Source organism: Acinetobacter sp. AOR18_HL, assembly GCF_027855145.1.
GTDB lineage: Bacteria > Pseudomonadota > Gammaproteobacteria > Pseudomonadales > Moraxellaceae > Acinetobacter > Acinetobacter pittii.
The window spans coordinates 1-57,185 of sequence record NZ_JAKTIG010000055.1; the positions used below are offsets into that span (position 1 = coordinate 1).

The following is a 57,185-nucleotide window of genomic DNA, read 5'->3' on the forward strand; positions in this document are numbered from 1 at the left end:
CGTTAGATTGGCTTACACCATTAGAGAAATTTGCTCAGCTTGTTGATTATCATATGGCTTTTGAAACTGTCGCACCTCATGTTTGAATTCGCCCAATATTTTCACTGTGTGTTATTGAACCTATTATATTTAATGGGAAAATTGGTTCTTTGAATTTTCCCATTTCGACTTTTTGATAGAAGTAATCTTTCCTTATGGCAGATAATACTAACTGTGAAGCATAACGTCCTGCTAAAAATTCACTTTTTCTTTTTACTGTACATGGACTTAAACTATCAGGAAAAAAAATTGACATTTGATTAAACATTTGAATGTCAAATTCTTTAAATTCAAACTCACAATAGCCCATATATAAATTTAAATTCTGATTATAAAAAACCTTGTGTTTTTTTATAAAATAATTGGGAAGCGAACGATTACTATAGAAATTTAAGAAATTATTTAACACTATAAAATCATATCTTTATATTAAGTTTAGGGATAGCTGACCTATCCCTAAAATATTAATGTGCTAGGTCCTTTATTTCTTTAACTAACTTTGTAATACCTTGATATATATCTTTTAAGCTAGCTTTATCATCCATATAGGCAGGAGTAGTAACAAATAAATTTTGTTTATCTACTACACAGTCTGAGGTTTGACAGACATGGTGAATCGAGCCTGTTTTTTCAATTTCTTTAGCAATATTATCGTCAGAACCTAACGTAATATTTGGGTGTAAGTCTCCAAATGTAAGCGCCAAGAGCGCAGGAGAAATACATACTGCTCCGATAGGTTTCTTACTTTGGTGGAACGCTTTTAAAATTGAATTAATTTCAGAGTGTACACTTGCCTCTGCCCCTTTAAAGGCAAAAGTTGATAAATTTTTTGCGACTCCAAACCCACCCGGAAGTAAAAGACCGTCAAATTCACTTTTATCAAGTTTATCGAGTGATGAAATTTCACCACGGGCAATTCTTGCCGCTTCTTGTAAAATATTTCTGCTTTCAGCAGTATTTACTTCACCCTTTACATGATTCACAACATGAAACAAAGGTTCATCGGGTGCAAAAATTTGATATTCAATATTTGCTGCATCTAAAGCTAAGAGGGTTAAAACAGATTCTCTAATTTCAGAACCATCTAAATAACCACAACCCGATAAAATTACTGCTACTTTTTTCATCTACTTTCTTAAGAACCTTTTTTTAAGTGTGCAAAAGATCTTAAGTTTTCTTCCTGAAAAATTTTATACGCAGAATTGCCATAAATTCGCCTTAAGTGAGCATTTTGGTTTTACGTAGCTCACGAGGGGTAAGCCCAAACAAACTTTTAAATTGTTCTGTAAATCTAGATTGAGATTGATAGCCACATTGAAATGCAATGTCTCCAATACTTGTATTAGAGGTTTGAATTAGATGTAGGCCATATCCTAACCTCACTCTATTTCGGATGTCTTGAATACTATTTCCTTCGTTTTTAAGTTTTCTTCTTAGAGTGGAAGAGCTCATAAAAAGCTGAGAGGCAATGAATTCAACTGTTAATTCTGTAGATAAATGATCAGAAATTAATGACTGAACCTTCTCAGTTAAACTTGTATTTTTATTCATATTGGAAATATCCGTATAACCTGAATAATAAATAAGTTCTAAAAGCTCTCTTTTTCTAAACTTAAATGCAGAAGATGGGGCAATTGATGAGAAGTCTATAAATTGATGTAAAGCACTTTCTAAAAGAGGATTAAGTTGACCTTGAACATAATTTTTAGGGTTTCCTGAAGTCTTAGGAAGTTCATTAAAGTCTTCAAATTCAAAATCTATGAGAAGAGCATAATATTCCTCTTGATTTGGAATATTACGCATATCAATGCTTGAGCTATTAGAAAGAAATATAAAAGAACCTGAAAAACATTCTATATCACCTCTACTACCAAGTTCTTTTACACCCTTTAAAATCACTATAAGTAAAGGTTTTGCAATAGGAACATTTTTAATTCTTTGTTCTTGATAAGCAGAATAAATGGAAAAAGGTAATTTTACATAAGAATGATAGTTAATAGCTTTCTTAGTTGATGAAATCAGGTTATCCATAATAAATTATATACGCATTAAACATAATTTGTAGACAGATAAGCAGGGGGATAGAAAATGTTCTTATAATTATAATATATTTTATTTTAATATGAAACTAATAGATGAGGTAAAATAAAATTATTGTATATAAAAAAGCCTAAACCCATTAGGTTTAAGCCTCTTTAAATTTCAATTCTGGCGGTGAGAGAGGGATTCGAACCCTCGATACGCGCAAACGTATACACACTTTCCAGGCGTGCTCCTTAAGCCACTCGGACACCTCACCAAGGCGTGCGATAGTAACTAAAAAAACGAGTCCTGCCAAGATTTAAGACGAGCATTACAGAAAAAAAATAATAGAGGTGATAAGATTGCGCTAAAAATCATATTGGTTTAATTACACAATGCAAAATACGGCCAAAAAAGCGACCTTGCCTGCCACGGCTTTGGCAGCTCTTGGAGTGGTCTTTGGAGACATCGGAACAAGTCCGCTCTATGCCTTGAAAGAGTCCTTCCATGCAGCGCATGGGTTGGGAATTCAGCCTGAAAACGTATTAGGAATTTTATCTATTATTTTTTGGTGCTTAATGCTGATCATCAGCATCAAGTATGTCGCCATTGTCATGCGTGCAGACAACAACGGCGAAGGCGGGATCATGGCCTTACTCGCATTGAACTTACGTAAAGCCAAGATTGCCGACAACAAAAAAATCTACATGATTGCAATTGGTTTTATCGGTGCATCGCTGTTTTTTGGTGACGGTATTATTACCCCAGCTATTTCGGTATTGTCAGCCGTTGAAGGCTTGTCTATTGCCACCGATGTATTTGACCCATTCATCATGCCAATTGCGATTACCATTATCATCTCTTTGTTTTTGGTGCAAAAACACGGTACGGCCTTTGTCGGTAAGTTTTTTGGCCCGATCACGATGGTATGGTTCTTATCTTTAGGATTATTAGGTCTTCACAGCGTCATTCAGACTCCTGTGGTGTTAGGCATGTTCAGTCCACATTGGGCCATTCAGTTTATCTATCACCATCCAATCATGACATTCTTTGTGATGGGTGCTGTAGTATTAACAGTGACTGGTGGTGAAGCACTTTATGCTGATATGGGGCATTTTGGACCAGTGCCAATTCGTATGGCATGGTTCTTTGTGGTTTTGCCGTGCCTAGTTTTAAACTACGCAGGACAGGGTGCATTATTGCTCAGAGACCCAGCGGCAATTGAAAATCCGTTCTATTTATTGGTTCCGCAATGGGCACTTTACCCAATGATTATTATGGCGACCATGGCAACGGTAATTGCCTCTCAAGCTGTAATTTCTGGGGTGTTTTCTCTTGCACGCCAAGCGATTCAATTGGGTTATTTACCACGTTTAAGTATTAAACATACTTCTGAGTCTGAAGAAGGCCAGATTTATATTCCTTTCTTAAACTGGTTACTTTTAATCGCAATTATTATCCTAATCTTGATCTTCAAAAGCAGTTCAAACTTGGCAAGTGCGTATGGCTTAGCTGTGACCTTGACCATGCTCTGTGACACGATTTTGGTTGCCGTATTTATCTACTCGGCTTGGAAGTGGAGCCTGCCAAAAGTGTTGCTCCTGATTATTCCATTCTTTGTTTTAGAGTCGGTATTGGTCGGTGCCACTTCACTTAAAATCTTGTCGGGTGGTTGGGTGCCATTACTCATTGGTGCGATTGCCGTGACCATCTTAATGACATGGAAACGTGGTCGTGAGCTTACATTTGCTAAGCTTGAACATGACACTTTGGCTCTAGATTTGTTTGTGAAAAGTATTGGTAATAGTGTGCACTGGGTGCCGGGTGATGCTGTCTTTATGACAGGTACACCGAACGTTGTGCCACATGCCATGCTGCATAACATCAAGCACAACAAGGTACTGCATCAGCGTAATATCTTGGTCACTGTAGTGATTGAAGATGTACCATTCGTTGCGCCAGAAGAGCGTATTACGACAGAAACTTTAGCTGAACATTTCTTCCGTATTAAAATCTTCTACGGTTTTAAAGATGAAATGAATGTACCAAAAGCATTGATGCAAGCCTATGAACAGCTCGGTCTTGAATATGACTTGATGCACATCAGCTTCTTCATTTCCCGTGATCGTATTGTTCATTCGGTGGGCGATGGTATGTCTCCATGGAGAGAAAAACTGTTTATCTCTATGCAGCGTAATACCAGTCCGGTGAGTGACTTCTACCAGATTCCAACCAACCGTGTGGTTGAGTTAGGTAGTCAAATCGAAATATAAAAATTGATGTAATAAAAAAACCAAGACATAAGTCTTGGTTTTTTTATGGCTCTGATTATTGAGCTTGTTGCATAGGTGCGTCTGCTGGTAAAGCACCGTCTTTTGCCATTGGGTCTGCCGACTGACTTGGATCTGCCGGAGGCGGTGGAGTATTCGGATCTTGTGGCGCTGGAGGCGCTTGGTTTGGTGTAGGTGGTACTGCATCAGTTGGTGCTGCTGGAGGTGCTGGTGGAACGTCTGCCGGAATAGGAGCACCTGTAGGCGCTGCATTTGTTGGTGCAGCAGAAACTTGCTGTACTTGTCCGCTATTGACTAAATCGCTAATAGAGCCTGGTTGGCCATTTACGGTTGTGGTTACTTTTACTTTAGACAAACTTTCTAAAGTATCTCCTGGCTGGACTGCTGGCTCAGCCAAAGCGGCCATACTACATAATCCCGTGATTACGCCAATACCAATAATCTTTGAATGGATCATTAAGTGGACTCCGATTATATTTTTATCCAAATTTGTGGAGCTAACCATGTCATAAGCAATCAGTGTTTTTCAACGAAAGATACGCAATTGGCGCAATTCAATAGCCAAAGGCTCTCATAATTCCAACAGATTGTTACGTAATGGGTAATGGAGTTACAAAAAAGATGACCATGTTTTAACCATTTGAAAGATAAGAGATATACTTAAAAAAGCAGGATTGTTAAGCTGCGTGTGGACAGTGGTATTGATAGAAACATGGCAAGTAAAAAACGTAGTAAAGGTACAAACTCATTCTCTATAAGTCAGCATTTTGGCAAGATTATTCTTGCTTGTATTGCTGCGGGAAGTTTTGCGATTGCTTTTGGTAGTGAAAAGATTTCGCAGTGGTTTTCACCTTTAACGACTAACTCGACTTGTCTTAATCAGTTCTATCGTGAAGTTCCACCTGCTTTAAATAAAGACAGCCTAAAAAAAGATAGTTATCCGCTTTGCTTTAATGGCTTTAACGTTTTGTATTCAGGCATTTCTAAAACGCCGTTATGGTCGGCTGAGCATTTAAATGCAGAACGTTTGAGTACCAAAATTAAGCGTGAAGATAACTTCCATGAAGAAACCCGCGTTGATCAAAAACATCGGGCACTGTTAAGTGACTATCGCGGTTCAGGCTATGACCGTGGGCATATGGCGCCAAATGGTGATATGCCAAATAAAGAATCCCAATCTGATAGTTTCTCGCTCAGCAACATGGTGCCGCAAGCGCCTAAAAATAACCAAGAAGTCTGGCGTAAGCTCGAAGAAGCAACCCGTGCTATTGCCACTAAACAAAAACAAGATGTTTATGTGGTGACAGGTCCTGTTTTTGAAGGCAAACGTCTTAAGACGATTGGGCAGGGTGTCATTGTTCCTACCGCAGTTTATAAAGCGGTATATATGCCAAAAACTGGCGCGATCGGCGCTTATTACGCACCTAACAATAATTCTCTACAAGTGAAGGTTGTGAGTGTTTGCTACCTTGAGGAGCGTTTAGGCGTCAACCTGTTCCCGCAGTTAACCGAGCAACAAAAGCGTAATGTCTATCGTCTACCTTTAACAGCGAGCCAAGTTAAGCCAAATCAAAAGCTAGACTATTTACACTGGGATGGCGAAAGTCAGTGTGAGCAAGACTTAAACGCTGACCAGATTCAAGCGCTACAAGACCAATTTAAAAAGCAAAAAACTGGGTCTTCGGAGCCAATGGAAGCAAAAGTTCCAACAATTGACGAAGAAACGAGAAAGGCGATTGTGAAACAATTGGTAGAAGCCTTAGTGAACTATTTCTTGCAAATAATGAAATAAGCAGCTTTTTTTGATTGTTATTGCAACACCGTAATTGATTAAAATAGAATTCATAGACAGATCTGTCTATGGATCTTATTTTAATAAGGACAATAACAATGTTTGCCTCGATGTTTCTTTTTTCATTTGCAATGTCTATAACCCCAGGGCCAGTAAACACTGTCATTTTATCGACCAGTTTAAATCACGGTTTAAAAAGATCGCTTCCCTATATTTCAGGCGCCACAATTGGTTTTACCTTGCTTTTAATTTTTATGGCATTTGGTCTTCAGAGTTTATTAACTCAGTTTCCTGTTGTATTAAAAATTCTTGCAGTTTGTGGAACGCTATTTGTTTGTTATATCGGGATTAAAATTATTCTTTCTGCTGCAAATATTTCTATTTCCAGTGTTCCTGTAGAGCAAATGATTATTCCCAATTTTAAAGATGGGTTCTTATTACAATGGCTGAATCCCAAAGCGTGGTTGGCTTGTGTGTCAGGCATTACCATGTTTACTAGCATTGAAAACCCGCAGTCGTTGCCGATCTTTATCATTATTTATTTTTTCACTTGCTACGCGTGTTTGTTCTTTTGGGGGTTCTGTGGTGATAAATTTTCAGTGGTGCTCAATCAGGGCAACCGTTTGAAATATTTTAATATCTTGATGGGCGCTTTTTTAATTTTATCGGCTCTTTTAATTTTGATCGATTTTTTTTAAATTGATCGTATTACACTGTGAAGATATAACAACGAGATAAGACCTATGTTTAAACCATTTGAAAAGGGTACAGAGTCTTCATCAATTGAAGATTTAACATTAGAAAATGATGTCGATTGCGTCAGCATTTACGGCAACTTGCAAATTACCAAAGACAAAGTTGGGTTAGAACAGGCAAAGGCATTGCAGAGCTTTGTAAATGATGTCGTTGCGGCTTTGGAAAAAGAAGAATTGCCTGAGAAAATTGAACGTCCAGCTGAACAAGAAATTAATAATCCGTTTTTATAATTTATGCATGCTATGCGTGATATTTAGTATGGTCATGCTGCCATACAGTCTTTAATACCACGTTAGACTTTATTGAATGTGTATAGACATTTTTTACTTTTGAAAGCCCAAAAGTAAACAAAAGGCTTTGTTGATCAAAGGGTACATCCATGTACCCCTGCTCAACAGGTGACATCCATGTCACCTTCCGCGATAGTAGATTGAGTCTAAGAAGAGTTAATCTTTATCGCCAGCTACCACCTTATAAATAATTGCCCCAATCACCGCCCCTAAAATTGGTGCCACCCAGAACAATCACAACTGACTTAATGCAGCCGTTTCAGCAAAGAATGCAACACCTGTACTACGTGCTGGGTTTACCGAAGTGTTCGTCACCGGAATACTGATTAAGTGAATGAGTGTTAAGCCCAAACCAATCGCAATAGGAGCGAAGCCAGCAGGTGCACGGCGATCAGTTGCACCTGAGATATGCCCTAGAGCATAAGCACCTGTGAGTACGGTTAAACCAAAGGCAAGGGCTACACCTGCAAAGCCAATACCAAGTTCAGGGAAAGCTGCGGCTAAAACTGCGCTACCACAACCACCAAAGACTAGCCAAAACGTACCTAGGAATTCAGCAAAATATTTATTCATTGTGATTACTCATCTATTGATGTATTTTTTAATTAGTGTGAAGTATGTCGCAAAAAATTAAGCATGTGACTATATGAAATTTTTGTTTTCAGTGTTGTTTTAATCAAGAAAAGATTTGTAAGTTTTGGTTGGTTATTCTTTGTCTAAAAATTGATCCCTCCATTGCTGGGGTGTTTGATTGGTCCAATGTTTAAATGCTCTTTGAAAAGCACTTTGTTCTGAATAACAAAGTAAAAGTGCGATCTCTTGTAAGCTTAAATGCGGATCTTTTAAATACTCGGTTGCGAGCATAAAGCGCACTTGTTGAACGCGTTCCTGAAAGGTGGTGTCTTGTTGTTGTAAATGTCGTTGGAGTTGTCGAACTGATAGGCCTAATTGAGCAGCAATATGTTCAATTTGATATTGATTCTTTTGTAGCCCAGTCAAAATTGAATGCTGTAAACGCTGATCAAGTTGGGTTGAATTTGGTAATTGCTCTAACAGCGCTTGTGCTTGCTGAACTAATAGCTGCTGTAAGGTATGGTCGGCACTGCTGAGGGCCTTATGAATTTCCGTAATTGGAATGAGTAACTCTGTACGTGGTTGGCTAAAACGAACGGGACATTGAAAGTATTGTTCGTAGACTCTAATATTTTTAGGAGCAGCATTTAAGAAACGTACTTCATGTAAATGCACGTCTTCATGAGACATAAAAAGACGTAAGAACTGAATCACCAACGCAATCGCGATTTCATCGGTAAGCTGGGTAGGGTGTAGCTCAGTCGCTTCCCAGCGAATAGAACCATATCTCCCTTGTAGCTCAACCACTAATGGGCTCCCGTCATAAATCAGACGGTGAAAATCATGATAGCGAATTAAGACTTCACCTAAGTTGTCGCAAGAGAGAGCAAGGTAGGCAATAATCCCTAAGTGTTTGGGTTGCACATATTTGGCAATTTCCAGACCTAATCCCGGCTTCGGGTCCAGTTTATAAATCACTTCTAATAGATCACGCCAAACGACGTAGTCAAAGCGTTCCAGATTTTGAATTTGTTCTAATTGTTCTGGAATAGCTAATTCATTGGCTTCGCAATAAGCTTTTAATAGATGTCCCAGCCCTCCATACACTGAGCCTGTATAATTCTTTAGTTGTGGCATCCCTAACCACCTCTTTCTTGTCGTGATTTGTCAATGAAACCATAAATTCTGGTCAATACCTAGCATAACGAATTTTATATGCTGAATAAAAAGAAAAAGGAGTTAGGTGATGTTAAAAGGGTTTATTGCCGGAATTGCAGTTGCGAATGCATTTGAATGGGTGGCGCATAAATATATTTTGCATGGTGTACACCGTGTGGGACAACCGCGCTATAGCCCAGTACCAAAAAGCATGGAATCTCATTGGGCACACCATCGTGAAGTCCGTAAACAACAATTTCATGATGATTGCTATGTTGAGGGCGTTGGTAACTGGCGAACTAAAAATGAGTTAATTTCGCTTGCTGTGGTGGCAACCGTTTCAAGCGCAATTTTCTATCCATTTTCAAAAGGCATGGCACTCGCAGCTTGGTACAGTGCTGGAAATTATTATTATATTCATCGCCGTGCACATTTAGAGCCTGAATGGGCAAAGCGTAAAATTCCATGGCATTACGACCACCACATGAACTCTAATCAAGATGCCAATTGGTGTGTGACCAAACCTTGGTTTGATTATGTGATGGGAACACGTGTGGTGTCTTCGGCAGATTTAAAAGAACAAAATCCTTTGGGTGTTCGGTTGCCTACTTTATTTGCTAAACCGTTAACTCAAGCTGTAGAAAAAATCTTTCCAGCAAAATGGGTCGAGAAAAAAGAAAAACTAGAACTTCCTAGTGAAGTGAAAGAAATAAATGGTGCGGCATAAAAAATAAAGGGGCATATCGCCCCTTTAATTATGATTAAGCTTACAAGCGCATTTCGATGCCTTGTTCAGCTAAATATTGTTTAGCTTCCGGAATCGTATATTGACCAAAGTGGAAAATACTTGCCGCCAATACTGCATCGGCACCACCTTGTAAAATACCATCTGCAAGGTGTTGTAAGTTACCTACACCGCCTGAGGCAATCGTTGGAATGGTAACGCGGTCATTAATAGCACGCATTAATGCAATATCGTAACCTGCTTTAGTACCGTCGGCGTCCATACTGGTAATGAGTAGCTCACCGGCACCATAGTCAGCCATTTTTACAGCCCATTCAATGGCATCAATACCAGTTGGTTTACGGCCACCGTGAGTAAAGATTTCCCATTTGTTGTCGCCAGTTTTTTTGGCATCAATCGCAACCACAATACATTGTGCGCCAAAGTGCTGAGAAGCTTCTTGAACAAATTCAGGGTTAAATACGGCAGCCGAGTTAATACTCACTTTGTCTGCACCTGCATTTAATAACGCACGAATATCTTCAACCTTACGTACACCACCACCGACAGTTAATGGCACAAATACAGTCTCGGCCATACGTTCAACAGTACGGTAAGTGGTATCGCGTCCATGATGTGTAGCGGTAATGTCTAAGAAAGTAATTTCGTCTGCACCTTGTTCGTTATAGCGACGTGCCACTTCAACAGGGTCGCCAGCATCACGAATATCGAGGAATTGAACGCCTTTAACTACGCGTCCGTTATCAACGTCTAGGCAAGGAATAATACGTTTAGCAAGCATAGCTTTTTCCAAAAATAATCGCCGTTGGTGAAAGTTCCTACACAGGCGCTACACCTTCATGGAGGGAAGAGGTATTCTATCAAACTTCACAGATGTTTTTTGCAGGTTTTCCATGTCGGTTTATACCCCGTTGAGTTTAGATGAAGTTCGCACCTTTGCTGCACCTTATGGATTAGAGGTGTTGGAGCTGAACCCAATTCAGGGAGGTATTCAAAACACCAATTATTTTTTGGTTGATGTAAACCGCAAACAATATGTATTGACTGTATTTGAAGAGTTAGATGCACAAGGTGCAGGTGAACTTATTCCTGTACTTGAGCAATTAGGGACTCATGATGTACCCGTTGCCGTGCCGTTAAAACATAGCGGACAAGCGGTTCATGTGATTGCAGACAAGCCTGCACAAATTGCACCACGTTTAATGGGACACCATCCCATGCAAACTACAGTAGCGCAAGTCGCAGCGATTGCAGATGCACAGGCGAAACTGCATGTGGCTTTACAAGACTTTCCACTTGAGCGTGAATATAGACGTGATCATCAATACTGGACAGGCGTTGCAGAGCAGCTTAAACCAAATATGACTCAAGACGACCAAACGTTACTTGAGCAGGTCTATCAAGCTTTTAATGCGAAAACAGCGCAGTATTCAAATCGACCAACAGGTTTTATTCACTCTGATTTATTCCGTGACAATACTTTGTTTGAAGGTGAGCAATTACAAGGTATTCTAGATTTTTATGAGTTAAATCAAGATGAATTACTGTTTGATATTGCGATTACCATCAATGATTTTTGTACCGAATATCCAGAAGCACATTTAAACTCCGACAAAGTAGTTGCTTATTTAGAGGCATACCAAAAAGTTCGTACGCTTACATCAGATGAGCTTGCATGTTTAGATGTGTTCTTGGCAATGGCAGCGTGCCGTTTTTGGTCAATGCGTTTGCAAGTTGCTCAAAAAAATAAAGAAGAAGGACGTACCGGCGATGACATTTTGCAAAAAGACCCGCAAGAAATGCGAGCAATGATGCAAGACCGTTTAAGTCATGTAAAAGCATAAAAGGAATAGAGATGCGAGATCAGGGGCGTTTAGTCGAATGGTTCGACGAAAAAGGTTATGGCTTTATTCAGCCGGATGATGCTGAAAAAGAGCGAGTCTTTTTGCATATCAAAGATTTTGCACGCCCCGGACCTCGGCCAATTATTGGATGTGCACTGGAATATCGGGTGATTCTCGATGAACGAGGCCGTTTTCGTGCTCAGCAGGTCACCTATTTAAAAGCATCTCAAACCCGAAAAGCGTCAAAGCCCGTAAAAGCAGAATCTTCTTTTCAAGCCAGTCCATGGTCTGCAATGCAAATGGGGATCGTGTTTTATTTCGTTTTAATGGGAATTATGAGCTTTATTCATATTTTGCCAGCTTATACGTTGTTATTTGTTTTAATGATGAATGCCTTAAGTTATTGGCTTTATTCTCAAGATAAAGAAGCCGCACAATTGGGTAATCGCCGTGTACCTGAACAAACATTGCACATTGTTAGCTTTTTAGGAGGTTGGCCAGCTGCATGGTGGGCACAACAAAAACTGAGACATAAAACACAAAAACAACCCTTTCGTAAGATTTATTTTTGTACCATATTCTTTCATTTACTTTTGATTTTGTGGCTAATTTCTCCCTTAAACGTATTGCGGGGCTCATAAAAGTAAATCGTTTTAATAAACTTGAGAGGTATAAAAATGAATAGTTCTATCGACCAAGATCCAAATCGTACTTTAACACTTATTTTATATGTACTTTATATTGTTGCCATTTTTACAGGCGGCTTACTTGCGGTTATTGCTTTAATTATTAACTACGTAAAACGGTCTGATGTACAAGGCTCGATTTTTGCGAGCCACTTTACATGGCAAATCAGAACATTCTGGTGGTATCTGGCTTGGAATATTATTGCCTTTCTGCCGTTTATTTTCTTGTTCTTTACAGGTGAAAATACTGACCTGTTTGCAGGGGTTGCCATTTCATCGACCGTATTCTGTGTGGGTGTAATTGGTGCTGCGTGGATCTGGATTGTATATCGTGCAATTCGTGGATTGATTGCGTTAAATGATAACCGCCCGATGTATCAATAAATTATGATTATTGAACATGTACATTTGAGTATAAAGTCTGGGCAAAGTGAAGCATTTCTTGAAGCATTCGAGCAGGCTAAACATATTGTTTATCCAATGGAAGGCTTTAATGCGGTCCAACTGATTAAGCATGCAACCGATCCCCATCATTATATTTTAATGATTTTCTGGGATGAAATTGAAAACCATACAGAAGGGTTTAGAAAGTCTGAGGCTTATCAGGAGTGGAAGACTTTGCTCCATCCATTTTATGACCCAATGCCGACGGTTGAGTACTACCAACCGTGTACGTTATTGAAGAAAAAATAATAGATAGATAGTAAAAAAGAGAGCGTTAAGCTCTCTTTTTTTATTCTCGAATTCTTTTAGCTTTTTTAATTGGTAACTTAATTTTTAACTCACTGACTAAAACGCCTAAGACTACTAAAGCACCGCCAAAAAGGGCAATCATTGGCAAACGCTCACCTGCAATTCGGCCAATAATGCCCGCCCAAACAGGTTCGCCTGCATAAATAATTGCAGCACGTGAAGGATCAACCACACGTTGAGCCCAGTTCATAACAAATTGAATGAGTGCACTCGCTAAACCTAATGCAATAGCAATCAGTACTAGGGGCCATGAAAATGCTGGAATCATATGTTCACCCACCACAGGCATGATGGCGAAAGAAAGTAGAGAAGCGACGCCAAGTTGAATGATTGTGACGCGGCGTAAATTTACCTTTCCAGCAAAGTAGCTAATAAAAATAATTTCTAAAGCAATCGCAAAGGCACCCAAGATTGTTAACAGCTGCCCAAAACTTAATGAAATTTGCTCAAAACCATTTCCCGTTAAGAAAACAAGGCCAGCAAACGCAAGAGCAGCTCCCACCCAAGTCATAATATGTGGAGTTTTTCTAAAGATGAGCCACATTAAAATAGGAACAAGCGGAACATATAGCGCCGTTAAAAAAGCGGATTCACTACTCGGAATGGTTTGTAGGCCAATGGTCTGGGTGCCGTAGCCTGCCGCAATCACAAGACCAATCGCGCTACCAGCGCCTAAATCTTTTAAAGTAACACCTTTCATACTTTTTAATGAGATAAGAAGCAAAGTAAGAGCTGCTACAGCAAAACGACAGCCTACAAAAAACATAGGTGATGCAAAATTCAGCGCATACTGCACAGTAAGGAATGTTCCTCCCCAAATGATCGTAATCAGAATCAGGGCTAACTGTGGGGCTTTGCTTGAACTCAGAGAAATTGGTGACATACTCAAGTTAAATTAAATTGTGCAATATACTGCACATATTGCGCTATTCTTGTATTTTGTGCAATATATTGCTCAAATTTTCTTGCTAATCCATTTTATGAGCCAGTCAAGTAACGTTTTACAGCACGTAGGCACAAATATTCGTTCATTAAGAGATGAGCGAGATTTGAGTCAACAAGATTTGGCAGATCAGGCAGGTGTGAGTAGACGAACCATTGCTGCTTTGGAAACAGGGCAGGTCAATATTAGTTTGGCTAAACTCGATGCGATTGCAGCAGTGTTGGGTGTGGATTTTAAAACGATTGTGAGTGCACCTGAGCATAAAGAACATGCTGTAGTAAATGCACTCGCTTGGCAGGGTGAAGATGAAGAAAGTAAAGCAACCTTACTCGCTTCAGTTCCATCTCGTTCCCAAGTTGAACTTTGGATATGGTCCTTGGCTGTAGGGGAGTCTTACGTTGCGGAAGCAGATGCAGATGGATGGCAGGAAATTATTTACGTATTAGAAGGTGAGTTGACCATACAATTTACAGACAGCAAAAAAATAATACCTGCTGGTTCATCTTTCATTTTTGAAAGTTCTGTTACTTATACCTATATCAATAGTGGTAACCAAGTGCTTAAATTTACTCGTAATGTGGTGTATTGATTTGGAATTTAAGCTTTTTAATAAAATATATGTTTTTAAAATTTATGCAGTTTATTGAAGGCATATATGATGCATATGACCTATCTTAAAAACATACGAATTCAATTTAAACAAAAAAAATATGAATAAGAGTAAATAAGGCAAGTTATGATATTTCTTGTGTAATGAAATTATTTTTAACTCGTTTTAATAGAAAAAAGATACAGAAATGAAGTTTTTATTAAGTTCACAAGATATTCAAAACTATAAATTTTTATGGCAGGTTTCTAAAGAAAATTATAAGAAACAGAAAGGTAGTATGTTTCTCATGTTTTTATTAGTGATGTTTACAGCATTCTTTACGACATTATTGCCATACTTGTTAAAAATTATTATTGATTACTCTGCACAGGCATATAACTTTTCACTAGATATTCGACTTCCATTTAATTTCTTATATCTAATCGTACTCGCATATGCGGCAGCATGGTTAGCGAATGAGTTATGTAATTGGACGAAAAATATTTTTAGTGCTTATTTGATGGTTGATTTCAAAAGTGCATTAATCTTTGCGGGACTAAAAAATTATTTAAATCTTAAAAAAGATGAGCAAGATCAAATTGAGGCTGGAACAGTGATCAGTGATCTTGCAAGAGGAAGTTCTGCTTTTGGTGAGATTAATTTAACGTTACTGCTTCATTTGGGACCAATCATTTTTCAATTGGTTATGATCTTTGCAGTGTTATTTACAACCATTAGCTTACTTTTTAGTATCAGTTTTTTATTGGTAGCTATCGTTATTTTTTTAGTTTCCTTTCATATAAATAAAACAAGCAGTTCTTTATTCGATTCGATGTATCAACAAGATAATCAGGTAAATAGCCATTTGATACATCAGATCTCAAATTCATATGAAATTAAAGTAAAAAATGCAGTACCGTTCCAATTATCAAAATTTAATACCACATTAGACTCATTCATCAAAACAGCTAAAGATAGGAACAAGAAAATAGGGCTATTGATGATTTCTCAATTGTTCCTGATCTTTCTTTTTTTACTCTTTTTTATGTTATTCACCGTATTTCTTTCAACTGAAAAGCAGCTTACACCGGGTGCTTTTGTATTGATAAGTACCTATATTATTCAACTCACCAATCCATTTTTAGCGGTTTCTCAAAGCTTGATGCGTTTAAATGGCAACTTTGTCGCCTTAGCAAAATATCGAAAATACTTTGATCTCAATAAAGAAAATTATACGCATTCTATCGTTCAAGACTCTAACGTTCTCTTTCAATTTATAAATGCTAAATTTTTACTCGGGAAACGAGCCGTAGATCATTTTAATTTAAAAATATTACCTAATAAAACGTATGTAGTGATTGGGCAAACTGGCTTGGGAAAAACTTCTCTAATGAATTATTTAATGGGTGTCTACCAGATTCAATCAGGGCAGCTTTGCTATAAGAATATTGATATTAGCCAAAATTTCTCTAAGCATATTTTTGATGAGGTTGTTTACGTTGCACAGCAACCAGTTATTTTTCCTTATTCCCTTAGAGATAATTTAGTTTATAACTCCTCGCATATATATGAGGATTCTTACCTACTTCAGATGCTTGATCAATTTAATCTATTACATATTTTGAAAAAGCATCAACTAACGCTCGATGATGATTTAACTGAAATTTATAAGAATTTTTCAGGAGGAGAAAAGCAAAGAATTTGCATTCTTCGAGGTCTTTTAGCTCGCCCGCAGCTTATCATCCTAGACGAACCGACTGCCGCCTTGGATGTAGATACTGCAAAAAATATACTTGAATATATTCAGCAGGTTGTTCCATCCGTGATCATGATTACGCATTCACCGTATGCGATGGAAATTGCGGATGAGGTAATCGATTTAGAAAAGTTATTAAACTAAAGATAATCAAAAAATAAAAAAGAGCCTAAACAGGCTCTTTTTTTACATCTTAAAAATTAAAGACGGTTTTCATCTAACAAAAGCTGAGCTTCACGAAGGTTTAAAGTACCTTCATAAATTGCACGGCCTGTAATCGCACCTAAAATGCCCGGTTGGCCTTTTAAGTTACGAACGTCATCAAGGTTGGTAACACCACCAGAAGCGATTACTGGTAAACCTGAGTATTGAGCCAAGTTTACAGTTTGCTCAACGTTTACACCTTGCATCATACCGTCACGAGCAATGTCTGTATAAACAATGCTAGACACGCCTGCATCAGCAAAGCGTTTCGCTAAATCAGTTGCTTTCACATCAGTAACGTTTGCCCAACCGTCAGTTGCAACCATACCATTCATGGCATCAATACCAACAATGATGTGGCCTGCAAAACGTTTACAAGCTTCTTCTACAAATTCAGGTTCTTGAACAGCTTTAGTACCGATAATGACAAACGTCACACCAGCTTCTAAATAGTGTTCAATGGTTTCTAATGAGCGAATACCACCACCAATTTGAATTGGTAATTCTGGCTGAGCTTTAGCAATTGCTTCAACAACAGGTTTATGAATTGGAGTACCTGCGAAAGCGCCATTCAAATCAACCAAATGCAAACGGCGCGCACCTTCATTTACCCAATGCTGGGCAGTTGCAACCGGATCGTCAGAGAAAACGGTATCGTCTTCCATACGCCCTTGTTTTAAACGCACACATTTACCATCTTTCAGGTCAATTGCTGGAATGATTAGCATGCTTTCGCTCCTTGCTTCATCATGTTTATGAAATTGTGCACATCTTAGCAAAGTATTGATCAATCGCTAAGCCTTAGAAAAGACTTTTATTACTTTACGCTTGAAGTGCGGTTTGAATAGTTTGTGAAATGTGAGCAGGTAATAGTTTTTGGTTTCTGAGCTCTTCAAATACGAGTAATGCAGCATAAGCATCGGCGGCGGCATAATTTATTTGTTGTGGTGTAAGTGGCTTTCGTGCCCAATTTGAAGTTCCAACTTTTTTCGACTTTGCGAGATATTGTCCAAACAACAGTGCCACCGCTTTTTGTAAGCCCATTTGCTCTTTAAAACCAAAGTGACTAAACCCTTTGGCAAGGTCGACACAACTTTCTAGCTCTATGCCTTTTTTATGAAAAATGTGCTTATCATTTTTAAGGCCAAAACCGACTTTAATTTGCTTCTGGTTAGATAAAATGGGCTGTAAGAATTTTAAAGTCGATGAATTGACATGAAATAAATAGGCTTTTTGTGTTGTAGCAAGTTGAATTAAGTGTGGACCAGTTGAGATTTCACCCACTTTAAATGTAGGTTTAGACTCAGAATCAAATCCCAAAATTGCAGCGTTTTTTAATTCTTCTTCAATACTTTTACATTGCTCAATATTTTCAATCACCACAATATTATGGTGGTTAAGATTTTCAAAAGGAGGAAGCTGCTGAATAGAGGCTTTATCAAGGAGGGCAACGGCTTCGGACATATTTAACAGCGTACAAATGAATTGGGCTATTCACTTTATATATGAATAAAGCCTAGAGGACTAGGCTTTATGAATGTCTTTAAAAATTACTGAGACTGAGGAGGTGTACCAATGACCACACTTTCACTTTTCTCGACATAGCCTTCATAGGTCGGAGACATGATTGTGGCAACGACAGCAAAAACCAAAGCAAGTGGAATTAGGACAATATAAATCCAGCCTAAAACACGTTCCCAACCAGGGGTAGGGCGCTGTGGGCCGTAATCATTATTGCCTTCTGTACCTTTTGCCGCAAAGAGATAGATCATAAAAATCAGGTTTACGGCGGGGATCAGCATCAGTAACGATAGCCATCCTGTATTATTGCGGTCGTGCAAGCGGCGGATGGTAAATACAAAGCTTACATAGAGGCAAACAATATAAAGAATGGCGATAACAATCATGCCTGCCGTAGAAAGGCCAGTTAGTTCCTGACTAGATGTAAATCCAAAAGTAAAAGCGATGATGACAACAGCGATACCGATGACGAGTGAAAATAAGAATGTCCAAGCAGCATAAGAGAGTCGCCCAAAACGACCACTAGCTTTGAAGGGTGAATCTTGTTGAAGTGATTGATTTTCGAAAGGTGAATTCATTTTTTTTCCTGATCATTTGGTTTTATTTAAAAGTATAAATATTCAATATTTTGTTGAATAAAACATCATTCTATAAATGATTACTTGTTATTGTAAATAAAAAAAAGATCAGGCCATTTAGACCTGATCTTTTTCAGTTTTAAATCAGATTAAATATTCCATTCCACAAAGTTTTTAAGTAACTGCAAACCAGCAGTATGACTTTTCTCTGGGTGGAATTGAGTCGCGAATAAATTATCTTTGTGAATCGCAGTGCAGAAGTTCACACCATACTCACAAGTCGCAGCCACAACGCTTTCATCTTTTGGTTCGACATAGTAACTATGTACAAAGTAGAAGCGAGCATCTTGTTCGATGTTGTTCCACATTGGATGGTTTGGGTCCATTTGGTGAACTTGGTTCCAGCCCATGTGTGGTACTTTTAAACCTTCCATTTGAGGGAAATGTTTTACTACGCCGTCAAAAATACCTAATGCGTCTACACCGCCATTTTCTTCAGAACTTTGTAGCAATGCTTGCATACCTACACAAATCGCAAGAACAGGTTTATTAAAAGCAGCTTTACGTACAACTTCATCAATACCTGCTTCACGCATACCTTGCATGCAGTCACGCATTGCACCAACGCCCGGAAAAACAATTTTGTCGGCTTGTGCAATTAACTTTGGATCATTGGTCACATCGACTGTAGCGCCCACATGCTCAAGTGCTTTAGCCGCTGAGTGTAGATTGCCCATGCCATAATCAAGTAACGCCATACGTGTCATTAGAGGCTACCTTTTGTCGATGCAATCGTGTTTTCTGCACGTGGATCAACTTCACATGCCATACGTAAAGCACGAGCAAGTGCTTTGAACACACTTTCGATTTGATGGTGGCTATTTTTACCTTTTAAGTTATCGATGTGTAAGGTCATAAGCGCATGGTTTACGAAACCTTGGAAAAACTCAGAAAATAAATCGACATCAAAGGTACCGATGCGCGCACGAGTAAATGGAATATCCATGAATAAACCCGGACGACCAGATAAATCTACAACAACGCGAGATAAAGCTTCGTCTAATGGTGCATAAAAATGACCATAGCGTTTTAAACCTTTTTTATCGCCTAAAGCTTGTGCAAAAGCTTGTCCAAGCGTGATACCACAGTCTTCTACGGTGTGGTGATCATCAATCTCGAGGTCTCCGTCACAATGAATATCGATATCAAATAAGCCATGTCGCTTGATTTGATCAATCATATGGTCTAAAAATGGAACTCCAGTGTTTAGTGTGCCTTGACCAGTACCGTCGAGATTTAAACGAACTCGAATTTTGGTTTCATTGGTATTTCTAACCACTTCACTGATACGTTGCGTCATGGACACGTTCCTCAAAAAACGTCAAAAATGATTGGATGTTAACGACAATTTCGCTGTGACGAATTCGTGACAGCATCATAGTTTGCTCAGGAGGGTTAATCAATGCCTATTACCGTACATGCTTATAGTTCTCTAGATAATTCAGAGATCCGCGATCAGCTTGAGCGACTGTATGATACAAGTCCGGAGTTTGGTGACGGGCACGATGCGATTGAACAACTTGAACAAGATTTACAACAGTATACCACGCTATACACTGCCGAATTTAACACCAAAATTATAGGTGCAATTTGGTCTTCAGGACAAGGCGAAAGCAAGGTTCTTGAATATATTGTTGTGCACCCTGCGAACCGTGGTCGTGGGGTAGCTGAGCGCTTAGTCGAAGAAGCTTGCCGTATAGAAGAGTCAAAAGGTGTTAAAACTTTTGAACCAGGCTGTGGCGCGATTCATCGCTGTTTGGCTCACATTGGTAAACTACATCACTAAAAGCTTCTATTATTTTGTAGTTGTGATTTAAAAATAATCACTTGTTACAAAAAACACGGAAGTTGCTTGACGTCTTCTTATAAACATTGTTTAATACGCCCACTTCGGCGTGATAGCTCAGTAGGTAGAGCAACGGATTGAAAATCCGTGTGTCCCCAGTTCGATCCTGGGTCTCGCCACCATTATTTGTGTTTTCAATCCCTGATCCCATCAGGGATTTTTTTTAAGTATAAAAAATACTCATTTAAATCAGAAACTCAGGATAATTGTTGACTATTGTTCTGAGATACGGCTTAATACAGGCCATCGGCGTGATAGCTCAGTAGGTAGAGCAACGGATTGAAAATCCGTGTGTCCCCAGTTCGATCCTGGGTCTCGCCACCATATTCGAAAAAGCCCCATACATAATGTATGGGGCTTTTTTCATGCCTGTTTATTTAATAAAAATATTAAGCCTTACCTGTGTATAAATCTCATTTTATCCACAAGCAAAGAGGGTTATCCCCAATATCACCTTAACTTTCTAAAAATAGTCCAACCGAAACGTGGTTCTAATCATGAGAACTATCACGAATAAGTCGTTTTCCTAAGCACACGGCTTCTACCTCGTCATAGCCAAGCTGTTCGTAAAAGTTCAACACATTCAAATTGTCTTTACGGACTAATAATTGAAGTTTTGGGCAGCCGCGAGCAATGAGGCGCTTCTCAAGCTGCTGAACGAGCGCTGTAGCGATTCCTAAGCGTTGTTGGTGGGGGTGAACAGCCAGATAGTTAATCCAGCCTCTATGGCCGTCGTAGCCGCCCATAAGCGTACCAATCAGTTGCTCATCTTTAATAGCAACTAAAAACAAATCATCCTGTTGTGAGACTTTTCTGAAAATATCGGTTTCAGGATTATTCCAAGGACGAGTCAGACCACAGTTTTCCCATAAAATAACGACGTCATCCAGATCTGCATTTGTAAATTGACGAATAATAAACATATGGATTTCTACTTTTTGTTTTGATGTGCTGAAAAGATAAAATAAAAATTCGGGCTTGAGCAGTTTTTTATTAATAATTTAAACAAATAAAAAAGCACCCCCGAAGGAGTGCTTGAATTAAACCAGTGATTTAAGCTGATTTTGCAACTGGTGCTGCTTGAAGCATTTGACCTGTTTCTTCGAAGTTTGCATGCCAAGACAATGCTTCACGAAGTAAGTGAGGAGTATGTCCACCTTTAGTACATGCACGGTCAAAGTAGTCATTTAATGCATCACGATAAAGTGGGTGTACACAATTATCAATAATAGCGCGAGCGCGTTCACGAGGCGCTAAACCGCGTAAGTCTGCTAAACCTTGCTCTGTCACTAAAATATCAACGTCGTGTTCACTGTGATCAACGTGGCTTACCATTGGTACGATAGAAGAGATATCGCCGCCTTTAGCAATTGATTTGGTTACAAAGATCGCCAAGTGAGCGTTACGAGCGAAGTCACCTGAACCACCAATACCGTTCATCATTTTAGTACCACACACGTGAGTTGAGTTCACGTTACCGTAAATATCAAACTCAAGCGCAGTGTTAATGCCGATAATCCCTAAACGACGAACCAATTCAGGATGGTTAGAAATTTCTTGTGGACGAAGCACTAATTTGTCTTTGTAAGCTTCGATATTGCCAAAAACTTTTTCACCACATTTTGCAGAAAGGGTAATTGAGCTACCAGAAGCAAATTTCATTTTGCCTGCATCAATGAGTTCAAAAGTACAGTCTTGTAGTACTTCTGAGTACATGATGAGGTCTTCAAAATCAGAATCTTTTAAACCTGTTAATACAGCGTTGGCAATAGAACCAATTCCTGCTTGTAATGGACCAAGGTTTTTCGGTAAACGACCTTCTGCAACTTCTTTATTAAAGAAAGCAATTAAGTGGTTTGCAATGCCTTGAGTCTCATCATCTGGAGGAGTTACTGTTGATGGTGAGTCATGTGTATCGTTAAATACAATACCTACAATTTTTGCAGGATCAATTTGGATTGCTGTTGTACCAATACGCTCATCCACTTTTGTTAATGGAATTGGAGTACGTGTTGGACGGTAAGTCGGAATATAGATGTCGTGCAAACCTTCAAAGCTTTCGCTTAGAGAGGTGTTGATTTCAACAATAACTTTTTCGGCAAAAATAGCAAAGCTTGCAGAGTTACCTACAGAAGTTGTTGGAATAATACCGCCATCTTCAGTAATCGCGATTGCTTCAATCACCGCAACGTCTGGACGTTTAAGTTGCTGGTTACGCATTTGCTCAACAGTTTCTGATAAATGTTGATCAATAAACATAACTTCGCCGTTGTTAATCGCACGACGTAAAGTGTTGTCTACCTGAAATGGCATACGACGAGATAAAACACCTGCTTCCGTGAGTTGTTTGTCTAAGTCATTACCTAAGCTAGCACCCGTAATTAACGTGATTTTTAACGGATTTTTCTTTGCATGCTCTACAAGTGCTTGTGGAACAGCTTTAGCTTCACCGGCACGAGTAAAACCACTCATACCAACGGTCATTCCATTTTCGATGAATTGCGCAGCTTGTTCAGCACTGATGACCTTGTCATGAAGAGAAGCTAGGCGAATACGACTTAAAGACATTGGACATCCTCAATATTGTCAAAACATACGGGATTTTAGCTATGAAAAATTGAAAAGTGCATAGGTGTTAGGCTAAGGTCTAATTTTGTAAATAAATGGCGGTATAAACTATATTTATGGTTTTTATTTAATTGATTTTTATTGCTTTTATTTATCATTAAAACAAGGCTTTTAATTGCTGATTGATCAAATTAAAAGCGCTCACTTAATGTTTGTTTTATTTTTTCCAAAGGATTTGTCGTGGTATTTTCTTCGGTAGTCGGTTTTGGGATTGGCAAAGAAATAATAACTTCTAAACCACCTTGTTCACGATTATGAATTTGAATCTCACCATGATGAATATCGACAATACGTTTAACAATAGCCAGCCCAAGACCACTGCCTTGGATGGTTCTTGCTGAGTCTCCGCGGACAAAAGGTTGCATTAACTCTTCAATTTGATCTGCCGGAATGCCTTCACCATGATCAGCAACAGTAATTAAAATAGATTCATTTTCAACTTTTGCACTGAGCTCTATCGGTTCAGCACCATAGCGTTTTGCATTATTAATCAAGTTGGCAATCAATCTTTTTAAAGAAAGACTACGTGCCGGAATAATAGGTACATCCTGCATCTCGAATTGAATATCGAGAGGTTTAAATTGTACAACAAGTTCTTGCAAAAGCATGTTGATATTGGTGTCTTTCAACTCCTCATCTGAGCCATCGCGCATGTACGAAATGAACTGATTAAGAATTGCATCCATATCATCTACGTCATAAACCAAACCTTCACGCAAAAACTCATCAGGCAGCATCTCTGCTGTTAAACGTATGCGTGTAAGAGGGGTGCGTAAATCATGTGAAATACCTGCCAACATAATACGTCGTTCACGCTCAGTCTGATCGAGTGTATAGACCATACGATTAAAGGCTTGGTTTACTTGACGAATTTCTAATGGACCGTGATTGGTATCAAGGTACGGCGCTGTTCCAGATTTACTGTATTCATTGGCAGCATTTTGCAAACGACGCAGAGGGCGGTTCATCTGTCGAACCAAAATTAAAATAATGATAGCCGACAGTAATGGAACACCCACGACCCAACCCACTAAAAGTTCAGGACTGTAGTTGGCATAGGTTTTTAAAGGCTCACGAACCCAGTTCCCATGCATTTCAGGTGTTTGAATCCAAATGCGTGGGCTCGGTTTAAACTGAAAGTAAACGGTAACGTCTTTAGTCCCAATCTCATTTGCCAGCTTTTTTTCGACATGATTGGTAAAAAACTCGGCAATGACCTTTTCTCGGACACTTGGATATTCTTTGGGGTTGGTAACGTATTCAATACCGACTCGATTACGCAACCACGCATCAATATCTACTTCATTTTCACGATGAAAAATTCGTATATCAGGATTGTTGACGAGCTCAAGCTCGACCGCAAGATAACGGGCGTGTTGTTGAATTTCAGGTAAATACAGAGTTCGCCAAAAGAACCATAACGACATAAATAAGCTAAAGAACACCACCAGCAGTACCAGAATAGTGGTACGCATGGCAGCAGAACGTGGCTTTATTTTATCGAGAAAACGTTCCCATCGAGTCCGTTTACGCTCTGAATAGGTCACGTAATCGGTAAAGTTCTGTGGGGCGATTGGTTCTAAACTCACTCTATCTTATCTCAAGCTTATTCAGCACCATCTGGAACGAATACATAGCCGACACCCCATACAGTTTGGATGTAACGTGCACGTGCTGGGTTATCTTCAATTAAACGACGTAAACGAGAAACTTGAACGTCAATTGAACGTTCCATTGCACCCCATTCACGGCCACGCGCTAAGTTCATCAGTTTATCGCGTGTTAATGGTTCACGTGGATGTTGTACCAATGCTTTTAATACAGCAAATTCGCCAGTTGTTAAGGTAACGATTTGTCCTTCGCGTGTCAGCGTACGAGTTGATAAGTCTAGAGACCATGGTCCAAAGCTAACCACTTCAACTTGTTGGCTTGGTGCACCCGGAACTTCACGAACTTGGCGACGTAATACTGCACGGATACGTGCTAAAAGCTCATTTGGGTTAAATGGTTTTGGCAAGTAGTCATCTGCACCAGCTTCAAGACCGGCAATACGGTCTGAATCGCTACCACGTGCTGTTAACATGATGATTGGCGTATCAATATTTGATTGGCGTAAACGACGGCAAATACTTAAACCATCTTCAACCGGTAACATAAAGTCGAGTACGATAAGTGAAAATAACTCACGTTGTAATAAACGGTCCATTTGCGAAGCATCGTGGGCAGTTTTTACAACAAAGCCTTTATCTTCCAAAAAACGTTGCAAGAGGGTACGTAAACGCACATCGTCATCGACCACTAAAATACGTTCGACACGATCCGTTTCGTTGTGTACGGTTTCAGGATGTTCAGCAGGTACAACTAAACTCATGATGTACTCCCTTTTAAAGTCATAATTTATATATTATTGGGTCGGATAGGCTTATTGCCAACAAGCCCCCAGTATAATGCCGATGTTCTTGTTTAGACTATGTATCAATTTGCTCAAAATTACAATTTTCAAGGTGGTTTGAAACCAAAAAACAACATCTTAAGCCCATAATTTAGCAAAGATAGATCTAAAACAACAAATAGTTAAATTTTCAATAAATTTCTAATTACTCAATAGTAATAACTAATTGTTTCAAATCAGTTATTTGAAATAAATATAATAGACTTTTGATTGCTGAATAAGATAAAAAAACTGAGTAAATAACAAATTAGAGGAATAAAGCAGTGCTCAACCTCAATATTTTTATCTTTTGGGCTATGTATCAATATGATCAATTTCTCATAAATTATATTAATTTTTTGTCATGTTCATGACATAAGTCGTACGTTTATATTTTATAAAGATTAAAAGATAGGGTTCAGTCTTAACTTTTTCATACTTAAATCACTGTTTTTACGTGCTCTAGTAGTCGTAAAAAGTATAAATATTCAGAGTCAATACAAAAAAACGTTTTGAATACGCAAACAAGTGTGGATTTTATGGGCTTGGTCTTTATAATCAGTGCTTTTAAACTTTATCCTTGTGGGATCAAACACGATGACTGACTTAGTTCAGCAGTTGGCAAGTGAGCTTGCCGTACGTCCAAACCAAGTAGAAGCTGCCATCCGCTTAATTGACGAAGGTGCCAGTGTTCCATTCATTGCCCGTTACCGTAAAGAAGTAACACAAGGTTTAGATGATACGCAGTTACGCCAATTAGATACTCGTTTAGCGTATTTACGTGATTTATATGAGCGCCGTGAAAAGGTCATTCAGTCATTGCAAGAACAGAATAAATTGAATGATGACTTGTTGGCGCGGGTGAATGCAGCCGAAACAAAAAATGCTTTAGAAGAAATTTATGCACCGTATCGTCCTAAGCGTACAAGTAAGTCTTTTAAAGCAAAAGAAGCAGGTTTAGGACCGATTGCTGAAAAAATTATTGCAGAACAAATTGACCCGACAGAAGCATTGGCTGGTTTCAGTCATGAAGACTATCCAGATGTTGAAAGTCAGTTAGATGCGATCCAGCATATTCTGATTGATGACTGGGCACAAAATATTGCGCTTACTACAGAATTAAAAGCAACTTTTGCAAAAACTGCGGTTTTAAAAAGTACAGTTGCTTCTGAAGAAAAGAAAGAAGTCGGTAAAAAATTCCGCGATTACTTTGAATTTTCTGAAGGTTTAAACAAGCTACCTTCACACCGTTTATTGGCGATGTTACGTGGTCGTCAAGAAAATGTATTAGGTTTAAAAGTTGATGGTGAAGATGATGCACCATTAGCGCGTATCGAAACTGAATACAACCTTGAGCAAATTCAACCTCAAGCACGTCAGGACTTCTTAAAACAAACTGCAAAATTATTCTGGTTGGGTAAAGTTCGTCCTCAAATCGAGCATTCATTGCTCACAGAAAAACGACTTACTGCCGAAGCAGAAGCAATGCAGGTATTTGCTGAAAATCTTCGTCATTTATTATTATCAGCGCCAGCAGGTGGTCGTACTACTTTAGGTGTTGACCCTGGTATTCGTACTGGTGTGAAACTGGCGGTAGTAAGCGATGCAGGTGATGTACTTGCTCATAGCACGATTTATCCATTCGCGCCTAAAGAAGATAAAGAAGGTTCTATTGCTGAGCTTGCACGTCTATGCCGTGAATATAATGTAGAGCTTATTGCTATTGGTAATGGTACAGCTAGCCGTGAAACAGAAGCTGTAGTGGCTGAAATGATGGCTGCAAACACCGACCTTAAATTAACACGTGTGACTGTAAGTGAAGCGGGTGCATCTGTTTACTCTGCAAGTGAGCTTGCAGCGGCTGAACTTCCAGAGCTTGATGTTTCAATTCGTGGAGCAGTGTCGATTGCTCGCCGTTTACAAGATCCACTTGCTGAACTTGTTAAGATTGATCCGAAATCAATTGGTGTAGGTCAATATCAACACGATGTAAACCAAACTGGTTTAGCAAAAACTCTTGACGCAGTAGTTGAAGACTGTGTGAACGCTGTTGGTGTTGATGTAAATACTGCTTCTCCAGCAATCTTGGCTTATATTGCGGGTTTAAACAAAGCGATTGCTCAGCAAATTGTTGAATACCGCAAAGAGCATGGTCGTTTTGATAACCGTCAAGCTTTGAAAAGCGTACCACGTTTAGGCGAGCGTACTTTTGAGCAAGCAGCTGGTTTCTTACGTATCCAAAATGGTTCTGAACCTTTAGATGCTTCTGCGGTTCACCCTGAGAGTTATGGTCTTGTTGAGAAAATTGTTGCAGCAAAAGCGACAACTGTGAAAGACATTATTGGTAATACCGAAATCATTCGCCAAGTAAAAGCTGATGAATTTGTTGATAACAAATTTGGTTTGCCAACAGTACAAGACGTATTAGCTGAACTTGAAAAACCGGGTCGTGACCCGCGTCCAGAGTTCCGTACTGCTAAATTCCGCGAAGATATTACTGAAGTGGGCCAATTGACAGAAGGTATGCAACTTGAGGGTGTGATTACTAATGTCACAAACTTTGGTGCTTTCGTTGATATTGGTGTACATCAGGATGGTTTAGTTCATATTTCTGAATTAGCGAATGAATTCGTTTCTGATCCGCATAAAGTTGTAAAACCGGGCCAGATCGTACAAGTGCGTGTTATGCAGGTTGATGTTGAACGTAACCGCGTGAACTTAAGTATGCGTGCTGAAGGTTCTGCACCTGTAAAAGCACAGCGTCCACTACGCCGTGAACAAAATACAGAACAGCGTTTTGAGCGTAAGCCTCAAGGTAAACGTCCTCAACCGCGTAAAGATCAAGCTGAACGCCCTCAGCGTAGCAAGCAAGAGAAACCACAAGAACAAAAGATTGGTGGTTTAGGTGCATTGTTATTACAAGCAGGAATTAAAGGTTCTAAATAAGAGTCTTTAATTGATAAAAAAGGCCTCCAATTGGAGGCTTTTTTTTATGGGTTAAAATATTACTTTTTTAATAATTATATAAAAGCAAAATAAGAAAAAAACAGTCGTAAAGATGAGGTGAATCTTAAGATCAACAAATCGTTGTTAAATACACAATTAAATACACAACGTTATAGCATAACTAAACTTTAATGATATTCAGTTGTTCGACATCATCAACCCAGCCTTGAAGCATTTACTCACTTTCAGGCTGTAATAGTACAACTTTGCTTATTTCTTTATATTATAAATGGTTGTTTTATGTCGGTTTTAAACCTGAAAAATAGATTTCATTTAAAAGACCTCTTGTCCGGAGTTGTCGTATTCCTCGTGGCATTACCGCTGTGTTTGGGTATTGCTTTAGCCTCAGGTGCTCCCATCATCTCTGGTATTATTGCAGGTATTGTGGGCGGCATTATTGTGGGTTTACTGAGTGGTTCTCACATTAGCGTTGCAGGCCCAGCGGCAGGGCTGACTGCTGTCATCCTTGTACAGTTAGAACAATTAGGCGGCAATTATGCCGCCTTTTTATTATGTATTATTTTTGCCGGTGTTCTACAAATTCTATTTGGATTATTTAAGTTAGGGTTCTTTGCGAACTTTATCCCAAATAATGTCATTTTAGGGTTATTAGCCGCTATTGGCGTGATCCTGATTGCCACGCAATTACCTTATCTGTTTGGACTTTCTGATTTTTCATGGAAACAGGTTTGGACTTCAACACCAGATGCATTCCTTCAACGTTTTGATGGAGGCGCTGCACTTATTGGCTTACTCAGTTTATTTTTAATTTTAGCGTGGGATAGCAGTCCGCTTAAAAAACTAGCTTTACCTTCGGCTTTGATTGCGGTTGTGCTCGCAGCAGTTTTAAATTTTATTTTGGTGAGTATGGGTTCTGCATGGGCAGTGCAAATTGATAACCTCATTCAGTTACCGAATATCTTACAAGCACCCGAAGAAGTATTAATTTTCCCTGATTTTAGCTATTTAGCTGAGCCTATGATTTACACAGGGGCAATCACTCTGGCTGTCGTTGCATCTTTAGAAACGTTATTGAATTTAGAGGCAGCAGATAAAATCGATCCTCAAAAACGTTCTTCTCCTCCTAATCGCGAACTCTGGGCACAAGGCACAGGGAATATCGTTTCGGGCTTAATTGGTGGAATGCCCGTCACCTCAGTGATTGTACGTAGTTCGGTGAATGCAAATACAGGCGCGCGTAGTAAATGCTCTACCATTATTCATGGGGTATTGTTGCTGTTGGCGGTTTTGTTCTTTGTGCCATTAATGAACATGATTCCTTTGTCTGCATTGGCCGCGATCCTTATTGTCACAGGCTTTAAGCTTACTCATCCAAAACTATTTAAACAGCTTTATCAAAAAGGTTGGAAACAGTTTTTACCTTTTATTATTACCTTAGTTGCAATTTTGCTGACCGATCTTTTAATGGGAATTTTAATTGGCCTGTTTACCAGTAGTGCTTTTATTCTCTATGGCAATTTTAATAAAGGTATTCGTGTTTATAGAGAGAAGCGTTTGCATGGCGTAGTGACTCGTATTGAGCTTCCTTCTCAAGTCACCTTTCTTAATCGTTCTGCGCTTATTTCGGCATTGGAACATGTACATAAACATCAGCAACTTATTATTGATGCAACTCAATGTGATTCGATCGATCCTGATATCTATCAAGTTATTCAAGATTATCAAAGTGAAACGGCCATTAAACGTCAGGTAAATCTTAAATTGGTCGGATTCAAACAGCACTATCAAGATGTTGATGATGCGGTACTTGATATTGATATTAGTACACATGACTTGCAACAAAAGCTGAGTCCTCAACAGGTCGTCAACTTACTTAAAGAAGGGAACGAACGTTTTGTAAAAAATGAACGTCTTCAACGAGATATTTACCGACAAATTCGTGTGACTGCAGATGAAGGGCAACATCCGATTGCAGCCGTTCTTGGGTGTATGGACTCACGTGCACCCACCGAAATGATTTTTGATGTGGGTATTGGTGATCTGTTCAGCTTGCGAATTGCAGGTAATATTGCTGGGCAAAAAGTATTGGGTTCACTTGAGTTTGCATGTCAGGCCAAAGGTTCTAAAGTCATCGTTGTTTTAGGACATACCGATTGCGGTGCGGTAACAAGTGCATGTCAATTGCGTTTAGAGCAAAAGCAAGTGTCTGATGTGAAGGAAATGCCACACATTCAATATGTGCTTGGACCATTAATGCATTCGGTTGATAGCGTATATGACATTATGCAACCACGTGAATTAGGTAATGCTTTTATTAGCCAAGTGACAGCAATGAATGTTCATTACAATATCCAGTACATTATTAATAACAGCAGTGTGCTTAAAGATATGGTTGATCGAGGTGAGATCGTAGTTGTGGGTGCAATTTACGATGTAAAAACAGGGCACGTTCAGTTTCTTGATTGATCAGTCTTTTAGTTAAAAAAAGCGCCTTAGTTAAGGCGCTTTTTATTTGTTATGCGTTTAACTCAAAATTACCAGTGTTCACCTGGGAAAATACGTGCATAAGCTTTTTGTGCCCAGTTTAATTTCTCTGTTTTTTGTCCCTTCGCTGCATCTGAACTTGGGAATAAACGGAAACCAATCGACATAAACATATTATTGATGCCTGGCGCTACAGAATAAGTCATTGAAGCTAAGCGGCCTAAGTTGGTTGCCATACGTTTCGGACGTTTCACAATTGCATAAGCAATTAAGTCAGCAGCCTGCTCAGGTGAAAGGGTTGGGACATATTTATAAATTTTAGTTGGTGCAATCATTGGGGTACGAACCAATGGCATATAAATTGAAGTAATTGCGATTTTGTGTGCATGAACTTCGGCCGATAGACAGCGGCTAAATGCATCAAGCGCTGCTTTAGAGGCGACATATGCAGAGAAGCGAGTAGCGTTTGCTAACACACCAATCGAGCTAATGTTAATGATTTGTCCATCTTTACGCTGAATCATATGCGGCAAGATATTGAGAACTAGCCGAACCGCGCCAAAATAATTTAATTGCATCGTGCGTTCAAAGTCATGAAAACGATCATAAGACTCATGTACAGCACGGCGAATAGAGCGACCTGCGTTATTAATTAAAATATCAATGTGATCCACAGTTGCTAAAATTTCTTTAGAAACTTGGTCAATCATTTCCATATCGTTGAGATCACATGGGAAAATTGATGCCTTACCGCCACGTTTTTCGATATCTGCTTTTACTTCTTCCAAAGTTTCTTGAGTACGGGCAACCAGTAAAACATGGGCACCAGCATCAGCAAGTTTGTTTGAAATCGTTAATCCGATTCCACTCGAGGCGCCTGTCACTAAAATGACTTTATCTTGTACCTTTTCCTGGAACAGAGCTTCTAATTTTTTATTCACAGCATTTTACCTAAGTAGGGGCAGGGACTATTTATTCCGGTATGTAATTTTTATTTTTTACAACCGTAGATTCATCCAGATGAACTCATAAATATTGTCTTTATCTTAATAGATGTTTAAAAATTGTCTAGTCTGTAAATATATGAAATTTAACAATTTATTTAGAGTAAAAACTCTAAAATAGTATCTTAATCCATTAATTATTTTAGTTATAAAATGAACAAGAAAATGAAAAAAGCCTCTATTTCCAGAGGCTTGATAAATAGTTTAAAAGTTATACAGCTGAAAGTGCTTGTTCTAAATCGGCAATTAAGTCATCAATATGCTCAATTCCAATGGAAAGACGAACCATATCTTCACTTACGCCAGCAGATTTAAGCTCTTGTTCATTGAGCTGACGGTGAGTCGTAGTTGCAGGGTGGCAAGCCAAACTTTTCGCATCACCAATATTCACCAGACGAGTAAATAGCTGAAGTGCATCGATGAATCGAGTACCGCCTTCACGCCCATCTTGTACACCGAAAGATAAAATTGCAGAAGGTTTACCTTTTACATATTTTTGAGCAAGCTGGTGCTGCGGATGATCTTTTAAACCTGCGTAATTCACCCATTTTACTTTTGGATGGGTCTGTAAATACTCTGCAATTTTTTGCGCATTTTCAGTATGACGCTCCATGCGGAGATTTAGAGTTTCGAGGCCTTGTAAAATCAAGAAAACACTGAGCGGGCTAATTGCAGCACCTGTATTACGCAATGGTACAACGCGAGCTCGTGCTATATAGGCAGCCTCACCTAATGCCTCAACATAATTAACGCCGTGATAACTTGGGTCTGGCGTGTTCAAAACTTTAAAACGCTCTGGATATTTACCCCAAGGGAATTTGCCGCTATCGATAATCGCGCCACCAATGCTATTACCATGTCCACCAATATATTTGGTAAGAGAATGAATAACGATATCGGCGCCATATTGAAATGGTTTTAATAAGGCAGGGGTGGCAACCGTATTATCGACGATGACAGGTACGCCATATTCATGTGCAATTTTTGAAATTGCTTCTAAATCGATAATATTTCCGAGTGGATTCCCAATTGATTCAACAAAAACAAGTTTAGTCTTATCATCAATTAAGTTACGTAAGCTTTCCGGCTGTTGATAATCAAAAAAGCGAACTTCAATGCCTTGTTTTGGTAAGGTGTGGGCAAATAAATTATAAGTTCCGCCATATAAAGTTGAGACGGAGGCAATGTTGTCTCCTGCTTCAGTAATCGTTTGGACAGCATAGGTAATCGCTGCCATTCCAGAAGCCAAGGCTAAAGCACCAATTCCGCCTTCGAGTGCAGCAAGGCGTTGCTCAAGAACAGCAGTGGTCGGGTTCATAATCCGGGTATAAATATTGCCCTGAACTTTTAAATCGAAAAGGTCGGCACCGTGCTGTGTATTATCAAATGCATATGAAGTGGTTTGATAAATAGGGACCGCAACCGCTTTTGTTGTTGCTTCGGGTGAGTAGCCAGCGTGAATTGCTAATGTTTCATCTTTATAAGTCATGATTACTTCATCTTCGTGAGTTAAATATTGAGCGAGTCTAGCTTAAAAGTTAAATAGAAAATTGCACAAATTCTGGTTTGTTTTCTAATTTTAGGAATAAAGATAGAAAAATATACGCTGAAACGTTGTATAAATCTTATCCATAAACATTTTGCAACTTATTGAAAAAGAAAATTGTTTGATAAATCCGTACGATGGAAATCATAACTTCAAGTTGTTGGGGTTTTCAGCGTATAATACGCGCGATTATTTATCGCTTATGCGATGTATTGGTTTTTCAATTGAGGAGTCCTGCGTGGCCCAATATATTTATACGATGAACCGAGTGTCTAAGATGGTTCCGCCAAAGCGCGAAATCTTAAAAGACATCTCTTTATCATTTTTCCCGGGTGCCAAAATTGGTGTACTCGGTTTGAACGGTGCAGGTAAATCTACCTTGCTTCGTATTATGGCTGGCGTAGATAAAGATTTCTCTGGTGAAGCTCGTGCACAACCTGGAATTAAAATCGGCTATTTAGAGCAAGAGCCACCTCTTGATCCGACTAAAGACGTTCGTGGTAACGTTGAAGATGGCGTGCGTGAAGCTTTAGATGCATTAGAGCGCCTTGATCAGGTTTTTGCAGAATATGCAGATCCGGATGCAGATTTTGATGCACTTGCAAAAGAGCAGGAAAAATTAGAATCAATTATCCATGCTTGGGATGCACATAACTTAAATAACCAGCTTGAAATCGCGGCAGATGCCTTGAACCTTCCAGCTTGGGATGCAGACGTAACTAAGCTTTCAGGTGGTGAACGCCGTCGTGTAGCACTTTGCCGTTTATTGCTTTCGAAGCCAGACATGTTGCTTCTTGACGAACCGACGAACCATTTAGATGCAGAATCTGTTTCTTGGTTAGAGCGCTTCTTGAAAGATTTCCCTGGCACAATCGTTGCGATTACGCACGACCGTTATTTCTTAGATAACGTTGCCGAGTGGATCTTGGAGCTTGACCGTGGACACGGTATTCCTTACCAAGGTAACTATTCTTCTTGGTTAGAGCAAAAAAATGCTCGTTTAGAACAAGAGCAGAAACAAGAAGAATCTTTTGCTAAAGCATTGAAAAAAGAACTTGAATGGGTTCGTTCAAATGCGAAAGGTCAGCAAAAGAAAAACAAAGCGCGTATGGAGCGTTTTGAAGAGCTTAACTCTAAAGAATTCCAGCAACGTAATGAAACGTCTGAAATCTACATTCCACCTGGCCCTCGTTTGGGTAATAAAGTTGTGGAAGTGGAAGGTATCAGCAAATCATTTGACGGCCGTGTATTGTACGAAAACTTATCGTTTACTGTACCTCCAACAGCAATTGTAGGTATCGTTGGTCCAAACGGTGCGGGTAAAACAACATTATTCCGTATGATGACTGGCGAACAGCAACCTGATACAGGTACTGTGACTTTAGGTGAGTCAGTTAAAGTGGCTTACGTAGGGCAGATTCGCGACACTCTAGACAATAACAAAACTGTTTGGGAAGAAGTGTCTGGTGGTTTAGATATCTTGAAAGTGGGCGATTATGAAATTGCTTCACGTGCTTATATCGGCCGCTTTAACTTCAAAGGTCAAGACCAGCAAAAACGCGTAGGCGAATTGTCTGGTGGTGAGCGTAACCGTTTACAACTTGCGAAAATTTTACAGCAAGGTGCAAACGTTATCTTACTGGATGAGCCATCAAACGACTTGGATATTGAAACTTTACGTGCGCTTGAGGATGCAATTCTTGTATTCCCAGGTACGGTAATGGTGGTATCGCATGACCGTTGGTTCCTTGACCGTATCGCGACACACATCTTGTCATTCGAAAATGAACAGCCAGAATTCTACACAGGTAACTATGCAGAATATGAAGCATACCGTCAGTCACGTTTAGGTGAAGACGCTGTTCAAAAACGTACTAAATACAAAAAAATTAGCGGATAATCTCTGTTAATTTAAAAAACCAGCCTAAGGGCTGGTTTTTTATTTTAAGAAAATGCGAGCTTGCTAAACGCTTCTTGTAAGCAGCGTTCAGCATCGGGATGTCCCTGACTTGCTGCTTTTTGTAGCCATTTTTCAGCTTCACGATAATTTTTATCTAATCCAAATTGACCATTTAGATAACCGATACCAAGCTTAAAAGAAGCGTCAGAGCTACCACGTAAAGCTGCTCGTAGGTAGCACCACATAGCATTTCGATCGTTAGGAGTTACATCTAACCAGTTTTGCATACGTTCATGGTCTTGCTCGGCTAGTTCCTCAAAGCGTAAACCCTGTTCAATTTCATCAACTGCTTGTGAATGCATATCAGAAGGTAAGTTTTCAAAAGCAAACAAGTGATTAAGCCTATACTTGATTGATTTCATATTCATGATAGTCTCCCTTGTTCCTCAATTTAATTGAATTGACTCACACTTTTAAGCTAGTCCCTTATATTGAAATATTATGTTTTTTTTTGTAAATGTGATATAGCGCATTTGGATGAAAAATAATGAAGTTTTGGCTTACATAAAAGTTACACGTGTTTTTACGCTAAGTGAAACTACTATGAGAATAGTGGCATTCTTAAGGGAAATTAGAGCTTTTAAAATTAAAAAATAGCTATTATTTAACGTAAAAGACTTTTGAGAAAATTTATAAATATCAAACAAAAGAAATTTCTTTAAACAAAACTAGCTTAAGAGCTAGTTAATTAGTTTTGCCCAGGAACTTCTATTTTGTAAAGTTACCTCGTAAGTCTGCCCAGATCAGAGAAGGGGCCACCGTGACCACATCAAATGCCATCGCTAACGGATAAAGTGCCATACGGGTCGCCTTTTTCAAAGGATGTTTTTTGGTAATTTTATTTTCCTGTTGCAGGATAATTGGATAAGGTTGCGCTAAGGTTTTTTCGACTTTTTTAGCTCCCTGTGATTGATAAAGCTGGCCTTTAAAGAAAATATTGATATAGGGATAAGGTGCTGTTTGCTGATTTTGAATAATATCGAAATTTTGTCTAAAGCCGAGGGATTTTAATAAGTCTTTTTGCGAGTCATTTAAATCAACCATACGCGTTTTATAGCGTATTTGTAAAACACCATGAAAATGATTTGGGTCATCCATGGTCAGTACCAGTGGGGACGGATTGGTCAGACTTCGCTGATCTGCTGGGATTGCATGAAGAAGTTTTGATAGCTCAGCGCTTCCCTCGGTCATTAAGTAACTAAAATCTTGGCCTACAAAAATGATCCCTTGTTCTTGCTGGTTTTGAACAGCTTGTCCTAAAGCAATGATTTGATCTTTTGCTAAAAAGATTTTCTCGGTTCTTGTGGTTTCGTCAGGTAAGGCTTCTGAAAGTAATGTCGTGGCACAAGCACTCAAATTTAAACAGACGACAACAAGTAGAGTAGAAAATAGTTTATACATTGCAGGAACTCAAAACAGGAAATTAATTTTTCTAAAGAAAAAACTTTTTTAAAACAGCGATAAATTAACCAAAAATCATTTTGTAATTTTATTACATTGGTATCGCTTGCTATAGTGACTTTGTGCAATTTACTGTCATGGTGTACCGTTGCCACGTTCTACAGTTTTTATGTCCGTCTTGTTTAGTTTGCTTATATTCCAAAGCTTATGGAATGTGGCAGCGGCATTTTGCGTGCATAAAAATCAGGAAATGGCATTACAACATTTCGGTCATCATGCAGATTTAAATGTATATCAATCTTCAGACCATATGCAGACTGAACATGTGGGTATTGTAGAAAATTCTGATAATGCTCTATTAAGCTGGCAAGATCATCACGATCATTTACCTTCATGTTTTCATGTAGTGATGACTGAAAATGCACAACAAGCTCAAGAACCTTTTGTGCGTGTACATGAGCTTTCACAAATCTATTACTGGTCTAATTCTTATCAGTCTCCGTATCTTGGCTCTTTAAATCCCCCTCCTGTCTTAACCCTGCTATAGGTGGGGTAGCCGAAAAATAACCCACCAGAAATTTATTTATTTCAAAGGGTTATTTTATGCTTAATTATATGTGCAAACAAAGCGCAGCAATCTTCTATGTAGATTACTCGCTTAAACATTCACGTCTTTATGTTAATGACAAGGCGGGATATAAGGTTCTGTCAAATCTTTCGGGAAAACAAAAATATCATTTTAATGAGTCGGTTATCTCATCTCTGATGATTCACAGTGATGGAGGTTTATGGAAATGAATATTTTATTTTCCCCCCGTGTTAGAACTGTGAGCTCCCGAGTGATTGGGCTGATTTTAGCTATTATTCTTGCTTTAAGTTTTAGTAAATGGCATTTCCAAGCGGCATTTATAGAACATATTTTATGGTTCTTTGGATGGTTTTTTGTGGGCATCGGAGTAATGGGAAGAATATGGTGCAGTCTTTACATTTCCGGATTTAAGAATGCCAAGTTGGTGACAGACGGTCCCTATTCTTTATGTAGAAATCCACTCTATCTGTTTAGTTATCTGGGTGGAGTCGGGATCATGTTGATTACAGAGACGTTTATCTTTCCAATAGTATTCACGCTTTATTTTCTCTGTTACTACCATTTTGTTATACGCCAAGAAGAAGCATTCCTGAGTGAAAAATATGGAACTGCATATTCAGATTATATAAAGACAATTCCACGCTTTTTACCAAGTTTCAAAAATTTTAAAGAGCCTGAGTTCTATCAGGTTTCACCGAAGCATTTCCGTATTTTTTTGACGCAGGTGGTGTGGTTTATCTGGGTTGCGGCCTTAGTCCAACTTTTTGATGAGTTGCGACTGCACGGTGTTCTCCCTTCATTATTTAGTTGGTTCTAAAAATGAAATGAAAGTATATCCGCATGCTTCTTAGAGACTCAGAAGATTTGTCCTGAATTGATTAACTAAGGTATGCGAAAAATTAATTTTATTTCTGGGCTAAGTCCTTAAATAAATTAGGAATATTTAGATCTGGTGATTATTATGTCTATTAAACTAAATACAAAATCGGTTTTGATGGTTTTACTTCTTTCAACAAGTTTGGCTCATGCTGATGGAGGGTTAATATTCCTCGAAAAGAATATTAAGTCTAAGCAAGAAACAAAAGCTAAAGCTGAAGAAAGTAAGAACCCTCATTTAACTTGTAAGCGTAAATAATTTCTTTTGTAGGAAACTAATTACTTAATAATTAGTTTCCTATGAGTAAAGATAGAGATTCTTAATGATTTATTCTTATCTTTACTCAGGCGAGATTAGAATCGCTTCTATACTGCTACTTATAGATGTAATTTTATTACATGCCCACTGCCTGCTATAGTGGCTTTGTTCAACTTCTTAGTTTAATGGTGTGCTGTTGCCACGTTCTGCACTTTTCATGTCCGTCTTATTCTGTTTGCTTATATTCCAAAGTTTATGGAATGTGGCAGCGGCATTTTGCGCCCATGAAAATCAGGAAAAGGCATTACATCATTTTGGTCATCATGCAGCGTTGAGTTATGAAGCTTCACAGCATAGCCATACGGAAAAGACAGATATCGTAGGGACTCATAAAGCTCCCTTAAACTTGTCCGATCATCATGACCATTTGCCTTCATGTTTTCATGTTGTGATTGTAGAAGCACAAGAAAAACTTGTTTCACCGTTAATACAGTCATCTGAGCCAAAACAACAATATTATTGGTCCAATTCTTATAAGTCCCCTCATATCTCTAAACAAGACCCGCCTCCTGTTTTAACCCTGCTATAGGTGGGGTAGCCGAAAATTAGCCCACCAGAAATATTATTTATTTCATAGGGTTATTTTATGTCTATTTTTTTATACGAAAAAAGTTTCGTTAGTCTGAGTACATCTTGGGTATTTAAATCATTAGTTGTTGCTGTTGCACTTTCAACTGGTGTCGTAACAAACGCAGCCAGTTCAAATCAGAACCTTGCTGAGAATACACAACCACAGCGTGTACAGAATGTTTTAACGTTTGAACAGGTGCTCGATCAGGTTAAGCAGTTTCAGACTCAAACAGGAATTTGGCAAACTCAACAAGATATCGCCGCGAGCAATATCAAACAGAGCCAGCTATGGGAAAATCCGACGGTTTCTGTACAGCAAACGGGTTTTAAATCTGGAAAAGATCAGGAATTAGAACTTGGGATCTCGCAAAAACTAGATATTTTTGGTGTACGTTCCGCAGCAAAAAAACTAGCAAGTGTTCAGCAAAATCAAGTTGAGTTAAATCAGGTTTTATATGAGGCTCAACTGAAGCTGGCGGTAAAATATTTATGGTCACAAGTGTCTATTTTAGAGCTTGAACATGAAGTTGCTAAAGCCCAGTTAAGAACGAGTAAGAACCTTTTAGATGCTACCCGTTTACGCTTTCAGGCAGGAAGTATTGCTCAGGTTGATTTAGATCGAACTCTTATGACGCATGTTGAAAATCAGCGTTTATATCAGGAAGTTGAATTATCACTGAGTAGTGCTAAAAGAAAATTGGCTAACTTATGGGGTGAGACAGAAGATAACTTCACGTTACGTCCAGATATAAAAAGTGCGTGGCCTTTAAAAAATGAAAGTGATATCGACCAATATTTAAAACAGAATTTGTTAGAACAGTCCCTACTGCTTCAAGCAATACAACAAAATTCTGAAATTAATTATTTAAAGGCAAAAAATCGGCCTACGCCTACTGTAAATATGGGTGTGGTTCGTAGTAAAACCGCAGAAACGAGCAGTACCGAAAATCAGATTCGAGTAGGTATTGCAGTTCCTTTAAATATTTTTAATCGCCAGCAATATACACTCAAAGTTGCTCAAAGCAAACTCGATTTAATTGACCAGCAGCAAAGCTTTTATAAAAAGCAAAGCGAGAATTCTATCCGTACTCTACAGTACGAGTTAGCGGGTTTAAAGCAGCAGTATAATTTAATGAATGAGCAGCAAATCCCTTTATCAGAGACGGTACAAGAGAAAATGTTGCTTGGCTTTAAGGTCGGTAAATTTGCAATTACTGATGTCCAGCAATCTACCCTTCAATTACAAGAACAACGTTTGAAAAAAGTTCAACTACTTAAATCTGCTTGGCAAAAAGCAATTGAGGCAGAAAGTTTAGCTCTCGGGATTGATCCAAATATGGTGATGTCTGGAGATGCATTAAATCAAATTAATCAAAATTTATGGCAAGACACCTATAAGTTGCCGACAGTTGGAGGGGCAGAGTAATGTCAGTTAAAAAAATGAAAAACCAATGGTTTATTGCTATTTTGCTGCTGATCGTCTGCCTTGCTTTAAGTGCTTGGTTATTTTTCTCTGGAAAAAAACAGCCTAATACTGATGAAGGTGAAGAAGAGCATGCAGAGGGTGAAGTTGGTCATGAAGAATCTGAAAAAGAGGAAGGCAGTGTAAATCTCACGTCTAAGCAACTGGTTGAATATGGAGTGAAGTTAGAGCAAGTAGGACGTGGAGAAGTTGAGCAGAATCTCTCGTATCCTGCCAAACTTGTTGTAAATACAGACCAGCAAGCACATGTCTCTTCAACTTTTTCTGCGCGTGTAGATAGTGTAAATGTTGCGTTGGGACAACAAGTTGAAAAGGGTCAGGCGCTTGCGACTTTATTTGTACCTGATTTAGTCGATCAACAAGCTAACTTAAGCATGGCACAAGAAGCACTGACATTAGCCCAGCAAGATTATCAACGTGAAAAACAATTGTGGGAACAAGGGGTTTCAGCACGTCAAGATTATCAGAAAGCTTACAATGCTTATCGTCAGGCGCAAATTCAGGTACAAGCTGCAAATAGTCGTTTAAGTGCCTTGGGAGCGAATCGCTCAAGTAAAGGCCGATATGTTTTAACTGCGCCTTTAAGCGGTGTAATCAGTAATAAAGATATTGTGATTGGTGAGCAAATTGGTCCTGAAAAACAGTTATTTGTTATTGATCGCCTAGATCAGTTATGGGTTGAATTTGTGCTACCAAGTGCAAATACTAATATTCAGCCTAATCAGGAAATTGAATTTAAATCACTGCAAACGAATAATATTTTTAAAGCACAGGTACAAAGTTTAACTTCAGAAGCAGATACTCAAACTGGTCGTCTACAGGTTCGTGCCAAGGTACTCACACCTTCAAAAGAATTACGCCCTAACTTAATGGTCAATGTGTTACTTAAACAAAATAATGCAGCGACTGTATTACGGGTTAATAAGACAGCGATACAACAGATGGATGGCAAGAATGTCGTCTTTGTTGCAAAACAGGAGAAAGATAAAATTCATTTTGCTCCTGTTGCCGTTGAGTTAGGCAATTATTCTTCAGATGCACAATGGGTAGAAGTTAAATCAGGAATTACTGAAAAACAGCAATATGTGACTCAAGGTAGTTTCTTGCTTAAGTCCGAACTTGAAAAAGGGGAGGCTGAGCATGGACATTAATAAACCTGATTTGCCAAAGGCTGAAGGTTTGTTTGATCGAATTATTCAGTTTTCAATTAACAACGCCATTTGGGTCATGATGTTTGTTATTGCTTGGATTGGTGTCGGAATTTATAGCTATCAAAAACTTTCAATTGATGCTGTGCCTGATATCACCAATGTACAGGTACAAATCAATAGTCAGGCCAATGGTTTTACAGCACCAGAAGTTGAGCAAAGGATTACTTATCCGATTGAAAATGCCATGTCTGGTATTCCAAATCTGGAACAGACTCGTTCAATTTCCAGATATGGTCTTTCTCAGGTCACGATTATCTTTAAAGATGGTACTGATATTTACTGGGCAAGGCAGCTGATTAACCAGCGGTTACAAGAGGCTAAGAGTGCTTTACCCGATAGCATTGATCCGCAAATGTCTCCAATTTCAACTGGACTCGGTGAGATTTATCAATGGGTGGTAAAAGCCGAGCCAAATGCCAAAAAAGCAGATGGTTCAGCCTATAGCGCGATGGACCTGCGTGAAATTCAAGACTGGATTATTCGGCCCCAGTTACAACGTGTACAAGGGGTAGCCGAGGTGAATAGCATTGGTGGATATAACAAAACCTATGTGGTCTCTCCAGATCTGACACGGTTACAGCAGTTGCAGATTCCACTTACCGACTTACAGGATGCGCTTCAAAATAATAATGAAAACCGAGGTGCTGGATTTATTGAAGAGAATGGCCAGCAACTCACCGTTCGTGTTCCCGGCATGCTGACGTCAATACAAGATATCCAGAACGTTACGGTCGCCACTAAAAATAGTTTACCTATACGGGTTGCCGATGTAGCCTCAGTATCGATTGGTCATGATTTGCGTACAGGTGGTGCTACCTATAATGGACAGGAAACTGTTTTAGGTATCGCCATGATGATGATGGGTGAAAACAGTAAAACTATTGCTAAGGCGATTGACGATAAAGTTCAGGAAATTCAAAGATCGCTCCCTCAGGGCGTTGTGATTGAAACAGTCTATGATCGTAGTAGCCTCGTAGATAAAGCGATTAAAACAGTAGCTAAAAATTTGATTGAAGGGGCGATTTTAGTCATCGTTATCCTTTTTATTTTTTTAGGAAACTTTCGCGCCGCTTTAATCACTGCTTGTATTATCCCATTGGCAATGCTTTTTACCTTAACAGGTATGGCGGAACAAAAAATCAGTGCCAACCTGATGAGTCTGGGCGCTTTGGACTTCGGGATCATTGTTGATGGGGCCGTTGTTATTGTTGAAAACTGTATTCGGCGTTTAGCTGAAGCGCAGCATTTAAAAGGTCGCTTATTAACACGTTCCGAACGTTTCACTGAGGTCTTTCTAGCGGCTAAACAAGCACGCCGACCATTAATATTTGGTCAGATCATCATTATGGTCGTGTACCTACCAATTTTTGCTTTAGCAGGCGTTGAAGCAAAGATGTTTCATCCTATGGCAATGACCGTTGTCCTAGCATTATTGGGAGCAATTATTTTATCTGTGACCTTTGTTCCGGCAGCAGTAGCTCTGTTTGTTACGGGTGAAGTGAAGGAAAAAGAAAGCCGCTGGATGATGACGCTGAAAAAAGGTTATGCAGGCTTACTCGATAAAGCATATGCCTTTCGATATGTTGTTGTCACAGCAGCGGTCAGCATCTTAATTTTGACAAGTGCTATTGCAACAAGAGTGGGGAGTGAGTTCGCACCTCAACTCAGTGAGGGTGATTTTGCATTACAACTCATGCGTGCACCGAGCACAGGCATAGAAGAGTCGCTTAAGATTCAAGAGAATGTAGAAAAGCAGTTACTCAAAGCTTTCCCTGAAATTAAAGCCATTTTTGCAAGAACAGGAACAGCCGAGGTTGCTACCGATGTCATGCCTCCAAATATTTCCGATGGTATTGTTCTATTAAAACCACATGATCAATGGCCAAACCCTAAAGAAACAATAGATGAATTGCGTACCAGAATGCTGCAATTCGTGAATCAGATTCCTGGTAATAACAGTGAATTCTCGCAACCGATTGAACTACGTTTTAATGAACTCATTTCAGGCGTCCGTAGTGATATCGGGGTGAAAGTTTTTGGGGACGATATGCAGGTCCTCAATCAGGAAGCGGAAAAAATAGCCCAACAGCTACGTAGCATTCCAGGTGCCAGTGAAGTCAAAGTTGAACAGACTGACGGTTTGCCATTACTCAATGTTGATGTTGATCATGCTCTGGCTGCCCAATATGGATTATCAGTCAAGTCTATTCAGGATATTGTCGCTGCGAGTATTGGAGGACAAAGCGTAGGGCAAATTTTACAGGGTGATAGACGTTTCGATTTTGTGATTCGTTTGCAGGAAGACATGCGTACGCCTCAGCAGCTAGCACAATTACCGATTCGCTTACCAAACGGCGGTCTGATCCAGTTACAAGACGTTGCCAAGGTTGAGAATATTCTGGGCCTTGCTCAAGTGAGCCGTGAAAATGGCAAACGCCGAGTGATTGTGACAGCAAATGTGCGTGATCGTGACCTTGGGTCTTTTGTACAAGAGATGCAAAGCAAACTGGCGCAGCAAAAGCTACCTAGCGGTTATTGGTTAGGTTATGGAGGGCAATTTGAGAATCTTGCTTCTGCCACTGCAAGAATGCAAATCGTCGTACCGATGGCGCTCATCATGATCTTTGTATTGCTGATGGCGGTATTTAGTAACTTTAAAGATAGTTTACTTGTATTTAGCGGGGTTCCTTTCGCTTTATCTGGTGGATTAGTAGCTTTATGGCTGAGAGATATTCCGCTTTCTATGTCTGCTGGAGTCGGGTTTATCGCTCTATCAGGTGTTGCGGTATTGAATGGTTTGGTCATGCTCACATTCATTAAAGAGCTAAGAGCAACTCTAGATGTTCATGCTGCAACTTGGAAAGGTGCTGTACTGCGATTACGCCCTGTATTAATGACGGCATTCGTTGCTTCCCTCGGTTTTATTCCAATGGCTTTGGCAACTGGAACGGGTGCAGAGGTACAACGACCTTTGGCAACGGTAGTAATCGGTGGCATTATTTCATCTACGATACTAACGCTGGTTTTATTGCCAGTCATTTATCGATGGATGAATGAAAGCAAGACGAATAAAGTTGAGCATTCATAATGTCATCGATTTGAGATATCTTTTTTGATGCAAAAGTTTGAGTCAGAAAAGTATTTGAAACAGGTAAAGGTAAACATGAATTCATGGTTACTTTTACCTCACCATAAAGATAAATAATAAGGAGTCCGCAAAATGGGTGGACAACATGGTCATGACCATAGTCATGCTGTAGTGACTGAAGGTAATGCCAAGAAACTAACGATTGCCTTGGCGCTTACTACGACATTTTTAATTGTTGAGGTCATTGCAGGTTTAATCACACAAAGTCTGGCATTGCTCTCTGACGCTGCGCATATGTTTACAGATGCAGCTGCTTTGGCAATTGCTCTGGTCGCAATTCAGATTTCAAAACGTCCTGCCGACAATAAACGTACTTTTGGTTATCAGCGCTTTGAAATTCTGGCAGCTTTATTTAATGCACTTATGCTTTTCGTGGTGGCAATTTATATTTTATATGAAGCCTATATCCGGTTCTCTAAGCCGCCCGAAATTCAAAGTGTAGGTATGCTGGTTGTAGCGACTATTGGTTTAGTAATTAACCTCATTTCAATGAAACTTTTAATGTCGAGTGCCAATAACAGTCTAAATGTGAAAGGTGCTTATCTAGAAGTATTGAGTGATGCACTAGGTTCAGTAGGCGTTATTATTGGTGCGATTATTATTTACTTCACTAATTGGTACTGGATTGACACGCTTATTGCAGTACTGATTGGATTTTGGGTATTACCAAGAACATGGGTTTTACTTAAGCAAAGTATTAACATTTTGCTCGAAGGTGTGCCAGAAGAGGTCGATATTGAGAAGCTACGTGCAGATTTACTTTCTTTAAATGGTGTGGAAAGTATTCACCAACTCAAAGTGTGGGCGATCACTTCTAAAAACATCCATTTAACAGTGCACTTATTTGCGCCTGAAGCTGATCGTACCAAGTTGTATCAAGATGCTGTTGAAATGCTTTCCCATGAACATGGTATTGGTGAAGTGACATTGCAAATTGAGGACGATGCAGAAATCAATTGTCAGCATATTGCTCAACATGCTTCGCATAAACATGATGATGCAGATAATGCACATTCACATCAGCATTGAGCTGATGTGAACAGTTTTTTTTAAATTTCCCATTCGTTATTGCAGTCACGGCATTTCCAGTGTTTTTGTGACTGCATAAATGCTTGCATAGACAATTTGAAATCAGGCAAATCACGCCAGAACATAAAACCTGCCCCTACGGTAACCACAAATGCAACTACTGTTGCGATTTGAAGAGAACTACCTGCACCATTGCCAAAAATCCACATAAAGATGCTAATGACTACTAACAGTAAAAGCACAAAAATTGCAGGAATCAAGATAACCAGACTTTTAGGAACGACAGGTTTTGCGCTGTTAACGCCTTGGCTCACAGGCATAATTTTAACACTTTGACATTTAGGGCAACGATATTGCATGGGAACTCCACATTTAGTTTAAATCTATTCTAACGGAAATGTGCAGAAAGAAAAAAATTTGTAATATATCGATGAAATGCATTGAGTTAGCAGAAAAACTACTTATGAATAAACAAAGAAATATAAAAAACGGATGATTTATCCGTACACATAAAAAATAAAATAATATTGTAGAGCATGCTAATCTACAGAAAAATGAAGTGTGATTAGCACAATAAATGAGCTTAAATACTCGAATAGGATGTGGGATAAATATAAAAAGGAGAGAGGGACTTGGGTCAACAAGATGACAATAAGTCGCAGCCTACAACGACAGCACCGGTTTTAGCTACCCCAGATACTGCTAAACCGTCATTATCTCGTCGATTACTGCATAAGACATTGCAACATGCCCAAGATGCAGTTGGGTTTGCTAGCGACACGACACGTAATATTGCAGAGGTTGCTGATGCTGCTTTGGGCGCGCTCGATCAAGTAACTACGCATACACGACGTGGAGTTGTCGGAATGACAAATCTGGCAGCAGGTACTGTAAGAGATATGGTGTCTGAAACCAGTGAAACAGCACGTCAAGTCGCGTTGATTATGGCGCGAACTTTTTTAGGCAAAAGTACCTTAACGTTGTACTTACCCGAAATGTTATTAAATAATCAGATTCGTAAGCGCATAGATCGTTCTGAAATTGATGATATTAAAATCAAGTGCGGCAATGACAGTTTCCAAGTCGAGATCGATGGGCATTATCATCGCTTCATGTATCGTTTGAGTTTAGATTTTAAAGTATTGGAATGCCGTATTGGGCAGGAAAAATTCTTACGCTTGCGTCAAATGGATGAAAGTCTTGATGTCCAGATTCGTCATGGCGGCACCTTGTCAAATTGGGCTGTGCGACGTATTGGTCGAGTTGGTTTCGAAGTGGTAAATATGTTGCCTATTCCATCACTTATTAATCATTTGATTGGTGATATTCCCGGAATCCAACGCGATGGGCATCGCATGTGGTTTATTGACCTAGAGCAAGCAGGATTTATTGACTTTATTAACAACCGTTCATGGATGGTTGAAAAGCTTCTGAGTTTGACTGATTTTAGTATTTTACCAGGCTTGAATATTTTGAGAGAAAGTCGCGAGCTTGTGCAGCAGCTCGTAGATCAGTTTGAAATTAGAGGACTACGAGTGCAGTCAGGTCGCCTTGAAGTACAAGTAGGAATTGCGGGTTGATAGAGCATATGAAAAGCTAATCATTGATTGGCTTTTTATTTTTTTAGGCAAGAAAAAAGCCACTGACGTTATGCAGTGGCTTTTTAGAATTTGGCGTCCCTACGGGGATTCGAACCCCGGTTACCGCCGTGAAAGGGCGATGTCCTAGGCCTCTAGACGATAGGGACTTATATGAGGCATACATCTGAAAAAATATTGGCGTCCCTACGGGGATTCGAACCCCGGTTACCGCCGTGAAAGGGCGATGTCCTAGGCCTCTAGACGATAGGGACGTTTCAGAGGTGGGCGTATATTAGGTCGATTTAATAAAAGTGTCAAATAGTTTTCTGAAGAAATATTAAAAAAAACAGTCAAGCGATTAAAAATAACTCAAATTGTAGAAAATATATACATTTAGCCTTCATTTTTCTGAAAAGGCTCAATAATTGCCTTTATGACCGACGGATGTTGTAGATACCCTAAAATCTCATGAGGTTGGTTGGCGAAAGTATAAATTTTCTGATTAATAATGGCAGGTTCAAAATTAAATGGGGCTTCGCACAATGGAAATGCGGTCAAAAAATCATCTTGAGAGTAAAAATTAAACCAATCACCGTAAATACATGGCGGTCTAGAAATTGGACTCGGGAGCTTACTTTGAATCACGCGAAAAGATAAAGGGGAAGCTAGGGTGATAAAACGCTTAACTGAGAATTGATAAGATGGATCTGATAATAATTGGAAAGCGATAACTGAACCAAGAGAGTGTCCGACCACAATATAATCTTCGTCTTCTCGCATTTTCTTTAAAATTCTTTGATGTACTTCCTCCATAAACTCTGGGTTAGATAGATACATATAGGTTTCGATGAGGAATTGTTGAATCAAACTTTCATGCAGTTTAGGAAAGTTATTTAATAAAACAACTAGTTCTTTCAGTACACGATCTTTAACTAATTGAGAAGTGAGATAAAGCCGTTCTGAGAAGCTTTTATCAGCTTGATCGGTTGAGGGACGTAACAATGGAACAAATGGAGTGTGCTCTCTAGTCGGAGGATTACTTGGGTGTAAGTTAATAGGGAAATAATTATTAAAAAATGACTTAGGTAACAAAGTGTTAAGATCTAATTGGTTACTTAACTGGTATTTGGTCATTAAGTCGCCATAAAATGGCATGTGGATATGAAGATCCCGGACATTAACTCTGCAAGGCATTTGTTTTAAGCCCAGCTTAAACACTTTTAACCAATGCTCTTTCAAGCGATGTGCTGTGTAGTTTTGTTGATTCATCCCATGGATAAATATAATTTTCATTCTATACAAGATTTTGTTTTTAATATAAATTTTAATCTACAACGGTATGTTATTTAAAACCAGTATATAGGCAAAAAAAAGTGTAGCTTTTTGCTACACTTTAATTGAATAACGACGCGTTTAGCCTTTATTGCGATAAAAAATAAAATAACTGACATAACATAAAGCTGTAAAAATAAGACAGCCTACAAAACCAGCGCGCATTTCAGGGTCTGCTGCCATACTCAAGCAAGTAATAAAACAGAAAACAAAACCTAAAATTGGCACAATAGGGAATAAAGGCGCAGCATATTGTAAGTCTTTAACTGTATGTCCTGATCTATACCATTGGCGGCGGAAATTGAACTGACTTAAACAAATGCTCATCCATACAATGACCATGGTAAAAGCCGCTACACCAAGCAGATTCTTAAAAATAGTCTCGGGTGCAAATTGCTCTGATAACAAACCTGGAATTGCACCGAACATAGTTACAACTAGAGCTACGATTGGTGTTCCACTTTTTGATAAAGTCGCAAACACACTAGGTAGTAATTTTTGTTCTGACAGAGACCACATCATACGTGAAGCTGCATATAGGCCAGAATTGGCTGCTGAAAGCAGAGCTGTGATGATTACAAACCTAATAATGTCATCCGCATATGGAATGCCAATATAATTAAATACCGTCACAAAAGGACTGCTACTTACACCGTCACCGCCTAAACCCGCAAGTTGGAAAGGAAGTAAAGCGCTAATAACAATGATGGTACCCACAAAGAAAATAAGGAGGCGCCAGATCGCGGCATTAATCGCTTTTGGTACATTTTGAGCCGGATCTTTTGTTTCGCCAGCTGCTACACCAATTAATTCGGTTCCTGAGAAAGCAAAGTTAACAATTAACATGGTCGTAAAAATAGGAATTAAACCATGAGGGAACCAGCCTTGAGCCGTAAGATTGCTAAAGAGTGGAGCAGTCTGGGCACCATGGAATGGAATTAAACCAAAAATTGCTAATAGGCCGAGCACAATAAAGGCAATCACGGTAACGACTTTAACAAGAGCCAGCCAAAACTCAGATTCAGCAAAAATACGAGTTGAACTAATATTTAAGCCAAAAATAGTAACTGCAAAAATAATTGTCCAAATCCACATAGAAATCTGTGGAAACCATTCTTGCATGAGTAGAGCTGCGGCAGTGAATTCAGTTCCAAGCGTTGCAGTCCAGGTGAGCCAGTACATCCAAGAAATCATATAGCCAGTACTTGGACTGATATATTTTTTGGCATAGGCACCAAAAGAACCTGAAACAGGCATGTGTACAGCGAGTTCTCCTAGGCAGAGCATGACCATGTAAGCGATCGCGCCACCAAGAATATAGGCAATAATTGCGCCAATAGCTCCAGTTTGTGAAATGACTTCCCCTGAACCTAAAAATAGACCAGTTCCGATTGCTCCGCCCAGTGATAGCATCACAAGATGGCGCGTACTCATGGCTCTTTTTAAAGGTGCAGTACTGTTCTGATGCTGATGAGCATCTAGTTGATTGTCAGATGGCTGCATATTACACATTGAGAGAATTAAGAAAGACGCTATTTTAGATAAAATAGACAAATGTGCAATCTAGAAAGAGATAAAGAATAAACAGTAAGGTGACGATAGAGTCTTTTTATAATTTTTAAAGCAGAATATGGCGTCCCTACGGGGATTCGAACCCCGGTTACCGCCGTGAAAGGGCGATGTCCTAGGCCTCTAGACGATAGGGACTTGATGAGGCAAACACAAATGAGCGTGGTGGAGTCAAGCGGGATCGAACCGCTGACCTCTACAATGCCATTGTAGCGCTCTACCAACTGAGCTATGACCCCAGTTTGTGTGAGCGCAATCTTAGGGTGAATGCGCTCACACGTCAACAAAAAAATGAATTAAACTTCGCTAGTTGCGTCATTTTTCGGCAATTTTAAGCTCTCATTGAGTTTTTCCCAATTTTTAACTTCTTTCTTGCTCGGTCCGCCCACAATTTCTAAGGCATGACGTAAGCGAGCGAAAGTTAAATCAGGCCCAAGCGTAACCATTGATTGCATCACTGGTGTTGAACTCGTTGAACCGGCAATTGCGATAAAGAACGCTGGCATGAAATCACGTAGTTTAATGCCCATCTGATTCGCAAGATCCATTAGGGTTTGGCTAACGGTGTCATTATTCCAAGTAAACTGACCTTCAAGACGCCAAATTGCAAATTGTAAACTTTGACGAACTTGCTCTTGAGTCAATTTTTTACTTTCAAACATTTCAGCAGTAATTTGTGGCATATGGTTAAAATAAAAACCAGCCCAATTCACAGCTTCTGAAAGTAAATTAATACGTGGTTGAATAGCGGCAGCAATGTCTTCTAAAGTGCTGCGATCACTCTTCCATGTTAATAAACGGTCTAATAATTGACCTGGAGTTAAACCTTTAATCCATTGGCCGTTAAGCCAGTTCAATTTTTCAACGTCAAAAATTGGTCCGCCTAGTGATACACGCTGAATATCAAAGTTATCCATCATGTCTTGTAATGTGAAAACTTCTCTTTCATCTGGCATTGACCAACCCATACGGCCTAAATAATTTAACAAGGCTTCTGGTAATACACCGATATCGCGGTAGTAGTTTATTGATGTTGGATTTTTACGTTTAGATAGTTTTGATTTATCTGGGTTACGTAACAGTGGCATGTGGCAAAGAGTTGGCATTTCCCAACCAAAATATTGGTAAAGCAACTGATGCTTTGGTGCAGATGGAAGCCATTCTTCACCACGCAATACATGAGTGATTTCCATTAAATGGTCATCAACAACGTTAGCTAAATGGTAAGTTGGTAAGCCATCTGTTTTAAGAAGGACTTGCATATCGACTTGAGCCCAAGGAATTTCAACTTCTCCACGTAGCAAGTCATTAAATTTACAAACACCTTCTTCAGGCACTTTCATACGAATGACATGAGGTTCACCCGCTTCAAGACGTCGAGTCACTTCTTCTTGAGAAAGTTTTAAACCGCGGCCGTCATATTTTGGTGTTTCGCCACGTGCTTGTTGTTCAGCACGCATTTGGTCAAGTTCTTCTGCTGTTGCAAAACAGTAAAAAGCATGACCTTTTTCAACAAGTTCTAATGCGTATTGCTTATAAATTCCCATACGTTCAGATTGGCGATAAGGTGCATGTGGGCCACCTACATCTGGACCTTCAGACCAATTCAAACCTAACCAACGTAATGAATCCAAAATCATTTTTTCAGACTCTGGTGTAGAACGAAGTTGGTCTGTATCTTCAATCCTTAAAATAAATTCTCCACCATGTTGTTTCGCAAAACACATGTTAAATAAAGCAATGTAGGCTGTGCCAACATGAGGAAAACCGGTAGGGGAAGGTGCAATACGAGTACGAACTTTCATAGATAATGGGTCAGAATAAAAATTGAAACTATTATAACGAAAAAGCCCAGTATTCTGACGTTTTATTTAACGTCAGGCTGGGCTAAAACTGAAACGAAGAGGGGGTGTTTCAGATTTTAAGAAGCATGGGGCTGAAAGATTGCCTGAACAAAACGTGAAAAACGTTCGTGTTGTGCAGCAAGAAAATTTTGAGTTGGTGTAACGCGAATCGTATTTAGAACTTTAAGCTCATCATTTGTAGAAGGTAACACAATAGGGTTACGTTTCTGCTGATCTAAAGCTTTTTCAATAAGCGAAGTCTGTTTCTCTGAACCAGTTTTGCTTGGAGTATCTTTAAGTACTGCTGCTGCAGAAAACTGTGATGCCAAACTCAGCACCAAACTTAAGCTTAAAGCTTTTCCATAATGAATTTTCATTGTTAATCATCCCCTCTGTTCATTACATTTCATCTATTTTTTGAGTTTAACAAAATGTAAAATTACGGTAATGCTACGATTTAAACATAAATATTAATAAAAAAGTGGAACTGTGTCACACTTTTTACAAAATTTACCTATATTTTAAACTGGTCGACTCAAATGTAGACCATATGTATCCTTTACGCTTCATTATTTAACAAATTAATGTGTAGATAAAGTGAAGGTCCTAAATAAGTTGTAAGAATAATTACAAAATTTTTCAAAAATGAAATAACTTAGACATTCTAAGCTATATATCTAAAAAAGATTAATAAAAAAGATATAAATATAAGTAATTGATTGTAAAAAATAAAATTAAAAATATAGTTAAACTAAAACGAATGGTGGATTTTGTAAATGAAAAAAATATCAATAATAGCTGTCGCTTTATATGTGGGAATAGCGACAACAGCGGCTCAAGCAGCGACCTCTTTTTTAAATGTTTCTTATGATCCGACTCGAGAGTTCTATCAAGAATATAACCAAGCATTTGGTAAATTTTGGAAACAGCGAACAGGGCAAGACGTTGAATTCAAACAGTCACATGGTGGATCTGGCAAACAAGCCCGCGCGGTAGCCACAGGACTTGAAGCTGATGTAGTAACGTTAGCATTAGCGAATGATATTGATGAGATTGTGAAAGCTGGGTTTATTCAGCCGAACTGGCAAAAAGAATTTCCAAATAATTCTGCCCCGTATACTTCGACTGTCGTGTTTCTAGTACGAAAAGGTAACCCAAAAAATATACGCGACTGGAATGATTTAACAAAACCAGGTGTGGAAATTATCACCCCTAACCCTAAAACAGGTGGTGCACCGCGTTGGATTTATCTTTCTGCATGGGGATATGCATTAAAACAGCCGGGTGGAAATGACACTAAGGCTCGAGAGTTGGTGAAAAAGCTTTATCACAATGTAAAAGTTCTAGATTCGGGAGCCCGTGGTTCACTTACGACATTTGCTGAACGTGGCATTGGTGATGTTTTGTTGTCTTGGGAAAATGAAGCTTTGTTGGCGACGAAAGGACCTGATAAGGATAAATATCAAATTGTTTATCCATCAGTTTCAATTTTGGCCGAACCATCCGTTGCGATTGTAGATAAAACTGTAGATAAAGATGGAAATAGGACCTTGGCAAAAGGTTATCTGAACTTTTTATATTCACCTTTAGGCCAAGAATTGGCTGCTAAACATTATTTCCGACCGCGTAATGCTCAAGTGGCTGCGAAATATGCAGCGCAATTTCCAAAAATTAAACTATTTACCATTAATGATGTGTTCGGTGGCTGGGCTAAAGCTCAGAAAACTCACTTTGCAAACGGTGCTATTTTTGATCAAATTTATGATGGCAAGCAGTAAATAAAATGATCTAAAAACAATAGTCCAAAAAGAAAACTTAGAAGTTAAATATTCATAAAGAAAGCAAGCAAACTTAAAAAAGTGAGCTTGCTTTCTTTTTTTGCTTAAAAAATGCTAACAAAACGGTTTTATCTATGAAAAATTAATATTTTCCTACAAAAAGCCGTTTGGCGTTGGTCATAAACAAGGTGATAATGTGCAGTTACATTTTTACGCAATGATTTAACACCTATGTCGCATATTTCTGTCTTACTTTTTGAGACCGTTGAGAGCTTATTGGCAGATCGCACAACAGGGGTGTATATCGATGCAACCTTCGGACGAGGTGGGCATACACGTTTATTGCTCTCGAAACTTGATGAAAATGCACGAGTATATGCATTTGATAAAGACCCTCAAGCTTTGGAAGTTGCAGCTGCTTTGGCGCAAGAAGACCCGAGATTTACCATTATTCATGCCAGTTTTGCTGATATTAAAGAAAAAATACAGGAAATTGGTGTGATGAGTGTTGATGGCATTATGGCTGACTTAGGGGTGTCATCTCCTCAACTCGATCAAGCTGAACGTGGTTTCAGTTTTATGCAGGATGGTCCTCTAGACATGCGAATGGATAATTCTAAGGGATTAACCGCAGCTGAGTGGTTACTTGAAATTGAAGAAGAACAATTAGCAAATATTATTTATCAATATGGCGAAGAACGTTATAGTCGACGTATTGCAAAAGCGATTAAACAAGCTGGAAGACTAGATACAACAGCCCAATTGGCAGAACTTGTTAAAACAGCTCATCCAAAGTGGGAAAAACATAAACATCCAGCAACACGTACATTTCAGGCAATTCGTATTGCTATTAATAAAGAACTAGATGATATTGAAGTATTTTTACCACAAGCTGTAGACTTACTAAAATCAAAAGGGCGTTTGTCTGTGATTAGCTTTCATTCTCTTGAAGATCGTTTAATCAAACAATTTATTCAAAAAGAATCGACTTTGGCAGAAGATATTGGCTGGGGAATGCCTCAGCAACAGGTAGATACAAGAAGGTTAAAGAAAATTTCACGGGTTCGTGCGAGTGAAGAAGAAGTAAAAGCGAACCCACGTTCACGTAGTGCATGGCTTCGGGTTGCTGAACGCTTGGAACAAAAAGGCGCGTAATGAAAAGCAGTGATGAAATTGAAACCACCGAAAATAAAGTGGTGAAAAAAGTTGTGGCATACACCGTATTAGTGGCGCTTGTTTTTATCAGTGCCATGATGGTGGTATTTCAAGTATTTGAATATCGTCATGATTATAGAGAGCTCAGCTCTTATATGCGTGAACGTGATGATCTCAATGCTGAATGGGGGCGTTTGCTTATTGAGCAACAAACCTTCGGTGCAACAGCACAGATTGGTACGCGTGCTGTAACTCAACTACGCATGTTTTCGCCACCTGCTGCAGAAACGGTGGTAATTTCTTTACCGATGACCTCAGAGCAAAATAAGTAAGGCCTTGCTGTATGGTAGATAAGCGAACAAAGCAAACACGGAAAAAACAGCAGTCTATTTCGGAAAAACCAACTCTTGCCTTCGATATGTGGCGGTTTTATCTGCTCTGGGCAACAGTACTGCTCTGTTTTGTTGTATTAATTGCACGTGCATTTTATGTGCAAGTGATTAATAAAGACTTTTTACAAAACAAGGCCAATGCCAATATTTTGCGTACGGAACGTATTGAGGCAATGCGTGGGGTTATTAGCGACCGTCATGGCGTGCCTTTGGCCATTAGTACGCCTATTATGAAAATTGTCATTGATCCACGTGATTACTTTGATACCAAGCATTTATATGACGAAATTACAGCGGAATTAAAAAAAGATCCAAATAATCGTAAGTTAAAACGACAATTACCAGATAAAAACCTAAATCTTGATGAGTTAGCGGATGTGGTTGGTTTAGATCGTGCAGATCTAAAAAAACAGATGAATGCGCGTCCACGTTCTCGTTATTTGGTTTTGAAAAAAGAAGTGCCGCCACAGCAGGCAGATCTCATTACAAAGGGTAACTTCCAAGGCGTTTATGCTGAGAAAACATATAAACGTTATTATCCTCAACCGCAGCCAAATGCTCAGATTATTGGTTTAACCAATAGTGAAGGCCAAGGGATTGAAGGCTTGGAAATGCAGTTGAATAAACAACTGTCTGGGGTAGATGGCGAACAAAAAATTATTCGTGATAAACGTGGTAACCGCTTAAAAGTTTCAGAGGTTATTCGTGAAGGTGAGCCAGGCGAAAACATCACTTTAAGTATCGACTCTCGTTTGCAATATATTATGTATCGTGAGTTGACTGCTGCTGGTGTCGCAAATAACGCCCGTTCGGCGACAGCAATTGCTGTAGATGTTAAAACAGGCGAAATTCTGGCTATGACCAGTTGGCCATCTTATAACCCGAATGATAAAAACGGTTTATCTAATAAAGATGCCATGCGTAACCGCGGTGCGATTGATATGTTCGAGCCGGGTTCTACCATGAAGCCTTTTACAGTTTCTGCTGCACTCGAAACTGGACAATATACCCCAAATACGATTGTCAATACTTCGCCAGGTTCAATGCGTTTAGGCTGGCATACCATTCGTGATACGCATAATTATGGTGCTTTGACTGTCAGTGGCGTAATTATTAAGTCATCAAACGTGGGTTCGGCAAAAATTGCGTTGTCACTTCCTAAGGAAACATTACCAAGCTTCTTTAACCGTGCTGGATTTGGTAAACGTTCTGCTGTGAAGTTTCCCGGTGAAAGCTCTGGTTTAGTACTTCCTGTAAGCAAGTTAAACTCTTCCCAAATTGGTACCATGGCTTATGGTTATGGTCTAAATGCAACTATTCTTCAGTTGGCGCAAGGCTATGCAATGCTTGCAAATCATGGGGTAAAAATGCCTCTAAGTTTGCATAAACTCGATCAAGCACCTAAAGGTGAGCAAGTTCTTGCTCCAAAAATTGCTGATCAGG

Annotated in this window: 56 protein-coding genes, 7 tRNA genes and 1 pseudogene (1 of these 64 running past the window's edge); 31 read left to right on the forward strand and 33 right to left on the reverse strand. The window is 39.1% G+C overall.

Translation table 11 applies throughout. The features are described from left to right. Window positions 1–76: 76 nt before the first annotated feature. The 4 genes from MKL51_RS13415 to MKL51_RS13430 all read right to left on the reverse strand — a co-directional run bounded on the left by MKL51_RS13415 (window position 77) and on the right by MKL51_RS13430 (window position 2,338). A complete protein-coding gene (locus MKL51_RS13415) occupies window positions 77–448 on the reverse strand; it encodes a hypothetical protein (RefSeq protein WP_270904334.1) in 372 nt (123 codons plus the stop codon). Window positions 449–503: 55 nt separating this feature from the next. Continuing rightward, window positions 504–1,166: an isoprenoid biosynthesis glyoxalase ElbB gene (gene elbB / locus MKL51_RS13420; protein ID WP_017481765.1), complete on the reverse strand. Its 663-nt coding sequence runs from the start codon at window positions 1,164–1,166 to the stop codon at window positions 504–506. Window positions 1,167–1,257: 91 nt separating this feature from the next. Continuing rightward, window positions 1,258–2,070: a helix-turn-helix transcriptional regulator gene (locus tag MKL51_RS13425; RefSeq protein WP_032006411.1), complete on the reverse strand. Its 813-nt coding sequence runs from the start codon at window positions 2,068–2,070 to the stop codon at window positions 1,258–1,260. Window positions 2,071–2,248: 178 nt separating this feature from the next. Then, window positions 2,249–2,338, reverse strand: a tRNA-Ser gene (locus tag MKL51_RS13430). Window positions 2,339–2,456: 118 nt separating this feature from the next. Between MKL51_RS13430 and MKL51_RS13435 the strand changes: the two genes are divergently transcribed. Further along, complete coding sequence (locus MKL51_RS13435) at window positions 2,457–4,334, forward strand: potassium transporter Kup (RefSeq protein WP_002117080.1); 1,878 nt, start codon at window positions 2,457–2,459, stop codon at window positions 4,332–4,334. 55 nt (window positions 4,335–4,389) lie between these two features. Here the strand turns inward: MKL51_RS13435 and MKL51_RS13440 are convergent, their stop codons facing one another. Continuing rightward, window positions 4,390–4,809 (reverse strand): hypothetical protein, encoded by a 420-nt coding sequence (locus MKL51_RS13440; protein WP_017481763.1) that lies wholly within the window; start codon window positions 4,807–4,809, stop codon window positions 4,390–4,392. A gap of 255 nt (window positions 4,810–5,064) precedes the next feature. Between MKL51_RS13440 and MKL51_RS13445 the strand changes: the two genes are divergently transcribed. From MKL51_RS13445 to MKL51_RS13455, 3 genes are all read left to right on the forward strand, one after another. Continuing rightward, a complete protein-coding gene (locus MKL51_RS13445; RefSeq protein ID WP_002116743.1) occupies window positions 5,065–6,144 on the forward strand; it encodes a DNA/RNA non-specific endonuclease in 1,080 nt (359 codons plus the stop codon). Between the two features lie 98 nt (window positions 6,145–6,242). Further along, the gene (locus tag MKL51_RS13450; RefSeq protein WP_017481762.1) at window positions 6,243–6,842 is read left to right on the forward strand and encodes a LysE family translocator; all 600 of its coding nucleotides are present in this window, start codon (window positions 6,243–6,245) and stop codon (window positions 6,840–6,842) included. Window positions 6,843–6,887: 45 nt separating this feature from the next. Continuing rightward, a complete protein-coding gene (locus MKL51_RS13455) occupies window positions 6,888–7,130 on the forward strand; it encodes a hypothetical protein (protein WP_005804495.1) in 243 nt (80 codons plus the stop codon). Between the two features lie 10 nt (window positions 7,131–7,140). Here the strand turns inward: MKL51_RS13455 and MKL51_RS13460 are convergent, their stop codons facing one another. The 3 genes and pseudogenes from MKL51_RS13460 to MKL51_RS13470 all read right to left on the reverse strand — a co-directional run bounded on the left by MKL51_RS13460 (window position 7,141) and on the right by MKL51_RS13470 (window position 8,900). After that, window positions 7,141–7,305: a hypothetical protein gene (locus MKL51_RS13460; protein WP_017481761.1), complete on the reverse strand. Its 165-nt coding sequence runs from the start codon at window positions 7,303–7,305 to the stop codon at window positions 7,141–7,143. Between the two features lie 41 nt (window positions 7,306–7,346). Further along, a pseudogene (locus MKL51_RS13465) lies at window positions 7,347–7,763 on the reverse strand (aquaporin). A gap of 132 nt (window positions 7,764–7,895) precedes the next feature. Continuing rightward, window positions 7,896–8,900: an AraC family transcriptional regulator gene (locus tag MKL51_RS13470; protein WP_270904335.1), complete on the reverse strand. Its 1,005-nt coding sequence runs from the start codon at window positions 8,898–8,900 to the stop codon at window positions 7,896–7,898. A 109-nt stretch (window positions 8,901–9,009) separates the two neighbouring features. On the opposite strand from MKL51_RS13470, the gene MKL51_RS13475 reads away from it, so the two are divergent. Then, entirely contained in the window at window positions 9,010–9,648 is a 639-nt protein-coding gene (locus tag MKL51_RS13475) for a hypothetical protein (protein ID WP_017481759.1), read from the forward strand. 40 nt (window positions 9,649–9,688) lie between these two features. Here the strand turns inward: MKL51_RS13475 and hisF are convergent, their stop codons facing one another. Then, a complete protein-coding gene (gene hisF / locus MKL51_RS13480; RefSeq protein WP_000880078.1) occupies window positions 9,689–10,447 on the reverse strand; it encodes an imidazole glycerol phosphate synthase subunit HisF in 759 nt (252 codons plus the stop codon). A 112-nt stretch (window positions 10,448–10,559) separates the two neighbouring features. Between hisF and MKL51_RS13485 the strand changes: the two genes are divergently transcribed. The 4 genes from MKL51_RS13485 to MKL51_RS13500 are packed head-to-tail and all read left to right on the forward strand — an operon-like array spanning window position 10,560 to window position 12,889. Then, window positions 10,560–11,510 carry a homoserine kinase gene (locus tag MKL51_RS13485; RefSeq protein WP_017481758.1) on the forward strand — a complete coding sequence of 317 codons (951 nt, stop codon included), beginning with the start codon at window positions 10,560–10,562 and terminating at the stop codon, window positions 11,508–11,510. A gap of 11 nt (window positions 11,511–11,521) precedes the next feature. Further along, window positions 11,522–12,151 carry a DUF1294 domain-containing protein gene (locus tag MKL51_RS13490; RefSeq protein ID WP_014207865.1) on the forward strand — a complete coding sequence of 210 codons (630 nt, stop codon included), beginning with the start codon at window positions 11,522–11,524 and terminating at the stop codon, window positions 12,149–12,151. Window positions 12,152–12,187: 36 nt separating this feature from the next. Continuing rightward, a complete protein-coding gene (locus tag MKL51_RS13495; RefSeq protein ID WP_005300857.1) occupies window positions 12,188–12,580 on the forward strand; it encodes a DUF4870 family protein in 393 nt (130 codons plus the stop codon). Window positions 12,581–12,583: 3 nt separating this feature from the next. Beyond that, window positions 12,584–12,889, forward strand: a complete 306-nt coding sequence (locus MKL51_RS13500) for an antibiotic biosynthesis monooxygenase family protein (protein WP_005804501.1) — start codon at window positions 12,584–12,586, stop codon at window positions 12,887–12,889. A 40-nt stretch (window positions 12,890–12,929) separates the two neighbouring features. Here the strand turns inward: MKL51_RS13500 and MKL51_RS13505 are convergent, their stop codons facing one another. Next, window positions 12,930–13,832: a DMT family transporter gene (locus tag MKL51_RS13505; protein WP_005804502.1), complete on the reverse strand. Its 903-nt coding sequence runs from the start codon at window positions 13,830–13,832 to the stop codon at window positions 12,930–12,932. A 97-nt stretch (window positions 13,833–13,929) separates the two neighbouring features. Between MKL51_RS13505 and MKL51_RS13510 the strand changes: the two genes are divergently transcribed. Next, window positions 13,930–14,481: a helix-turn-helix domain-containing protein gene (locus MKL51_RS13510; RefSeq protein WP_025468466.1), complete on the forward strand. Its 552-nt coding sequence runs from the start codon at window positions 13,930–13,932 to the stop codon at window positions 14,479–14,481. Window positions 14,482–14,689: 208 nt separating this feature from the next. Then, window positions 14,690–16,381, forward strand: coding sequence for an ATP-binding cassette domain-containing protein (locus MKL51_RS13515; protein ID WP_017481756.1), 1,692 nt, complete (start codon window positions 14,690–14,692; stop codon window positions 16,379–16,381). A 56-nt stretch (window positions 16,382–16,437) separates the two neighbouring features. Here the strand turns inward: MKL51_RS13515 and hisA are convergent, their stop codons facing one another. From hisA to hisB, 5 genes are all read right to left on the reverse strand, one after another. Continuing rightward, window positions 16,438–17,169: a 1-(5-phosphoribosyl)-5-[(5-phosphoribosylamino)methylideneamino]imidazole-4-carboxamide isomerase gene (hisA, locus tag MKL51_RS13520; RefSeq protein WP_000905538.1), complete on the reverse strand. Its 732-nt coding sequence runs from the start codon at window positions 17,167–17,169 to the stop codon at window positions 16,438–16,440. Window positions 17,170–17,263: 94 nt separating this feature from the next. Further along, window positions 17,264–17,905, reverse strand: a complete 642-nt coding sequence (locus MKL51_RS13525; RefSeq protein ID WP_017481755.1) for a 3'-5' exonuclease — start codon at window positions 17,903–17,905, stop codon at window positions 17,264–17,266. Between the two features lie 86 nt (window positions 17,906–17,991). Continuing rightward, complete coding sequence (locus tag MKL51_RS13530) at window positions 17,992–18,540, reverse strand: DUF805 domain-containing protein (protein WP_017481754.1); 549 nt, start codon at window positions 18,538–18,540, stop codon at window positions 17,992–17,994. Window positions 18,541–18,689: 149 nt separating this feature from the next. Further along, the gene (gene hisH / locus MKL51_RS13535) at window positions 18,690–19,307 is read right to left on the reverse strand and encodes an imidazole glycerol phosphate synthase subunit HisH (protein ID WP_017481753.1); all 618 of its coding nucleotides are present in this window, start codon (window positions 19,305–19,307) and stop codon (window positions 18,690–18,692) included. After that, entirely contained in the window at window positions 19,307–19,900 is a 594-nt protein-coding gene (gene hisB, locus MKL51_RS13540; protein ID WP_002116767.1) for an imidazoleglycerol-phosphate dehydratase HisB, read from the reverse strand. Before hisB ends, hisH begins: the two co-directional genes overlap by 1 nt. Window positions 19,901–20,002: 102 nt before the next feature. On the opposite strand from hisB, the gene MKL51_RS13545 reads away from it, so the two are divergent. The 3 genes from MKL51_RS13545 (at window position 20,003) to MKL51_RS13555 (ending at window position 20,770) form a co-directional block, all read left to right on the forward strand. Continuing rightward, window positions 20,003–20,386, forward strand: a complete 384-nt coding sequence (locus MKL51_RS13545; RefSeq protein WP_002116928.1) for a GNAT family N-acetyltransferase — start codon at window positions 20,003–20,005, stop codon at window positions 20,384–20,386. Between the two features lie 106 nt (window positions 20,387–20,492). Then, window positions 20,493–20,568 (forward strand) — tRNA-Phe (locus MKL51_RS13550). A 126-nt stretch (window positions 20,569–20,694) separates the two neighbouring features. After that, window positions 20,695–20,770: transfer RNA gene (locus tag MKL51_RS13555), tRNA-Phe, on the forward strand. 167 nt (window positions 20,771–20,937) lie between these two features. On the opposite strand, the gene MKL51_RS13560 is transcribed toward MKL51_RS13555, so the two are convergent. The 5 genes from MKL51_RS13560 to ompR all read right to left on the reverse strand — a co-directional run bounded on the left by MKL51_RS13560 (window position 20,938) and on the right by ompR (window position 25,445). After that, window positions 20,938–21,369, reverse strand: a complete 432-nt coding sequence (locus tag MKL51_RS13560) for a GNAT family acetyltransferase (RefSeq protein ID WP_017481752.1) — start codon at window positions 21,367–21,369, stop codon at window positions 20,938–20,940. 130 nt (window positions 21,370–21,499) lie between these two features. Beyond that, window positions 21,500–23,014 carry an acetyl-CoA hydrolase/transferase family protein gene (locus MKL51_RS13565; RefSeq protein WP_017481751.1) on the reverse strand — a complete coding sequence of 505 codons (1,515 nt, stop codon included), beginning with the start codon at window positions 23,012–23,014 and terminating at the stop codon, window positions 21,500–21,502. A gap of 35 nt (window positions 23,015–23,049) precedes the next feature. Further along, window positions 23,050–23,172 (reverse strand): hypothetical protein, encoded by a 123-nt coding sequence (locus MKL51_RS13570; protein ID WP_080612942.1) that lies wholly within the window; start codon window positions 23,170–23,172, stop codon window positions 23,050–23,052. A 33-nt stretch (window positions 23,173–23,205) separates the two neighbouring features. Beyond that, on the reverse strand, window positions 23,206–24,663 hold the full coding sequence (locus tag MKL51_RS13575) for an ATP-binding protein (RefSeq protein WP_017481750.1): 1,458 nt from the start codon (window positions 24,661–24,663) through the stop codon (window positions 23,206–23,208). 17 nt (window positions 24,664–24,680) lie between these two features. Continuing rightward, complete coding sequence (gene ompR / locus MKL51_RS13580; RefSeq protein ID WP_000060753.1) at window positions 24,681–25,445, reverse strand: osmolarity response regulator transcription factor OmpR; 765 nt, start codon at window positions 25,443–25,445, stop codon at window positions 24,681–24,683. 657 nt (window positions 25,446–26,102) lie between these two features. On the opposite strand from ompR, the gene MKL51_RS13585 reads away from it, so the two are divergent. Both MKL51_RS13585 and MKL51_RS13590 read left to right on the forward strand, forming a co-directional pair. Next, window positions 26,103–28,451, forward strand: coding sequence for a Tex family protein (locus MKL51_RS13585; RefSeq protein WP_017481749.1), 2,349 nt, complete (start codon window positions 26,103–26,105; stop codon window positions 28,449–28,451). 300 nt (window positions 28,452–28,751) lie between these two features. Further along, window positions 28,752–30,938, forward strand: a complete 2,187-nt coding sequence (locus MKL51_RS13590) for a SulP family inorganic anion transporter (RefSeq protein ID WP_017386425.1) — start codon at window positions 28,752–28,754, stop codon at window positions 30,936–30,938. 68 nt (window positions 30,939–31,006) lie between these two features. Here the strand turns inward: MKL51_RS13590 and MKL51_RS13595 are convergent, their stop codons facing one another. Then, entirely contained in the window at window positions 31,007–31,897 is an 891-nt protein-coding gene (locus MKL51_RS13595) for an SDR family NAD(P)-dependent oxidoreductase (RefSeq protein WP_002116932.1), read from the reverse strand. A 274-nt stretch (window positions 31,898–32,171) separates the two neighbouring features. Then, the gene (locus MKL51_RS13600; RefSeq protein ID WP_017481748.1) at window positions 32,172–33,449 is read right to left on the reverse strand and encodes an O-acetylhomoserine aminocarboxypropyltransferase/cysteine synthase family protein; all 1,278 of its coding nucleotides are present in this window, start codon (window positions 33,447–33,449) and stop codon (window positions 32,172–32,174) included. Between the two features lie 295 nt (window positions 33,450–33,744). On the opposite strand from MKL51_RS13600, the gene ettA reads away from it, so the two are divergent. Next, the gene (ettA, locus tag MKL51_RS13605) at window positions 33,745–35,406 is read left to right on the forward strand and encodes an energy-dependent translational throttle protein EttA (protein ID WP_005067029.1); all 1,662 of its coding nucleotides are present in this window, start codon (window positions 33,745–33,747) and stop codon (window positions 35,404–35,406) included. Window positions 35,407–35,450: 44 nt separating this feature from the next. Here the strand turns inward: ettA and MKL51_RS13610 are convergent, their stop codons facing one another. Both MKL51_RS13610 and MKL51_RS13615 read right to left on the reverse strand, forming a co-directional pair. After that, window positions 35,451–35,834, reverse strand: a complete 384-nt coding sequence (locus MKL51_RS13610) for a tetratricopeptide repeat protein (protein ID WP_002116715.1) — start codon at window positions 35,832–35,834, stop codon at window positions 35,451–35,453. A 340-nt stretch (window positions 35,835–36,174) separates the two neighbouring features. Next, window positions 36,175–36,867, reverse strand: a complete 693-nt coding sequence (locus tag MKL51_RS13615; protein WP_017481747.1) for a hypothetical protein — start codon at window positions 36,865–36,867, stop codon at window positions 36,175–36,177. A 148-nt stretch (window positions 36,868–37,015) separates the two neighbouring features. Between MKL51_RS13615 and MKL51_RS13620 the strand changes: the two genes are divergently transcribed. From MKL51_RS13620 to MKL51_RS13660, 9 genes are all read left to right on the forward strand, one after another. Further along, window positions 37,016–37,414, forward strand: coding sequence for a cation efflux protein, CzcI-like (locus MKL51_RS13620; protein ID WP_002116970.1), 399 nt, complete (start codon window positions 37,016–37,018; stop codon window positions 37,412–37,414). 56 nt (window positions 37,415–37,470) lie between these two features. Further along, window positions 37,471–37,665 carry a hypothetical protein gene (locus MKL51_RS13625; RefSeq protein WP_005067033.1) on the forward strand — a complete coding sequence of 65 codons (195 nt, stop codon included), beginning with the start codon at window positions 37,471–37,473 and terminating at the stop codon, window positions 37,663–37,665. After that, on the forward strand, window positions 37,656–38,273 hold the full coding sequence (locus tag MKL51_RS13630) for a methyltransferase family protein (protein WP_017400516.1): 618 nt from the start codon (window positions 37,656–37,658) through the stop codon (window positions 38,271–38,273). Before MKL51_RS13625 ends, MKL51_RS13630 begins: the two co-directional genes overlap by 10 nt. Before the next feature lie 144 nt (window positions 38,274–38,417). Further along, complete coding sequence (locus MKL51_RS13635; RefSeq protein ID WP_017400515.1) at window positions 38,418–38,591, forward strand: hypothetical protein; 174 nt, start codon at window positions 38,418–38,420, stop codon at window positions 38,589–38,591. 196 nt (window positions 38,592–38,787) lie between these two features. Beyond that, entirely contained in the window at window positions 38,788–39,180 is a 393-nt protein-coding gene (locus MKL51_RS13640) for a cation efflux protein, CzcI-like (RefSeq protein WP_002116733.1), read from the forward strand. Window positions 39,181–39,237: 57 nt separating this feature from the next. Continuing rightward, complete coding sequence (locus tag MKL51_RS13645) at window positions 39,238–40,647, forward strand: TolC family protein (protein ID WP_017481745.1); 1,410 nt, start codon at window positions 39,238–39,240, stop codon at window positions 40,645–40,647. Continuing rightward, window positions 40,647–41,855, forward strand: a complete 1,209-nt coding sequence (locus MKL51_RS13650) for an efflux RND transporter periplasmic adaptor subunit (RefSeq protein ID WP_017481744.1) — start codon at window positions 40,647–40,649, stop codon at window positions 41,853–41,855. The genes MKL51_RS13645 and MKL51_RS13650 overlap by 1 nt, the downstream gene beginning before the upstream one ends. Next, on the forward strand, window positions 41,845–45,003 hold the full coding sequence (locus MKL51_RS13655) for an efflux RND transporter permease subunit (protein WP_017481743.1): 3,159 nt from the start codon (window positions 41,845–41,847) through the stop codon (window positions 45,001–45,003). The genes MKL51_RS13650 and MKL51_RS13655 overlap by 11 nt, the downstream gene beginning before the upstream one ends. Window positions 45,004–45,135: 132 nt before the next feature. Further along, a complete protein-coding gene (locus MKL51_RS13660; protein ID WP_017481742.1) occupies window positions 45,136–46,092 on the forward strand; it encodes a cation diffusion facilitator family transporter in 957 nt (318 codons plus the stop codon). Window positions 46,093–46,112: 20 nt separating this feature from the next. Here the strand turns inward: MKL51_RS13660 and MKL51_RS13665 are convergent, their stop codons facing one another. After that, window positions 46,113–46,451 carry a hypothetical protein gene (locus MKL51_RS13665; protein ID WP_002117013.1) on the reverse strand — a complete coding sequence of 113 codons (339 nt, stop codon included), beginning with the start codon at window positions 46,449–46,451 and terminating at the stop codon, window positions 46,113–46,115. 273 nt (window positions 46,452–46,724) lie between these two features. On the opposite strand from MKL51_RS13665, the gene MKL51_RS13670 reads away from it, so the two are divergent. Continuing rightward, the gene (locus tag MKL51_RS13670) at window positions 46,725–47,672 is read left to right on the forward strand and encodes a hypothetical protein (protein ID WP_017481741.1); all 948 of its coding nucleotides are present in this window, start codon (window positions 46,725–46,727) and stop codon (window positions 47,670–47,672) included. A 91-nt stretch (window positions 47,673–47,763) separates the two neighbouring features. On the opposite strand, the gene MKL51_RS13675 is transcribed toward MKL51_RS13670, so the two are convergent. The 8 genes from MKL51_RS13675 to MKL51_RS13710 all read right to left on the reverse strand — a co-directional run bounded on the left by MKL51_RS13675 (window position 47,764) and on the right by MKL51_RS13710 (window position 52,794). After that, a tRNA-Glu gene (locus MKL51_RS13675) sits at window positions 47,764–47,839 on the reverse strand. A gap of 29 nt (window positions 47,840–47,868) precedes the next feature. Next, window positions 47,869–47,944 (reverse strand) — tRNA-Glu (locus MKL51_RS13680). 121 nt (window positions 47,945–48,065) lie between these two features. Then, window positions 48,066–48,965, reverse strand: a complete 900-nt coding sequence (locus MKL51_RS13685) for a PGAP1-like alpha/beta domain-containing protein (RefSeq protein ID WP_078210317.1) — start codon at window positions 48,963–48,965, stop codon at window positions 48,066–48,068. Window positions 48,966–49,085: 120 nt separating this feature from the next. Continuing rightward, window positions 49,086–50,507, reverse strand: a complete 1,422-nt coding sequence (locus MKL51_RS13690; protein WP_025466636.1) for an amino acid permease — start codon at window positions 50,505–50,507, stop codon at window positions 49,086–49,088. 128 nt (window positions 50,508–50,635) lie between these two features. Further along, a tRNA-Glu gene (locus tag MKL51_RS13695) sits at window positions 50,636–50,711 on the reverse strand. Window positions 50,712–50,736: 25 nt separating this feature from the next. Beyond that, a tRNA-Ala gene (locus MKL51_RS13700) sits at window positions 50,737–50,812 on the reverse strand. 57 nt (window positions 50,813–50,869) lie between these two features. Next, window positions 50,870–52,378 (reverse strand): glutamate--tRNA ligase, encoded by a 1,509-nt coding sequence (gltX, locus tag MKL51_RS13705; protein WP_017400508.1) that lies wholly within the window; start codon window positions 52,376–52,378, stop codon window positions 50,870–50,872. 116 nt (window positions 52,379–52,494) lie between these two features. Beyond that, entirely contained in the window at window positions 52,495–52,794 is a 300-nt protein-coding gene (locus MKL51_RS13710; RefSeq protein ID WP_002116889.1) for a hypothetical protein, read from the reverse strand. A 399-nt stretch (window positions 52,795–53,193) separates the two neighbouring features. Here MKL51_RS13710 and MKL51_RS13715 point away from each other — a divergent pair, with 399 nt between their 5' ends. From MKL51_RS13715 to ftsI, 4 genes are all read left to right on the forward strand, one after another. Further along, the gene (locus MKL51_RS13715; protein WP_017481739.1) at window positions 53,194–54,195 is read left to right on the forward strand and encodes a sulfate ABC transporter substrate-binding protein; all 1,002 of its coding nucleotides are present in this window, start codon (window positions 53,194–53,196) and stop codon (window positions 54,193–54,195) included. Between the two features lie 231 nt (window positions 54,196–54,426). Continuing rightward, window positions 54,427–55,350 carry a 16S rRNA (cytosine(1402)-N(4))-methyltransferase RsmH gene (rsmH, locus tag MKL51_RS13720; protein WP_017481738.1) on the forward strand — a complete coding sequence of 308 codons (924 nt, stop codon included), beginning with the start codon at window positions 54,427–54,429 and terminating at the stop codon, window positions 55,348–55,350. After that, window positions 55,350–55,682 (forward strand): cell division protein FtsL, encoded by a 333-nt coding sequence (ftsL, locus tag MKL51_RS13725; RefSeq protein WP_002116847.1) that lies wholly within the window; start codon window positions 55,350–55,352, stop codon window positions 55,680–55,682. Before rsmH ends, ftsL begins: the two co-directional genes overlap by 1 nt. 11 nt (window positions 55,683–55,693) lie before the next feature. After that, on the forward strand, window positions 55,694–57,185 hold the 5' portion of the coding sequence (ftsI, locus tag MKL51_RS13730; RefSeq protein WP_002117016.1) for a penicillin-binding protein PBP3. The gene runs 341 nt beyond the window's last position; 1,492 of the gene's 1,833 nt are visible here — the first part of the coding sequence; the start codon lies at window positions 55,694–55,696; its stop codon lies off the right edge, out of view.

What these genes read in the sequence shown, in the direction of transcription:
- MKL51_RS13630 (WP_017400516.1), top strand. Translation starts at nt 37,656, where the DNA reads ATGGAAATGAATATTTTATTTTCCCCCCGTGTTAGAACTGTGAGCTCC.
- MKL51_RS13485 (WP_017481758.1), top strand. Translation starts at nt 10,560, where the DNA reads ATGTCGGTTTATACCCCGTTGAGTTTAGATGAAGTTCGCACCTTTGCT.
- MKL51_RS13455 (WP_005804495.1), top strand. Translation starts at nt 6,888, where the DNA reads ATGTTTAAACCATTTGAAAAGGGTACAGAGTCTTCATCAATTGAAGAT.
- MKL51_RS13530 (WP_017481754.1), bottom strand. Translation starts at nt 18,540, where the DNA reads ATGAATTCACCTTTCGAAAATCAATCACTTCAACAAGATTCACCCTTC.
- MKL51_RS13650 (WP_017481744.1), top strand. Translation starts at nt 40,647, where the DNA reads ATGTCAGTTAAAAAAATGAAAAACCAATGGTTTATTGCTATTTTGCTG.
- MKL51_RS13710 (WP_002116889.1), bottom strand. Translation starts at nt 52,794, where the DNA reads ATGAAAATTCATTATGGAAAAGCTTTAAGCTTAAGTTTGGTGCTGAGT.
- MKL51_RS13635 (WP_017400515.1), top strand. Translation starts at nt 38,418, where the DNA reads ATGTCTATTAAACTAAATACAAAATCGGTTTTGATGGTTTTACTTCTT.
- MKL51_RS13625 (WP_005067033.1), top strand. Translation starts at nt 37,471, where the DNA reads ATGCTTAATTATATGTGCAAACAAAGCGCAGCAATCTTCTATGTAGAT.
- MKL51_RS13690 (WP_025466636.1), bottom strand. Translation starts at nt 50,507, where the DNA reads ATGCAGCCATCTGACAATCAACTAGATGCTCATCAGCATCAGAACAGT.
- MKL51_RS13425 (WP_032006411.1), bottom strand. Translation starts at nt 2,070, where the DNA reads ATGGATAACCTGATTTCATCAACTAAGAAAGCTATTAACTATCATTCT.
- ftsL (WP_002116847.1), top strand. Translation starts at nt 55,350, where the DNA reads ATGAAAAGCAGTGATGAAATTGAAACCACCGAAAATAAAGTGGTGAAA.
- MKL51_RS13685 (WP_078210317.1), bottom strand. Translation starts at nt 48,965, where the DNA reads ATGAAAATTATATTTATCCATGGGATGAATCAACAAAACTACACAGCA.
- MKL51_RS13450 (WP_017481762.1), top strand. Translation starts at nt 6,243, where the DNA reads ATGTTTGCCTCGATGTTTCTTTTTTCATTTGCAATGTCTATAACCCCA.
- MKL51_RS13440 (WP_017481763.1), bottom strand. Translation starts at nt 4,809, where the DNA reads ATGATCCATTCAAAGATTATTGGTATTGGCGTAATCACGGGATTATGT.
- rsmH (WP_017481738.1), top strand. Translation starts at nt 54,427, where the DNA reads ATGTCGCATATTTCTGTCTTACTTTTTGAGACCGTTGAGAGCTTATTG.
- MKL51_RS13545 (WP_002116928.1), top strand. Translation starts at nt 20,003, where the DNA reads ATGCCTATTACCGTACATGCTTATAGTTCTCTAGATAATTCAGAGATC.
- MKL51_RS13435 (WP_002117080.1), top strand. Translation starts at nt 2,457, where the DNA reads ATGCAAAATACGGCCAAAAAAGCGACCTTGCCTGCCACGGCTTTGGCA.
- MKL51_RS13475 (WP_017481759.1), top strand. Translation starts at nt 9,010, where the DNA reads ATGTTAAAAGGGTTTATTGCCGGAATTGCAGTTGCGAATGCATTTGAA.
- MKL51_RS13570 (WP_080612942.1), bottom strand. Translation starts at nt 23,172, where the DNA reads ATGATAAATAAAAGCAATAAAAATCAATTAAATAAAAACCATAAATAT.
- MKL51_RS13495 (WP_005300857.1), top strand. Translation starts at nt 12,188, where the DNA reads ATGAATAGTTCTATCGACCAAGATCCAAATCGTACTTTAACACTTATT.
- MKL51_RS13445 (WP_002116743.1), top strand. Translation starts at nt 5,065, where the DNA reads ATGGCAAGTAAAAAACGTAGTAAAGGTACAAACTCATTCTCTATAAGT.
- MKL51_RS13615 (WP_017481747.1), bottom strand. Translation starts at nt 36,867, where the DNA reads ATGTATAAACTATTTTCTACTCTACTTGTTGTCGTCTGTTTAAATTTG.
- MKL51_RS13585 (WP_017481749.1), top strand. Translation starts at nt 26,103, where the DNA reads ATGACTGACTTAGTTCAGCAGTTGGCAAGTGAGCTTGCCGTACGTCCA.
- MKL51_RS13655 (WP_017481743.1), top strand. Translation starts at nt 41,845, where the DNA reads ATGGACATTAATAAACCTGATTTGCCAAAGGCTGAAGGTTTGTTTGAT.
- hisA (WP_000905538.1), bottom strand. Translation starts at nt 17,169, where the DNA reads ATGCTAATCATTCCAGCAATTGACCTGAAAGATGGTAAATGTGTGCGT.
- MKL51_RS13515 (WP_017481756.1), top strand. Translation starts at nt 14,690, where the DNA reads ATGAAGTTTTTATTAAGTTCACAAGATATTCAAAACTATAAATTTTTA.
- MKL51_RS13460 (WP_017481761.1), bottom strand. Translation starts at nt 7,305, where the DNA reads ATGTCACCTGTTGAGCAGGGGTACATGGATGTACCCTTTGATCAACAA.
- MKL51_RS13500 (WP_005804501.1), top strand. Translation starts at nt 12,584, where the DNA reads ATGATTATTGAACATGTACATTTGAGTATAAAGTCTGGGCAAAGTGAA.
- MKL51_RS13490 (WP_014207865.1), top strand. Translation starts at nt 11,522, where the DNA reads ATGCGAGATCAGGGGCGTTTAGTCGAATGGTTCGACGAAAAAGGTTAT.
- hisH (WP_017481753.1), bottom strand. Translation starts at nt 19,307, where the DNA reads ATGACACGTATGGCGTTACTTGATTATGGCATGGGCAATCTACACTCA.
- MKL51_RS13565 (WP_017481751.1), bottom strand. Translation starts at nt 23,014, where the DNA reads ATGTCTTTAAGTCGTATTCGCCTAGCTTCTCTTCATGACAAGGTCATC.
- MKL51_RS13560 (WP_017481752.1), bottom strand. Translation starts at nt 21,369, where the DNA reads ATGTTTATTATTCGTCAATTTACAAATGCAGATCTGGATGACGTCGTT.
- MKL51_RS13715 (WP_017481739.1), top strand. Translation starts at nt 53,194, where the DNA reads ATGAAAAAAATATCAATAATAGCTGTCGCTTTATATGTGGGAATAGCG.
- MKL51_RS13525 (WP_017481755.1), bottom strand. Translation starts at nt 17,905, where the DNA reads ATGTCCGAAGCCGTTGCCCTCCTTGATAAAGCCTCTATTCAGCAGCTT.
- MKL51_RS13590 (WP_017386425.1), top strand. Translation starts at nt 28,752, where the DNA reads ATGTCGGTTTTAAACCTGAAAAATAGATTTCATTTAAAAGACCTCTTG.
- ompR (WP_000060753.1), bottom strand. Translation starts at nt 25,445, where the DNA reads ATGAGTTTAGTTGTACCTGCTGAACATCCTGAAACCGTACACAACGAA.
- MKL51_RS13660 (WP_017481742.1), top strand. Translation starts at nt 45,136, where the DNA reads ATGGGTGGACAACATGGTCATGACCATAGTCATGCTGTAGTGACTGAA.
- MKL51_RS13505 (WP_005804502.1), bottom strand. Translation starts at nt 13,832, where the DNA reads ATGTCACCAATTTCTCTGAGTTCAAGCAAAGCCCCACAGTTAGCCCTG.
- MKL51_RS13470 (WP_270904335.1), bottom strand. Translation starts at nt 8,900, where the DNA reads ATGCCACAACTAAAGAATTATACAGGCTCAGTGTATGGAGGGCTGGGA.
- elbB (WP_017481765.1), bottom strand. Translation starts at nt 1,166, where the DNA reads ATGAAAAAAGTAGCAGTAATTTTATCGGGTTGTGGTTATTTAGATGGT.
- MKL51_RS13600 (WP_017481748.1), bottom strand. Translation starts at nt 33,449, where the DNA reads ATGACTTATAAAGATGAAACATTAGCAATTCACGCTGGCTACTCACCC.
- MKL51_RS13510 (WP_025468466.1), top strand. Translation starts at nt 13,930, where the DNA reads ATGAGCCAGTCAAGTAACGTTTTACAGCACGTAGGCACAAATATTCGT.
- hisF (WP_000880078.1), bottom strand. Translation starts at nt 10,447, where the DNA reads ATGCTTGCTAAACGTATTATTCCTTGCCTAGACGTTGATAACGGACGC.
- MKL51_RS13610 (WP_002116715.1), bottom strand. Translation starts at nt 35,834, where the DNA reads ATGAATATGAAATCAATCAAGTATAGGCTTAATCACTTGTTTGCTTTT.
- gltX (WP_017400508.1), bottom strand. Translation starts at nt 52,378, where the DNA reads ATGAAAGTTCGTACTCGTATTGCACCTTCCCCTACCGGTTTTCCTCAT.
- MKL51_RS13665 (WP_002117013.1), bottom strand. Translation starts at nt 46,451, where the DNA reads ATGCAATATCGTTGCCCTAAATGTCAAAGTGTTAAAATTATGCCTGTG.
- hisB (WP_002116767.1), bottom strand. Translation starts at nt 19,900, where the DNA reads ATGACGCAACGTATCAGTGAAGTGGTTAGAAATACCAATGAAACCAAA.
- MKL51_RS13645 (WP_017481745.1), top strand. Translation starts at nt 39,238, where the DNA reads ATGTCTATTTTTTTATACGAAAAAAGTTTCGTTAGTCTGAGTACATCT.